Raw genomic sequence first — 57,671 nt, forward strand, 5'->3', positions numbered from 1 at the left:
GGACGAGGGACGAGGCCAAGCAGGACATCTTCAAGTACATAGAGCTCTATTACAATAGGGTGCGCATGCATTCCACCCTGGGCTACATGTCTCCAGTGGAATACGAGCGGCAATACGCTTGAGGATCCTTAAAAGAAAGTCCAGTTTATCCTTCCCACTCCAAAAGCCTCCCATTTCTCATGTCCAAGAAATGGGAGGCAGTTCACAATGGAGCTTCGGCCTTTTTGCTTAGAACTGCATTTCCTTGCAGGTTGACACGCCTCTAGAGCCGGCGTAAGCCTTCCTCGAGACCGGTCTTGCTGTCGGTCTTCTCGTCGCGCATCTTGATGGCGCGGGCGGGGACACCGGCCACGACGGCGCCGGCGGGGACGTCCTCGACGCACACGGCGCCGGCGGCAACTACAGCACCCTTGCCCACGTGCACGCCTTCCAGGACCACGGCGTTTGCGCCGATCATGACATCGTCCTCGATGATGACGGGCGTGGCGCTGGCGGGCTCCACAACGCCTGCCAGCACGGTGCCGGCGCCGATGTGGCAGTTCTTGCCCACGGTGGCGCGACCGCCCAGCACGGCGCCCATATCGATCATGGAACCCTCGCCGATAACGGAGCCGATGTTGATGATGGCGCCCATCATGATGACGGCACGGTCGCCAATCTCGACGCGGTCGCGGATGATCGCGCCCGGCTCGATGCGGGCGTTGATGCCCTTAAGGTCGAGCATGGGCACGGCGGAGTTGCGGCAATCGTTTTCAACGTCGTAGTAATCGATGGAATCGGCATTGGCGTCCAGGATGGTCTTGAGCTCGTCCCAGTCGCCAAAGACGGTCTTGCCGCGACGGCCGCCGTAGACATGTGCGTCGCCCCAGGCAACCTTCATGCCCGGCTTCTCGCGCACGTACAGCTTGACGGGCGTCTTTTTGGGCGCGGTGGCGATGTAGTTGATAATCTCCTGTGCATCCATCTCGGCTGCGTTGCTCATTTGCTATCTCTCCTTTGGGTGGATTCGGTTGATACCTGGTTAGGCAAACATGACCTTGTCGAACGTATAGAAGCCGGGTTCGCGGGTGACGAGCTTCTGCGCGGCTGCCAAGGCGCCGTTGACAAAGATCTGACGGCTCGTGGCGCGGTGGGTGAGCGTGACCTCCTCGTCCTGGCCAAAGAAGCTCACCTCGTGCACGCCGGCGACGGTGCCGCCGCGCAGCGAGTGCATACCGATTTCCTTGGGATCGCGTGCTCCGCACATGCCCTCGCGGCCATAGACGGGGTGGTAGCCTGCCTCGGGCTCGGCTTCGACGACGGCGTCGAGCAGTAGCTTGGCAGTGCCGCTGGGGGCGTCGACCTTTTGGTTGTGGTGCGTCTCGACGATTTCGCAGTCAAAGCCGGGCAGCTCGCGTGTAGCCTGCGCTACCAGATGGCGCAGGGCTGCGATACCGATGGAGTAATTGCCCGAGTGCATAACGCGGGTGTTCTGGCCCAGTTCACGCAGGCGGTCCATCTGCTCGGGGGTGTAGCCTGTGGTGCCTGAGACCAACGCCGCGCCCGTGCGCTCGACATAGGCGACGACGGCGTCGAAGGTCGCGACGTTCGAGAAGTCGATGATGACGTCGGCAGCCGGTGCGTTCTCGAGCTCGCTCAAATCGAAGCCAATCTGGGCCACGATATCAAAAACGGGCTGCCCGGCGGCGTCGACAATGCCTTCGGCGGTAGTGCGGATGAGCGAGCCCATGCGGCCCGTTCCCATAATGACGGTCTTAATCAAGTAGACCAGCTCCCTTCAGAGCATCGGTAAGTGCGGCTCGCGTGTCGTCTGCCATGGGGCACAGCGGCATACGGTAGTTTGCCTCGATCATGCCCATCTGGGCGAGCGCTTCCTTGACGGGGATGGGGTTGACCTCGCTAAAGAGGGCGTTGATGAGCGGCTGGCCGGCAATCTGGATATCGCGGGCGCGCGCTACGTCGCCGTCCAGATAAGCGCGGCACATGTCGTGTACAAGCTGCGGCTGCACGTCGGCCCACACGCTGATGGTGCCCGAAGCGCCCAGGCTCATGAGCGGCACTGTGAGTGCATCCTCGCCCGAGTACATGCGGAAATCGTCGGACAGCAGGTGGGCGATCTTGGCCGCGTAGGCGACGTTGCCCGAGGCCTCCTTGATGCCCATGATGTTGGGGTGCGCGGCTAGGCGCTCTACGTTGCGCTCGCTGATACCGCAGCCGCAGCGGCCGGGGATGTTGTACAGGATGCAGGGGATGTCAACGGCATCGGCGACGGTCTTAAAGTGCTGATAGATACCCTCTTCGTTGGACTTGTTGTAGTAGGGGGTAATGAGCAGCAGGCCGTCGGCTCCCAAGCCCTGGTAAGTAAGCGACTTGGTGAGCATGGTCTGCGTGGAGTTGGAGCCTGAGCCGGCGATGACGGGGACGCGTCCTGCAACATGCTTGACCACGGCGGCGACGACGGAGTTGTCCTCGTCATCGGTCATCGTGGCGCTCTCGCCGGTGGTGCCCAGGGTGAGAATGGCGTCGGTGCCATTTTGCAAGTGGAAATCGATAAGGCGCTCGAGCGCGTCAAAGTCGACACTGCCGTCCTTTTTAAACGGCGTAACCAGGGCGACGATTGAGCCCTCGAGATTGCGGATGTCCATGTTCTTCTCCTTCGCCTCCGCGATCTGGATGCGTTTGTTCCATTGAGCTGCGACTGCCAGGCGCTCGTCTTGGGCGCGACGGCGGGCGCTTTCGGCGCGCGACTTGGCCAGCAGCTCTCGGCCGCACGGCAGCACGTCGAGCGTGGAAAAGTAATCGCCCGGGCGCTCGGCGCGGCGGATGAGGTCGGCCGCGCCATCGGGGCGCAGCAGGACCTCGGCGGAGCGCAGACGTCCGTTGTAGTTGTAGCCCATGGAGTAGCCATGCGCACCGGTATCGTGGATTACAAGCAGGTCACCCATGTCGATATGCGGCAGCTCGCGGTCGATGGCGAACTTATCGTTGTTCTCGCACAGATTGCCCGTGATGTCATAGGTGTTCGTGACGGGCGCCGTGGCCTTGTCGGCGCCGCCCGGCTGACCCATCACCGTAATGTGGTGGTAGGCGCCATACATGGCAGGGCGAATCAAATCGACGGCGCTTGCATCGACACCGATATAGTCCTTGTAGATCTGCTTCTCGTGGATAGCCTTGGTGACCAGACAGCCGTAGGGGCCCATCATAAAGCGGCCCATCTCAGTGCAGATGGCCACATCGCCCATGCCGGCGGGAACCAGGATCTCGTCGTATGCCGCGTGTACTCCCTCGCCGATGGCGCGAATGTCGTTGGCCTGCTGCTCGGGCAGGTAGGGGATGCCGACGCCGCCGGACAGATTGATGAAGGCGACGTGTGCGCCGGTCTCGCGCTCCAGGCGCACGGCAAGCTCAAAGAGGATGCGCGCGAGCTTGGGGTAGTAGTCGTTGGTGACGGTGTTGCTGGCAAGGAATGCGTGGATGCCAAAGTCCTCGGCGCCCTTGGCTTTGAGTATGCGGAAGGCCTCGAAGAGCTGCTCGGTGGTCATGCCGTATTTGGAGTCGCCCGGGTTGTCCATGATGCCGTTGGAGAGCTGGAACAGTCCGCCCGGATTAAAGCGGCAACTGACCGTCTTGGGGATGGGCCCCGCAACGCGCTCAAAGAACTCGATGTGGCTGATGTCGTCAAAGTTGACGATGGCGCCCAGTTTGTCGGCGAGCTCAAAGTCCGCTGCCGGCGTGTCGTTGGACGAGAACATGATGTCGTGTCCCGTGATGCCCAGCGAGCGGGCGATCATGAGCTCGGTGTAGCTTGAACAATCGCAGCCACAGCCGTATTCGTTGAGAATGGAAATGAGCGCCGGGTTGGGATTGGCCTTGACGGCAAAGTATTCCTTAAAGCCCGGGTTCCATGCAAAGGCATCGCGCACCTCTTGCATGTTGCGGCGGATGCCCGCCTCGTCATATAGATGAAACGGCGTGGGGAACTGCTCGACGATATGCTCGAGCGTCTCCTTGTCCACAAACGGCTGCTTGGCCGCATATGCCTCGTTGGGGGTCAATGCCATGTCCCGTAAACCTCGCTATCCAGACGGCGCCATCTGCGCATCGAGTCCGCATAGCGTGGACCCAATGTCCGGATAGCGCTCCCGCATTGCTGCAGACAGTCCTGTGGGTGTTTCCCGCAGGCCCACCAGGTTTTTCGTGCCCGAAAAGCCCAGTTCGGCGGGTTTCGCCTCCCCGCGGGGTCAAAGCCTGCCGGCTCGCCCGCGGTTCTTCGTGCCCGCGCCTCTATCAAGTGGTAACGACCCTACCACGTTGCACTTTACCAAACAAGAGTATTCGTATATAACGTTTAAAAAATGCAGCAATATGCTGGAAACATGTGTGCCACAATCCTGCATCACAATAAGTTGCAACAGATATGCCTCACGAAGGGATCCTCTATGATCGAGCTCCAAGAACTCCGTCGCTATCGCCGCGACCTGCATCGCATTCCGGAGCTCGATTTCGATCTTCCGCAAACCATAGCCTATATCGAGGGCGTGCTGGCACCGCTCGCTTGCGAGGTGACCCATCCGTGCCCCAGCTGCGTCTGTGCTTTCTTCGACTCTGGCGTTGGTGCCACGCATGCCACGGCGATTCGCGCCGACATGGATGCGCTACCCATTGTCGAAGCAACGGGTGCGGCCTTTGCCTCGACGCATCCCGGCAAGATGCACGCTTGCGGGCATGACGGACACATGGCTATGGCACTTGCCGCCGCGACGTATGTCGACCGCACGATTCGCGAGCAGCCGGGCGCCATGAGGCGCAACGTGCTCTTTGTGTTCCAGCCGGCCGAGGAAACGACCGGTGGCGCCAAGACGGTATGCGAGAGCGGCGTGTTCGAGCGCTATGGGGTCGACCGAATTTTTGGCTTTCACGTGTGGCCCGATTTGCCTGCCGGCACGTTGGCGAGTTGTTCCGGCCCGCTGCTGGCGCGTTCGAGCGAGACACACATCCATATTCACGGTACGAGTATCCATATTGCTAAGACCTATGGTGTGCCGGTTGGGGAGTCGCACGATGCGGCCTTGGCGGCAGCGAAGTTTTTGGTTGCCGAGCGCGAGCTGATGGACGAGCTGGGCACCGACGAGCCCTGTATCGGCAAGTTTGGTCTGCTGCAGGCCGGTACCGTCTGCAACACGGTGGCGGGGGAGGCCCATGTTGCCGGCAGCCTGCGTGTGTTTACAGACGACATGTTCGACCGGGCACGCGAGGGCGTGCGCCGCGTGCTGGACGATGCCTGCGCCGCAACGGGCTGCACGTACGATCTCGATTTTGCCGAGGGCTATCCGCCGGTCGACAACGACCCCGAGTTATTTGCCAATGTCGCGTCTGCCTTGCCCGAGCTGCAGCTCGTGGATGAGCCTTTGCTGATTGCCGAGGACTTCGCCTTCTATCAGCGCCATCTGCCGGGCGTGTTCTTCCTGCTGGGCACGGGTATGCCAGAGGACCAAGACAACCCGAGTGATTCGGATGGCTGCCCCGCCTATGCCACAAGCGCTCTGCATGCCGATAGCATGCTCTTCGACGAGGAAATCCTACTCAAAGGCCTCGATGTCTATAAACGATTGCTTGTGATGGAGTGACGATGGAACGACGCCGACAGTCTGCCGTATATAGTCCGGGTGGATGCGGGTGCGGTTTGCTGCTGCTTCCGGTTATTGCTGTGAGCATTGGCGTGATGTTTGCGCTTGCCGGGCTTGCCGCGGCGGCGCTCGTGCTGTTTATCACTGCCATCGGCGTGACGATTTGGCTCTGCCGCAATCGCGAGCAACGCCGTGCCGACGGTAAAACCAATGTCGGCTGGGTCGTCTTTCTGATCATTACGTACCTGCTGAGTGCCAGCTACCTTGTTTTCTTTGTCCTGTTGATGATCAGTGCCTTTACCGGGGAATCCGTCACGGTGGGGTAGTTTTCGACGAGCCTCTTGAGGATGAAACGAAAAAGGGGTCGGATGGGCGCTTTGCCCATCCGACCCCTTTCGCACGGTAGTTAATTCGGTCTCCTACTTTGCTGCCTCGCGGCGAGCGACCTCGTCGATCAAGATGGCATCGCCGTGCTTGGCGGCGGCAATGCTCGCGGCCATAATCATGCCCATTGCCGTGATGTAGGCGAAGAGCATCGACGGCGCCACGTCCATAACGATGCCGGAGAGAATTGGTGTCGCCACCTGAGCCGCCATGCTCACGGTGTAGTAGTAACCGGAGTAGCGGCCCACGCTTTGGGAGCTGCAGCACTCCAGAATCATCGTGTACACGCACAGGTCCACGCCGCCCAACGCGACGCCCATCAACAAAAAGACGCCGTACAACACGGGTGAGAAGCCGGGTGCCAGCCAAAGAAGCGCGGGGCACAAAACCATGATGACGGCGGTGCCCAGGGCGACCTTTTTGCGGCCGATTTTGAGTGAAAGATTTGCCAAGGGTACGTAGCTTAGCAGCGCGCCTGCAATCGTCACGATATTGATGATGGCGTAGGAACCGCCCTCCATGCCGTAGAACATATCGGCATAACGGCTGATATTGGTGGTCATGGCGTTATAGCTCATGTAGTAGAAAAACGTTGCAGCGAGCAGCATGATGATGGAGCGGCGTACGCCGGCGTCTGCAACGCGATCTTTACCGCCGGCCTCGGGGGAGTCATCTTTGTCAATCTGATCCTCGTCGATGCCCATTGACAGCGATTTCTCGCGCATCTTTTCGACGAGGGCGGGCTCACGGACAAAGATGCCATAGACAACGGCCGACACGAGGATAAAGGCGGCCTGCAAGATAAAGAGCGGAAGATAATCGGGTTTGTGGGCCTTGGGAACCATGACCGAGATGGCGACGAGCATAAGGCCCGTCCCCGCATAGCCGACGATCTTTTCGATCGAGTCCGCCTTGGTTCGCAGTGGGCGAGGCGTAATATCGGCCACGATGGCAACCGTCATGGTGCGATAGGCGCATATTGCCAATAGCGTGAGAATAATCGCGCCGATGAGCAGAGGCAGGCTGCCCATGTTGTTGGCGATCGCGATGAGCGGGACGGAGAGCATTGCCACCGCGGAGCCGCCCAAGATAAAGGGCGTTCGGCGCCCGAGTTTGCTTGTGCAGCGGTCCGAGAGGATGCCAAAGAGCGGAAGCAGGAACAGGCCAAAGACATTATCGATGGCCATGATCGCGCCGGTGAGCGAGTTGGATAGGCCAAAGGTCCCCGTGAGCATCTTAGGAACGATGCCGTCGTAGACCTGCCAAAAGCTGATCATGCCCATAAAGGGTAGGGAGGCGAGGGCAACGGCCTTGGTGTCGAGCCGGGCCGCCCGCTTAAGATTTGGTTGGGTCATGCTGGTTCTCCTGGTCGGTAAAAGCGGGGAGGGGCGCTATCGGCCCTCCCGTCCTACAGCTGTTCAAGGTTGGCGAGAAACGCCACATAGAATTCGACGCCGCGTTTGTAGACATCGACACCGATGCGTTCGTTGGCGGCATGGATGAGCTTGCGCGCCTCGCCCGAGTAGATAAAGCCGCAGAAGCGGTAGACGCGATCGCAGATCTCGTTGAACTCGCGCGAGTCGGTGCAGGAGTTCTGCACGTAGGGAGCAAAGCCGGCCTCGGGATAGACACCCGACACGCAGCGATGGATGTAGTTGAAGGCGGCATCGTCTTCGTAAGGCGAGATAGGTGCGGGTTCGGTGTAGGGGATCGCCTCGTTGATTTCGACGGTGACGTGATCGGGGCTTACGCCCGAGGCGCGGCACTGCTGAGCGGCGAGCTTGCGAGCGCGCTCAACGGCATCGGCGATGGTCTCGAACGGAGCGATGCGCACGTTGAAATTGGCGCGAGCGACTGGTGGCAGCACGTTGTGCGCGTTGGAGCCTTCGAGCTGCGTGAGCGCATAGGTTGTGCGCAGCATGGCCGAGGTCTCGGGGCTGGCGGCCATAATCTTGGTAACCGCGGGGCGTGTGAGCCAGAGGTTGCCAAAGATTGTCTGAAACGTCGCGCTGCTGCGGGCACCCAGCTCGGTCAGTGTGGCCTCGACGGCAGGCGTAAGCTGCGGCTTGCCGGGGTTGGCAGAGATGGTCTCGCATACACGGCAGAGAAGACGGCAGGCATCGTTTGCCGCTGGCGTAGAAGCGTGGCCGCCGTCGGCGCGCGCCGTGACGGTAAGGTCGACATGGCCCTTCTCGGACACGCCTACCATGGCAACGGGTTCGGTGACACCGAGCGGTGCATCGGTTGCCACGGCGCCGCCCTCATCGAGCACCATATAGGGATGGATGTTATGCTCGCGAAGCCACTGCACTGCACGGGTTGCAGTAGGCGCGGCGATTTCCTCGCCATCGCTCGAGAAGAACCAGACATCGCGCGGGGGAACGAAGCCCTGATCGATTAGGTGCTCGGCGGCCTCGAAGAAAGCCGAGACGATGCACTTGGTGTCGAGTGATCCGCGTGCCCAGATCTCGCCGTCGAAAATCTCGGCTCCAAAGGGATCGTGTTCCCAGTCCTGGCCCTCGACGGGCACGACGTCCTGATGCGCCATCATGACGATGGGGTCCAAGGCGGAATCGGCGCCAGGCCAACGCAGGAGCACGCCAAAGTCGTCGATGCGTGTGAGCTCGGCGACTTTAAAGAAATGCGGATAAAGTCGCTGAAGCGTGGGAATCCACTGGCTGAAGGGCTCATCGTCGCGCTCGGCGATGTTCTCACGCGAAACGGTGGGGATGCGCAGCAATTCGCAAAAGCGCTCGACGGCTACCTCGTCTGCCTTGTAGGTGCCTGCATCAAGAGGCGCGCCCTGTGCGACCGATACCGATGCTCCCATGGTGGGACTCCTTTCGTGTTGTATATCGAATACGTCAAGATTATCGCCCGCACCGCGTGTGGGAAACGGCGAAACACGTTGTTCATCTGCGGGCGGCGGGTCGGATAGCCTTAGCCGACGATGACCGTGCCGTCTTCGCCCACGGTGATGGCGTCTCCCGTCGACACGGCATCGAGAAACTCATCGCCCAGGTTGTCAATGGTGGGCATGGGGGTGTCGGTCCATACACCCGAGAGGATCGCGCCAGCGGCGGCAAGGCTGTCAATGGGTTTGGAAAACAGCAGGCATGCGGGTTGGCGCCCCATTTTGGTGGCGCAGAAGAGCACCATGCCGCCCGTGGTGGAGCCGATGGTCTGCGGAAGGCACAAGGCACATCCCGCCAAAGGTTTGCCGTACAAGTCGGGATTGTTTTGGTCGGAACACGTGGCCTTTTTGTCGCCAAACATCAGTGCCTTCTGAAACGATGCGAGTGTGTTGAGCCCTCCGTGAGAGACAAGTGCCTTGGCGTGGGCAGTTCCGGGGACAACGACGCGGCCGTGAAAGATTTTCTTCATGAGGAGTCGCCTTCCTATTTGATTGGTTTTCCGGTGGTGACGTAGGCGAGCACCTCGTCGTCGGTGTAGTAGCGCGATGCCGAGTACGTACGCAACTTGTTGGAGTTGGTGATGATGGGCATGCTGCCGCACAGCGGGTTGTTGGTGTACATAAGCGGGCAGATGCTCGAGACGACGGCGCCGGTAGTCGAGAGGCGCCTGTATGCCGCAGTCTTGCGGAAGGCGTCTGCCACGGATGGGGCGGCGGTCAGTACGGTGGGTACTTGTACGCGGCAGTTGCCGGAGGCACTCAACCCATCGCAGATGGCGTCTGCCCAGTGGGCGAGTTGTGCAGACGAGAGGTGGGGGCAGCCGATGAAGGCCAGCTTGGGGCGCGCGTCCGGGTTCTTCCACATAACGGGGTAGCTCGAGCGGATGCGTTCCAGCTCGGCGTCGTCAATGCGATAGATTTGGGCGTCTGGTGCTATGAGTTGTTCGCCTTGTTCGACGGCCTCGGGCGTGATGCCGTCCACGTGGTAGAGCCCGACAGCGCCGTTCGATGCGCTGGCAGCGCCCATGTCCTTAAGGTAGTCCTGCGTGCCGGGTGTGAGTTCGCGGCCAAGCCAGCGGTCGAGGCCTTTAATGTAAGGGACGTCTTCCATCACCTTCATGCCAATGGCGCTGCCAAGCACTTGCGCTTCGGGCTTGCGCTTACAGTCGACTTCGATGATCCAGGTCGCCTTGCGGCCCTCATCGGTGAGCAGGCCGAATTCCGGGACAAAGCCGGCAATTGAGCCGAACATCTCGATGATGCCGGAGTTGCGATTGCAGCGAGCGCCCAACACGGAGTTGGCAAAGACCACGGCGCTGCTTTCTGCCCAGCTTAGGATGTCGCCGCGCCGAGGTCGATTGCCAACCTCGGGCTGGTAGCAGGTGCAGGTGAAAGCATCGCTGTCCAACAGGCCCATGCTGCGCAGCTGTGCCTCATAATCGTCTTGTTTGGAATACATAATCTTGAACAGCAGCTTTTGCAGCGGGTTGGCCGGGACAGCGGGGTCGAGGGGTCTCGGGTCGACCGAGAATGACTGACCGGACAGGGCGCCGTCTTTCAGCAGTTCATCCATAAGGTCATAGACTGGACCGAGCATGGAGAGGCCAAAACTTGTGACAAGATGACCGTTTGCGCCGGTCACGGGAACCATGCGCTCGGCGCCAAAGCATTCGCCGTACATAACGAGGGTCTTGACCACTTTGGCCATGGCGGGGCCCTTGGCGCCGTCGAGCAGGGCTTGTTGTTGGGAAGTCAGGTTCATCTGTGAGCCTATCCTTTCGTGTTAGATATTGGTGCCGAGTCGGTATGCCGCGCGGACCGCTTCGAGCACACGGCCGGGTGCAAACCCATCGCCGATGTTATGCAGCTCGTTTGCGGCGTGCGTCTGCTCCAGTTTGTAGAACAGTGCGTCGTCGGGGTGTCCGCCGCAGGCAATGATTACCAGGTCGCAGGTTAGCTCGAGCGGCTTCCAGTCGTTGCCGATTTTGGGTGCAAGCGGGTTTTCGACGTTCTCGGGCAAGACCGGTGACCACGAGACGTAGGGGTCGGGAACGTTTTTGTGGCAGTTGCGACTCAAGTGGAGGCGCGCGTACCTCGATGGGGCTCCAGACTCGCGCTTGCCGCCGACCTCCGCGCGCTCGACGCGTGTCATATTGAAGAGCCGCACATTACGTCCCCTGAGCGTATGGAGTAGGTGGCCGCGATTTGCCGTGCAGGCGCCCTGCATCATGTGAGGCAGCATTTCAATTACGCTGACCTGCGGTATGCCGTGTTCGACGGTGAGCCATTGGGCAACCTCGCAGCCCACGGCCCCTCCGCCAATGATGGCGACGGTTTTGGCGTTGCCAAGCAGCGCGGGTTGGCGCAGTAGCTGCGTTGCCTGCACGGCATGGCCCGATGCTGCAAGCTCCGTAAGGCCGGGGATGGGCGGTATCGCATTGGAAGTGCCTGTCGCACACACGATTGCGCCGAAGCCTGCTTTTGCAAGATCTTCGGCGCGTGCTGCCCGTCCAAGCTCGAGTGCCAGGTTCCCGTTGGGTTTTTCTGCCTGCTCGCGCACCTGTCGAACAAGATAGGAGCGGTAATTATCGAGGTCGAACTTGATCCGGGCGGCGCTGGCGGAGAGGAGTTTTCCTCCAAGTCCATCTTCGGCGTCGATGAGCTTTACGTCGTGGCCACGACGTGCAGCGATTAGCGCGCAGACCATCCCGGCGGGCCCGGCTCCTACCACCGCTATGCGTTTGGATTCTATGGCGGGAGCGGGTGTCTGGGGCATGAGGTATTCAAAGCTGCAGCGTGGATTGACAGCGCACTGCGGATGGCCCCCTTCGACAAACTCGTTGAGGCATCCTTCCTGGCATCCGATGCAGGGGCGAATATCTGCCACGCGACCGGCGTACGCCTTGTTGGGCCACTCGGGATCCGCAAGCAGCGGGCGTCCGAGCATGATCATATCGGCGTCGCCATTGCGAAGGGCGCGTTCGGCAATGTCGGGGTAGCCCAACTTACCCACCGCGACAACGGGTACGGGAAGGCCGGCATTGGAGCGGATATTGTCGGCGGCAAAGCGCTCCCGAACGGCGCGCGCCACGGGAACGAAGCAGCCTGCGGGCATGCTCGCAGGCGGGTGGGGCATCCACCAGTTGTCGTAGCAACCCAGGTCGACGTCAAAGATATCTACTCCTGCCGTCACGAGCTCTTCCATATAGCACAGGGTCTGTTCGACCGTGCGGCCGCCGCGCATGCGTCCCAGATAGGTCGAATTCATGACCTGCTCGTTATAGGTTTCCTCGAGTGCAAGCGAAAGGTCGATGCGGTACATGATGGGGTAGTCGGGCCCAACGCGGCGACGGATTTCTTTGACCATATCGAGGCCAAATTGACGCCAATCGGCATAACGCCCGAGCTTGCGATGGTTAAAGGCGGGGTTTCCGAGCTGCTCGATAAGATAGCCTTCGTGTCCGTGCAAATAGACGCCATCGATGCCCATGGCATGGGCATCGGCCGCCGCTTGGCCGATATTGTTTACGATACGGCGCAGCTTTTGGTCCGAGAGGCGCATGCATGGAATGGCGGGGATGTAGTAGTTAGGCAAGAAACTCGCCGAGACCGGAAACTTCTTTTGCGTGATGAGGCATTGCGGGTTGCCCACGCGGCCGAGTCCAGCCGTAAGCTGGACAAAAATGCGCGATCCGAAGGCATGGACGCCTTGGGCAAGGTCGCGCCAGCCTGCCATAACGGTTCGGCTTCGATCGATGCGCGGGAAATAGGTGAGCTTGTCCAGCTCGGTGACCGTGGTATCGATGCCGTGGCTTACCGGCACGAGCCCTGTTGTGATGAGGCCGCAGCCGCCTTTGGCGCGGGCGAAAAAGTACTGCAGCATCATGTCGCTGGGGCGGCCAGTTTCCTCGCACATGTCGATATTGCCCATCGGTGCCATGACAATGCGGTTTTTGACGGTGAGCTTGTTAATTTTGATGGGAGAGAAGAGCTTGTCAAAAGGATAGAGCTCTTGTGTCATGCGGGACGATCCACAACCGGATTTTTTGGCGGGCCAGCTGTCGAATGAGTCGACGAGTTGCTGTACCAGTACGTCTTTTCCCAATGAGGTTCCTTTCAGATGTTGACAAGGTAACAAAGCAGTTTACGTCTAAATGTTTAATAGTCAACAACAAAGGCATGAGTTCGGTGAAGGAAGAAAAGGACTAATGAGTGTTAGATGGCAAGCTGTGTCCGACATTAGCTCCCAGCTAATGAATTTGAGTTCGCTGCCTCCTACGATGTGCTGCGTGCCGGCACAGTAGCCGGATCGTAGGAAGGATGCGTAATGGCAAAAGAGGGAAAGAAGCCGATTGGCAAGATTGTCCTAGGCGTCATCGTGGTGCTGGTTATTGCCGGTGCCGTGGGCTCTATGGGCGGCAACTCAACCGATTCGTCTGCGAGCGATTCGGCAAAATCTGCCGAGACGACACAGCAGGTTGAGGAGCAAAAAGAACCGCAAGAACCGTATACCATTGCTGACGAGGCTGAAGACACCTCCAATCAGTTTGCCTATAAGATCACGGGTACGCTGACCAATAACACGGACAAGGAAAAGAGCTACATTCAGATTGAGTATGTTCTGTATGATGCTGACGGCAACCAGGTTGGAACGGCTCTTGCAAACACCAATCATCTGAAGGCGGGTGGCTCCTGGAAGTTCGAGGCGCTGGGTACGGTGTCTCCCGATCAGGTCGCCAATTGGGAACGCTCGGATGTGAGCGGTTTCTAGCATGTTGCATGCACTGGGAGAGGTGAAGTCGTATGCCCGATAAAAAGCTGACCGAGGAGTTGCTCAATGAGCTTCTCGATGCGCCGAACATCGATGGCTATATCAGGGAGCACGACTTTGCCGCCCCGTCGCTTTCGGACTACCTGAAGCAGCTACTGCAGGAAAAGGGCTTGGAGCGCTCGCGCGTGGTTCGTATGGCCGATCTCAATGAGACCTTTGGCTATCAGATCTTTACCGGTGCGCGTCATCCGAGTCGCAATAAGGTGCTGCAGATTGCCTTTGCGATGGCGCTGACGCTCAAAGAGACCAACCGTGCGCTGACGGCTGCCGGGGTAAGCGTCCTTAACTGCAAGGACCGCCGCGATGCGATTATCATCTTTTGCATCGATCGCGGGTGCAGCCTCCAAAAGGTCAACGAGGAACTGTATCGCTTTGGCGAGGAGACGGTGAGTTAGCGGCTGATATCTGAGCCGGCGGAGCTGTCGAACAACGATGCAAACGAACGGGGCGCGGATGCCATGGGGTGTCTGCGCCCTGCGCTATGATGGAGGCTATGGATACTCAGACCCCAACATATTTCAATGACGAGCTGACCGCAGCGCTTGCCGAGCACCTGGCGTCGCTCGATCGCGACGACAGCTATCGCGTGGAGCGTGTACTTAAGCGCTCGTCCGTTGAAACAACCGAGCTCGTGTACTTTGAAGGAACCGGTGGTGGTTCGCTCGGCCCCTTTGTCCGTAAACGCATCGATGCTTCGGCTCAAATCGGCGGGGCATACGAGCGTCTGTTTGCCGCTCAGCGGGCGGGCAGGCGTTTTGAGCACCTGCCCAGAATCGTCGATTGTCGTCGTGTGGGCGACGAGCTCAACGTGGTTATGGAATACATCGAAGGGGAGACACTCGGGGCGCTGGTGGACCGTCTGGGAGCCGCTCCCGATTATGCGCGTGAATTGTATCCTGTCCTTTGCGACGCCGTGGGCGAGCTCCATGCCGGTTTTGCAATGGCGGGGGAGGCTTCGGCGCCGGTGATCCATCGCGACCTCAAGCCGTCGAATATCATCGTGACAGGTGCCAACTATACGCCTGATGACGGCCTGACGTTTTCATCGCTTATCGACTTGGGGATCGCGCGCGTATGGCGCGATGGCGCCGATGCCGATACCGTCAAGTTTGGGACACGGCCCTATGCGCCGCCCGAGCAGTATGGGTTTGGGCAGACGAGCGTGCGAAGCGACGTCTACGCACTTGGCGCCCTGTTGTTCTTCTGCTTGACGGGAGTCGACCCTAAACCAGGGCTCGACATGCGCGAGCAATGCGAGGCACGCGGCATTCCCACTCCACTTGCCGATGCCGTCTGCATGTCGATGGCGCTCGACCCGGCCAAGCGTTTTGCGAGCGCGGAAGCGTTGGGACGGGCGACGCGCGCGGCATACGATCTAAGTCGCCCCGTGCGGCCTCCTGCGCCTGCGCCTGTCCGTACTCCGGCCTCGGAGACGGTGTTGACGCCCCAAGGGCTCCAGAACCCCACAGGGCTTCCTAGGCCTGCCGCCTCCGCTGCATGCGGTCTGCTCTCTCGCGTTCCGGAGTCTCTGGGGCGTATTTGGAATACGCTCGTCTGCTTCTCGCTGCTTGTGTTCTTTGCCGGAAGTCACTTTGCCGTCTTTCACCCCACGGGAGCAAACCAAAGCTACCCGACGTGGCTTCTCATAATCGAGTATTTTTTCTTTGTCGATGGCCTTATGGTGCTTATGCATTTTGCGCTGCTCGATAAGCGCCGTCTTCGTCGGCGATTCGCACTGCTCGACAGCTATCGCGGCAAGAAACTCGCGAAGCTCTGGCTCAAGGCATTGGGTGTGCTGCTCCTATGCATGATCGTCATAGTCGCGGTTGCCAATGCGACCGGCGTCGTCGATACCTCCGCTACCTAAAAGAAAAGGGCCCCGTTGGGGCCCTTTGCAGTTGCACTTAGATGCGGTTCATCTGAGCGGCGACTTTGTTGTACCAGTCCTGCCACGTGGGCGGGCAGTACTTTTTGGCCGCAGCCGGGGTAAGGGTGGAGCCGTAGTTGGCGCCCAGATAGGCAACGTGAGCGGAGATACCCTCGCTCCAGCTGCCAAAGCTGCGCCAACCGCCGCCACGTGCACTCCAGCCCCAGGCGTTGTAAGAATTGGCGCAATAAGCACCCTTGGTGCTCTCGATGCAGGCGATGGCGGGGGACCAACGGGGGTCGACACCGGTATTCCAAGCGGCGACGGCAAAGTTATAGCCCTGGCCTGCCATGGGGGAGCCGGCGAGATAATTGTCGATGCGGCTCGTCCACTCATTAATGAACGAATCGTAATCGGAACTACCGGTATTGGCGTTGTTCACCGTGGTGTCGATGGTGGTGTTGGTGTTGGTGGCCTGGCTGCTGGAATTGCTGCCGCTTACGCCCTCGCCCGAGAGCTTTTCGGCGGCAGCGGCCTTATCGGCCTCAAGCTTGGCAAGCTCGGCGGCATTTTCCTGCTCGGCTTTTGCCTGTGCCTCGCTGCGGAGCTGCTGGGCCTGCGTCAGCGCATCCTCGGCGTTTTTCTGCTCTGCCTCAAGCTGTGACTTGGCCTGCTGGAGCTCGGCCTTGTTCTGCTCGAGTTCGGTTTGCATGTTATTGAGCTCTTCGATCTCGTCGACGCTCGAGCTCGTGATCTGGTTGGTGTATTTGCAGGTCGTGATGAACTCACCCAGGCTCTGTGCGTTGACCAGGAAGCTCACGATGGGATTGGTGCCCTTCTGATACTTGTACAGATCGCGCATGGCGGAGCTTGCCTTGGCCTGCTGCTCGGGAAGCTTAGCCTCGATTTCCTCGATGCTTGCCTCATTGGAGTCAATCTGCTTTTGCAGGTCATCGAGTTTGGTGCGGGCGTCGTTGTAGGCGCTCGTGGCGGCTTCGATCTTCTGCTGGGCTGCGGAAAGCTGGTCCTGCGTTGCCTGCGAGGCGGCATACGCCGCAACGGGGGAGAGCATCGGCGAGGCCGTCAGCGCAACGGCGAGCGCGGCGCTCGTGATGATACGAGCCGGCTTCGACGCAATGAGCGCTGCGGTGCGATGATTCGAATGCTGCATCCAGTCCCTCTGCAATCAATCGTAGGTTATGGTTCGAACGGTATTCTACTACTGCTTTCGACCTCAACTTGAACCTTAAAGGTTCCAAAGGGTCAAGTTGAACTTGAGGCTTTGGCTTTGACCTGCAGTTATGATGAATTGTTGAGAAACCATAGAGTTCAACTTTAACGTTACGGGGGCCTGTTTAAGAGGAGCTTTGGGCTGTAAAAGCTATCTCAACGTGGGGTTTTACAACTACAGCGTGCCCTCCTGGCGAGCCTGCTCAATCTCTTCGAGCGCCTCGGCGGGGGTGAACGAGCAAGTGCCGTCGCCGAGCTTGACCACCTGGATTTCGTCGCCGGTATGGACCTCTCCGCCCTTTAGCACCACGCCAAAAACTCCCTCGTGGGGAAAGATGCAGTCGCCGGCGAGATAGTAGATGGCACAGCGGGTGTGGCAGACCTTACCGATCTGACTGATTTCGACCAGGACATCGTTGCCAATCTTGAGCTGCGTTCCCAGGGGGAGCGAGAGTAGATTGATGCCTTGCGTGGTGAAGTTCTCTCCAAAGTCACCCTCGTGTACGTCGAGCCCGCGTGCCTGCGCCGTCTGGATGGACTCCGCGGCTAAAAAAGAGACCTGGCGGTGCCAATGTCCGGCGTGCGCATCGGTAGCGAGGCCAAATTGCTCGATGACGGTGTCGCGTCCATCGGCGACGGGCGACTTGCGAGTGCCTTTGTGCTCCGACGTGTTGATTGAGACGATACGGGCAGGCCCGTTGTAAGCATCGTTTGCGGTGCGTAGGGGAACTGCCGTCTGGGCACGATCCGCAAGTTCGCGCTTGGCGGCGTCAATGATGGGGTTGTTGATCGGATGAGCCTGGGGCACGGTGCACCTTTCGACGGGGCGGGCAACATGTTGAATCCTACAACAATGGTAGGTTCATTGCCCATTGTCATACAACGGTGAGCGCCGTCTTCGTGCTGGCCTTCGTGCTGGACAATTACGTTGATTGCCATAGATACGGTGGAGCTTTGGGCGCCGGCGGCTTGGCACGCTAGAATAAATCAGTTGCGCAAAGACCGCCCGTTGTGTGGGCAGTTCATGATAGGAAGTTTCCATGGCATTGCAATTTACAGAGCGCGAGTTCATTCCCGTGCTGCTCGGTGGCGACATCAACGCCTATTCGGTGGCGCGTGCCTTCTACGAGGAGTACCGGGTCAAGAGTCTGGTCTTTGGCAAGTATCAGACGGGTCCCGCGTACCGCAGCCAGATTATCGACTACACGCCCAACGTGGATATCGATACCATGCCCGTGATGCTCAAAACCGTCAACGGCATTGCCCAAGCGCATGCCGATAAGACGATTGTCCTTGTGGGCTGTGGCGACAACTACGTTGCCCTCGTGGCTCAGGCCAAGGATGCCCATGAGTTGGCGGATAACATCGTCGCGCCTTACGCTCCCTATAGCATGCTTGAGCAGTGCCAGAAGAAGGAGATCTTCTACGAGCTGTGCGAGAAGCATGGCGTGCCCTATCCGCACACGTTTACCTTTACCAAGGCGATGCTCAATGCCCAGGGTGAGGCGCCTGCCGAAGTGCTCGACCAGATCGATTTTCCTTACCCGATGATTCTGAAGCCTTCTGATGGCATCATGTGGTGGCAGCACGAGTTCGAGGGCCAGAAGAAGGCCTATGAGATTGCCGACCGCGCCGAGCTGGAACAGGTCATTCGCGATTCGTATGCCAGCGGCTACACCGACGACCTGATCTTGCAGGATCGCGTGCCCGGCAACGACGAGTACATGCGCGTGCTCACCAGCTATTCCGACCGCAACGGCAAGGTCCGCATGATGTGCCTGGGCCATGTGCTGCTCGAGGAGCATCAGCCCCACGGTGTCGGCAACCACGCCTGTATCATTACCGAGCCCAACGACGAGCTCATGGGCGGCGTGCGCAAGTTGCTCGAGGACCTTCACTTTGTGGGCTATTCCAACTTTGACGTTAAGTACGACGAGCGCGACGGCTCGTTTAAGTTCTTCGATTTCAACACGCGCCAGGGCCGCAGCAACTACTACGTCACTAACAGTGGCTTTAACGTTGCCAAGTATGTGGTGGACGAGTATGTGTTCAACCGCCCGTTTGAGCCGGAGTTTGTGACGGCGCAGGACGAGGCGCTGTGGATGGTCGTCCCCATGGGAGTCGTCGACAAATACGTCAAGGATCCCGAGCTGCGCGCTAAGGTGCATCGCCTGGACAAGGAAGGCAAGGGCGCCGACCCTTCGTTTATGAAGGGCGACTTTGTCTTTAACCGCTGGCTGCGCATGTGGCACACCAAGCTGCGCCACTTTAAGCTGTTCAAGACGTATTACAAGTAGATGAGCGTGGCGCCCGTCCGGTTTGCATCGGGCGGGCGCGGGTATGATACGCGCAATTGCGCAAGCGTCACCAAGGAGGCGGCGATGGAAAAGCTGGGAGTTATCGGCGGCATGGGCGCCGAGGCCACGTCGTATTACTACGACCAGGTGGTGCGTCATACGGCTGCTGCCTGCGATCAGGAACATATCGACATGGTGGTGCTCTCCAAGTCGACCATGCCCGACCGCACGCTGGCCATTAAGACCGGCGAGCATGCCAAGCTGCTGGCGACCATGAAAGAGTGTGCCCAGGCACTCGAGTCGCTGGGCTGTGCGCACATTGCCATTCCCTGCAACACGTCACACTACTTCTACGACCAGATCCAGTCGTTTACGAAGGTGCCGATTATCCACATGCCGCGTGAGTCGGTGCGCTATGCTCTGGCCGGTGCGGTGATGGGGGAGTGCGAGTTCGACCCCAACCTGAGTATGCCGGCCGAGCCGGTGCACAAGATTGGCATCATGGGCACCGACGGAACCGTGGGCGCGGGCGTCTACGGCCGCGAATGTAAGGCTGCGGGTGTTGAGGTTGTCTATCCCAGCGAGAAACGTCAGAACGATGTGATGTCGCTTATCTACGATGATGTGAAGGCCGGACGTGAGCCCGATATGGATAAGTTCGATCGCGTGATGTGGGAGTTTGCCCGTAGCGGCTGCGACCGCGTCATTCTGGCCTGCACCGAGCTATCGGTGCTGCAAAAGTACCGAGAGATGCCCGAGATCACCCTCGACGCCATGGACGTCCTAGTGCGCGAATCCATCATCCGTAGCGGTGCCCCCTACCGCCTCTAGCTTCCGACCTGCCAAAAAGGGACAGGTTAATTTTGGTAGGTTTTATCTGGTGAAACAGTAAAGGCCTCGGCTCGTTTGGTGCGAGCCGAGGCCTTTTGCGTTGGGCGGTTGCTGTCGGTGGTGAACTAGAACAGGAAGCCGATGGCGATGAGGGCGATGCTGACGATGAGCACGGCGATGTCCAGGCCCTTGACGGGATAGCGCTTGTACGAGCTGGCGCGTGTGCGCAGGTAGAAGCCGCGCTGCTCGGCGGCAAGCGCGGTGGCATCGGTCTTGCCCACGCTCGAGATGAGCAGTGGCACACACAGTGGCAGCATGAGCTTAAGCTTCTTGATGGGGTTCTTGGTGTCGTACTCGACGCCGCGTGCGGTCTGCGCCTCCATGATGGCGTTCATCTCCTGACCAAACACCGGCACAAAGCGCAGCGCCGTGGTAAAGGTGAAGGCATAGCGATACGGCACGTGCAGCACCTCGACGCAGGCGTTGGCAAGGTCATTGAGCTTGGTCACCATGAGCATGAGGATGAGCGGTAACGCCACACCCAGCAGGCGCAGGCAGGCCTTCGATCCTGTGATGAGGCCCGTGTCGGTGATAAAACCCCACACCACGTTGCCATCGCGCATAAAGGCCAGCTGGAGCACCAGCATGATAAGCGCGAGCGTAATCAGCAACTTGAGCAGCGAGAACAGACGGTCGACGATGCCGGCATAGGCGCCCAGCGCAAGGGTGAGTGCCAAAAAGCCCAGCAGCGCCACGTAGGTGTCGGACAAGAAGATGCCGACGATGATGGCGGCGGCGAGGCCCAGTTTGACGACGGGATTCAGGCGATGCAGCAGCGTATCGCCCGGCATGTAGTCGATGACGTTAACCACGGTGGACCATCTCCTTGGTAATTCGAACGACATCGGTGACCTCGCTCACCTGCGCAAAAGCGGGCGAGACGGAAGATGCCAGACGGCGCGAGAGTTCAATAACCTGGGGAGGCTCCACGTAGGCACGCCGCATGAGATCGATGTTCGAGAATAGCTCGTGCGTGCGGCCGCGGTCGAGGATGCGACCGTCGGCCATTACCACAATGCGCTCGGCAAAATCCGAGACGACTTCCATATCGTGGCAAACCATGATAACGGCGCAACCGCGCTCGGCCATGGTGCGCACCGTTTCCATGACGGTCATGCACTCGCGGTAATCAAGGCCGCTCGTGGGCTCGTCGAGCACAACGATCTTGGGCTCTACGACCACGACAGAGGCGAGTGCCACCATCTGGCGCTGACCGCGCGAGAGCGAGAAGGGCGCCTCGTCGGCTGGCAAGCCAAAGCGGTCGATGACGAGCTGGGCGCGACGCAGAGCCTCGGCACGGTCCATGCCGCCAAGCTCCAAGCCAAAGGCGACCTCGTCGAGCACGGTGTCCTTGCAGATCTGACGGTCAGGGTTTTGGAAGAGGGTCGCGACCTCGCGGGCAATGCGGCTCGTGGGAGCGGCTGCGGTATCCAGTCCCGTGACGCGTACGCTGCCCGAGGCGGGCTTGAGCAGGCCCGTGAGCAGCTTGGTGAGCGTGGTCTTGCCGGCACCGTTCTGGCCGACGATGCCCACGAGCTCGCCAGGATAGAGCGTCAGGCTAAGGTCGTGTACGGCGGCGCCGCCATTGGGATAGGCAAACTCAACATGGTCGAAGGTGAGTACGGGTTCGGCGTCCTTGGCATGAGGGCGCAACGACGGTGCATGCGGGGAACCGGCGGGCGTCTGGGCTTCGATGGCCGCGTGTGCGGGGTCGACGATGCCCGAAATCAGGCGCTCAGCCTCATCGACATCCAAGCAAGGGGTACCGCTTACCAGGCCATCGGCCTCGAGGCTATTGAAGATGCGCGTGACGCGAGGGCAGTCGACGCCGATGGCACGGAGCTCGTCGGTATGCGCGAAGACCTCGTGCGGCTCGCCCTGTAGCGCGATTTCGCCATGATTGAGCACGAGCACGCGGTTGCAGTACTCCGAAAGCAGGGCGACCTTTTGCTCAACGACGACGATGGTGATGCCGAGTGCACGGTTGGCCTCACGCAGGGTCTCGAAAACCAGCGTGGAGCTGGCGGGGTCGAGCGCCGCGGTGGGTTCGTCGAGCACGAGCACGCGCGGACGCATGGCGAGGATGGCGGCGATGGCAACCTTTTGCTTTTGGCCGCCCGAAAGCGTGGCGATCTCGCGGTCGCGCAGGTCGCTGATGCCGACGGTCTCGAGCGTCTCGCTCACACGTTGCTCGATCTGGTCGTGGGGAACGCCAAAGTTCTCCAGGCCAAAAAGCATCTCGTCCTCGACGACCGAGGCGACCATCTGCGTGTCGATATCCTGCAGCACACTGCCGACGATTTGCGATACGTCGGTCAGCGAGACCTCGCAGGTGTCGTGGCCGTCAACCATGACGGACCCAAAGAACGTGCCGGTGTAGTGGTGGGGCACGGCACCCGACAGACAGGCGGCAAGCGTGGACTTGCCGGCGCCCGAGGGCCCGATGATGCCGATGAAATCTCCCTTGTTCACACTGAGCGAGATGTGGCTGAGCGCCTGCTCGGTCTGCGTGCCATAGGAGAACGAGACATCGTCGACGTTGATGATCGTTTCCATGGATACCTTTCATAGTCATTGGGGACAGTCTTAAATGACCAGTTGTTTAAGACCGTCCCAAAAAAGCTCGTTGTTTGGGACGGTCTTTGGTGGTGAAGCACGGAGACGGCTTTACGAGGGGCCCCAGGTTGGCGCGAAAGAGGAGCGAAGCGTACTTGGGTACGCGAGCGGCGAATGAACGCCAAGATGGGGTGGCTCGTAAAGCCGAGCGGGTTAGTTGAGCTTCAGGGCCTTCTGGATGGGCAAGTAGAGGGCGCCGATCAGAATGGCGTTAAAGACGGCGGTCATGGCGACGACGGGCAACATGGCGGCGGCGAGCTCGCCGACCACGCCGAGCATGGCCATCTTGATGACCATGAAGATGACGCCCGAGACAAAGGTGGTCACGAACGTTGCGGCGATGGCGACGGCAGACTTGACCTGTCCGTCCTTGGCAGCAGCGTTGACGATGACGGCCATGAGCATGGCGGCGATGCCCTCGGCGGCAAAATCGACGAACGGCGAAGTGGTGGTGATCTGGATCACGGCAGCCGAGATGAGGCCAATGACGAGCGCCTGGCCGATGTTGGGGCGAACGACCAGGATAGTGAGGCAGAAGGCCGAGATGATGAACTCGGGGCTGATCATGCCGCCCGAGATGCCCGAGATTGCCTTGCCGACGGTGAAGTTGAGGATGAAGCCGGCAGCGAGCAGGATGGCGAGCAGGACGAGAGCGCGGACGTCGAGTTTGCCGCGGTCGGCGGTCTGGACGGTGCGGGGCTGGGTGGCGGTGGTGTTCTGAGACATGGTGAAAATCCTTTCGGAAGGGGAGTGCAAGGGGAAAGCGGAGGCGCGTGATGCGAATGCGATCGGGCTCGAGATAGAAAAAGGCCCCCGGTCGAAACCGGAGGCCTTCCAATCACCTAGAGCGCAAAAACAGGCGTGAGGGACTCACTGTCGACCGATCGTATTCGCATCACGCCACCACCAGTTGTTGAGAGACTTCATCGTGTTCTTCATGTTGGTGGCTCCTTTCGTGATGCCGTGGCGCGGTCGCACCTAGTTGCTGTTGCGCTGCACTATAGCACAGCGAAGTGTGTGCGGGGAAATCTTTTTTGAAAAGAATTCAGGCGGGTTTCCCACCGGTCAAAAGAGCGGGCTGAGCGGGCGAGGCTGCCATTGCTGCCTTGCCCGCTCAGCTAAGACGTTACTCCTTATTGCGACGGTAGAGGAAGTAACCGCCCGCGGAGATGACGGCAACGCCAGCGATGGCGAATGCAGCCACCACGCGGCCATCAAAACGATCACCGGTGGTGGGCAGGCCGCCCTTGGTGATCGTCTTGTTGGTGGTTACCGTGGTCGTGGTGTCCGACTTGCCAGGCTTCTCGGGCTTGGTGGTGGGCTGCTCGGGCTTAGCGGGCTGCTCGGGGGTACCGGGCTGCTCAGGAGTACCAGGCTGCTCGGGAGTGCCAGGCTGATCCGGGGTTACCGGGTCGGTGGCAAGAGCGTCCTTGGCGTAGGTGATGGACACCTTGAGGCCGTTGGTCTCGGTGTTCAGGTCGCTCGGGGTGAAGGGCGTACTGAAATCCCCAGCCTTCAGATAGGCGCGCATCTCCTGGAGCAGGGCCTTGCACTTGACGTAGGTGTTCTCGGTGGCAGCCTTGCCAGCCTTGTTGGCCAAGGCGGTGCGGGCCTCGGTGCCCTCGGCAGCCTGCATGGCCTTGTCGACCTGGAGGTTCTGCTCGATGAGCTCGTTCTGGAGAGCGTCGAGGTAGGCGCGAACGCCGGTGCCGAGCTGCTCGCGGTGCTCGTAGCAGAGGGAACTAATGTCCATGAGGACGTAGTTGATGGAGTTCTCGGGCTCCTCGTTGTTCACGATGTCCGTCTCTTCGCAGTGATCGTAGGAGACATCCTGATTGCTGAAGTAGGGGCTGACCTCGGTGAGCAGTGCAGAGTACAGAGGAATAGCGACGGAGTAGGCGGCGCGGGAGAGCATCTCCCACTGAATGGTCGCGATCTCGGGGTCCATGCCCTGACGGATCTGGAAGAGGTTGGTCTCGGTGCTTCTTTCGGTGCCGATGGCGTAGACACCGTCGGTGTTGGCGTTGAGGCCGGGGACATTTTCGCCGCGGTTGCCAAATGCACGGATCATCTCAAAGGTGTTCCAGTCGGACTTGCCGGGCTTGAAGAACAGGGGCTGGATCTCGCTGACCATGGCTCCGATTTGGTCGGGGCCTTTTTTCGGTTTAACCGTGACGATGTCGTAATCCGCACCCTTGGTCAACGGGGTCATGAAGTAATCGCGGCCCTGGACATAGCGAGTCCACTGATGAACGCCGGAATCGGCGACGCTTTTGCCATAGGTCTTGGCAACGTCGAGCTTGCCGTCGGTGTACTCGGCGAAGCCATTTTTCTCGGGCATGGTCTGGATGCCCTCGGAGTGGAGGCAGTTCTCGGCGTCATCAAGGTTGACATCGTAATTGAGTCCGCCGATGTTGGGGTTGAGTGAGGCGACGTCATCGGCGAGCTTCATGGCGATCCACTGGTGGCCGGAAAGTGCGGCAAACAGCCAAGTCTCGTTGCTGTCGGCGATGATAATCTGATCGTTGCCGTTGGCGCCCTGCTCGTCGATGATCTTGCCGAGGAGCTCGACACCCTCACGTGCTTTGGCACTTTCGCCTAAGATAACGCTGCCGTAGCTATACTCGCCAATGCCAGTGTCGGTCAGGGGGTCTGCCTTGGCGGCTTTATCGTTCATGTTGGTGGTCAGCGTTGCGGAGCAGGACACGCCCTTCTCGTTGATGCCTGCCTCAGAGTAGGCATCATAGCGCCCGTGCCACTGCGAAGGATGATCGCGCACGTAGCTATAACGATATGTAGTCTTGGTTGACCTGTATGAGAAGTCGGACTCGTCTGAGCCGTAGGTATACCCGGGGGCATGCGACGGCTCAATGCCAAAGTGCTTGAGGTAGCGCGGGCCAAAGTCCTCGGCGCGGCCGTAGTACGTGTTGCCGTCGGCCGTAAGGTTCTTGCCCATGTAGATTTGCGTGCAGGCGAGCGCAGAGGTCGGCATGGACATGATGGTTGCTGCTCCAAAGGCGAGGCCTATGCCAAGCTTTTTGAGCGCGTTGACGGGGTGAGTTTTCCTCATATTCCCTCCCAGCGTGCGAAAGCCCTCCGTTGCCAGAGGGCTTCAGCCAATAAAGACACCTCATTAGCGTAACGAACTGGAAACAATATTCATCTATGAAAGAAACTTAGTCGATAAGCGTGATGAAATATGCGATGAACGGTTAATTGTACTCAGTTTGTAGCTTTACTTTAATAAAGACGCCCTACAATTACTGTAGCTCAATAAAGCGTCTGGAAATACCGAAAATAAAAATCCCCCGCTGTTTGGCAAATGCATAAACAGCGGGGGAGACGATAATTGGATGAATATCATACCAATGTGGAATTACTTCTTCCGACGGTGGATCACGTTGATCGCATAGCCTACGAGCATGGCCAAAACGATGACGATAAAGCCGAGCAGGGGATTGTCGTTCATGGGGTCCTCCTATTTTCCGAGCGGGGAGAATTCGTCGACGATGAGGTCGAGGCATTGCGGAAGCGCGCGGGCGCCAAAGACGCCCGAGTTGCTGGAGATGATCTCGCCATCGAACTGCATGCCCAGCGACGGGGTGCAGGTGATCTTGGCTTCCTTGGTCTGGATGATCTTGAACTGCGGGCGGCCGAGCACCTTGCCAGCGGGGTCGAGTGCGGCGGTAATCACGGTAGGCAAGAGCTGCACGGTTTTTACGGGCTCAATAACGACGATGTCGACCATGCCGTCGTTCATGCGGCAGTTGGGGAACAGATTGATGGCGTTTTGGATGACCGAGGTGTTGCCGGCCATGCAGCAGATGCCATCGAGCTCCTCGACAATGCCGTCATGCTCAATCGTAAAGTGCGCCACCGTGGGATTGGGCGTGGCGAGCGCAGATAGGAAGTAGGCGATCTCGCCGATGTCGTTTTTGGTGGGGGCTGCTTTCATCATAATTTCGGCATCGTAGCCCGATCCGGCGATGATAATAAAGCCGTGGCGCTTTTCGTTGCCGTTCTCGTCGAGCCAAAAGAGCTCGCCCATGTCCGCCTTGACGGTACGGCCGACGCGGCAGGCCTTGGCGAGCGCCGCCGCCTCAGGGGCATTGCCGATGTTCTTGAAGAACAGGCAGGCCGTACCGGAGGGGAAGACGAGCGTGGGGACGCCGCATCCGCGCATCTGATCGAGCACGTTGGAGACGGTGCCGTCGCCGCCCGAAATCACCACGCGATCGAATTCGCGCACGTCCGCCACGGCGTCCTCGGGCTCCATGCCATCGCCGATAAAACGCATTACGACCTCGTTGCCGCCCTGCGCGAGGGCGTGCGTGAATGCGTAGATTTCATCTGAGCTGGGGCCCGATGCCGGGTTGTGGATGATAAGGCAGCGCATACTTACGTTCCCGTTCTGTGACTAACCGAGTATAGTTGTAGGGCAATGCCGATATCCTACCCGTGTTTTTCGGGCCTAACCTTATTCGATGGGTTGATATGTACATTTCCACACATCAGGCTCTGCTCGACTTTTGCCAGCGCGCCCGCGAGTTCGACGCGATTGCCGTCGATACCGAGTTTTTGCGCGAGCGCACGTTCCATCCGCGCCTGTGCTTGGTTCAGATTGCCACCCCTGCCGAGAGCGTGGCGGTCGACCCTCTGGTGATCGACGACCTGTCGCCGCTGGCCGAGCTTATGGCCGACGAGGGCGTGACCAAAGTCTTTCACGCCTGCTCGCAGGATATGGAGGTCATGCTTCATACCGTAGGCGCACTGCCACGACCGATTTTCGATACGCAGGTCGCCGCCGCCTTTTTGGGCGAGCGCCAGCAGATTTCGTATGGCGCGCTCGTGCAGACGTTTTGCGGCGTATCGCTGCCCAAGACCGAGTCGCTGACCGACTGGTCGCGCCGCCCGCTGACCGATAAGCAGATTGAGTATGCGATCGATGACGTCAAGTACCTGATCGTCGCCTATACCGAGATGATGAGCCGCCTGCGCGAGCTGGGCCGTGTGGACTGGGTGCTCGACGAGCTGCGCCCGCTGGCTGACGAGTCGCACTATCGCGCCGATCGCCACGAGGCGTTCCGCAAGGTCAAACGCATCAATTCGTGCAGCCGTCACCAGCTGGGTATCGCGCGCGAGCTCGCCGCCTGGCGCGAGGACCGCGCCGAGCGCCGCAACATCCCGCGCAAGTGGGTCATGTCCGACGACACGCTGCTTGCGCTCGTTAAGCGCAATCCCGTGCGCGTTGAGGAGTTCCGTAGCATTCGCGGTACCGATCAGTTGGGGGAGCGCGATGTGGACGGCGCGCTCATGGCCATCAAGCGCGGCGCAAGCTGCCCGCACGATCGCCTGCCGCTCATGGTGCGCGGGCATCGCCAGATCTCTCCGGAACTGGAGAGCGTGACGGATCTTATGTACGCGCTCATCCGCCTGGTTGCCGAGCGCTCGGGCGTGGCGACCTCGGTCATTGCGTCGCGCGATGACCTGGCCGACTATATTGAGCACCCCGAGCAGAGCCCCCTGCGCGAAGGCTGGCGTTTTGAGCTTGTGGGCTCGCGCCTGGACGATCTGCTTTCGGGCAATATGGGGTTGACGGTCAAAGATGGCAAAATTGAATTGCTGTAAGGAAGCCTAGCCGCTTGAGTGGGTAGAATGCCTCCAACGTGTAACTCGATTCGGAGGAATTCGCATGCCTTATTACTATGGATACGGCTTTGGCATTGACCCGCTGTACCTGCTGGTTGTTCTTGTCTGCACGGTGCTTGGCCTTGCCGCGCAGAGCTATATCAACTCGACGTACAAAACCTGGTCCAAGGTTCGCTCGGACGGCGATACGGGTGCCACGGTCGCTCGCCGCATGCTCGATGCAAACGGTTGTAACGCCGTGGGCATCAAGGGCGTCGCCGGCGAGCTCACTGATCATTACAACCCGCAGGACAACAACCTGTATTTGTCGGATGCCAACCGTTCGGGCGGGTCGGTCGCAAGCGTTGCCGTCGCCTGCCACGAGGCGGGCCATGCCGCCCAGCGTCAAAGCGGCTACGCCATGATGAAGTTACGCACCGCTTTGGTCCCCGTCGTCAACTTTACCCAGAACACCTGGACGATCGTGCTGCTCATGGGCCTGTTTATGAACATTGCCGGGCTCGCATCCCTCGCACTGATCTTCTTCTCGTTTAGCGTGCTGTTCCAACTGGTTACGCTGCCGGTCGAGATTGATGCCAGCCGCCGCGCCGTGGCGTACATCGAGCAGTCGGGCATGAGCTCCAAGCAGGTCAATGGTGCCAAGAAGGTCCTGACGGCAGCTGCGCTTACCTATGTTGCTGCAGCGCTCACTTCGATCATTCAGCTGCTCTACCTGATGGCTCGCTACAACAGAAACTCCAACCGATAACAAATTGGCTTGACAGGCGCCGCGGAGATTTGTGTCCCCGCGGCGCTGTACTATGTGTTGGACTTGAATTTGCGCAGGGCCGGAGCCCTTGTGCACGATAACGAAAGGAGGCTGCGTGGCAGGCTGGAATCTGACCGGCAATGCCGTTTCCGCCGAGTTCGACGGTTCGGACGAGCAGGAGCGTAAGGAACTCAGCGTGAGCCAGGCGGTAGAGATCGCCGCCGGTGCGCTCGATGCCATTCCGCAGCTGAGCGTTCTGGGCGAGGTCACGGGCTTCCGTGGCCCCAATGCCCGAAGCGGCCACTGCTACTTCCAGATTAAGGACGACTCGGCCGCCGTTGACTGCATCATCTGGAAGGGCGCCTACCTTAAGCGCACCTTCGACTTGCGCGATGGCATGCAGGTGAGCTTTAAGGGCAGCTTCAATCTCTATAAGGCCACGGGCCGCATGAGCTTTGTCGCTCGCTCATTTTCGCTGGCGGGCGAGGGTCTGCTGCGTCAACAAGTGGCGCAACTGGCCGAAAAGCTACGCCGCGAGGGCCTGATGGACGAAGCGCGCAAGCGCCGCATCCCGGTGTTCTGCTCCCGCGTGGCGGTCGTCACCTCGCTTTCGGGTGCCGTAATCGACGACGTCAAGCGCACATTGCGTCGTCGCAACCCGCTCGTCGAGCTCGTCTGCGTGGGCGCCAAGGTTCAAGGCGAGGGTGCGCCGGCCGAGCTCATTGAGGGCCTGCGCCGTGCCGCCGCCATCACGCCGGCGCCCGACTGTATCTTGCTGGTGCGCGGCGGCGGCTCCTTCGAGGACCTCATGACCTTCAACGACGAGGAGCTTGCCCGTGCAGTGGCTGCCTGTCCCGTGCCTGTGGTGACCGGTATCGGCCATGAGCCCGATACCTCGATTTGCGACATGGTGAGCGACCGCCGCGCCTCCACGCCCACGGCGGCGGCAGAATCGGTGGCGCCGGCTATGACGGAGTTGGCCGATGTGCTCGAGGCGCGCCATCAGCGTCTGGGTGCCGCGATGGCATCGATGATTGGGTCGGATCAGGTCGATCTGGAAATGCTCGACCAGCGCGGTCGCCGTGCCTGGGATACCTATACGGCTCGCTTGGGCGATGCTCTCGATGCGGCTGCGTGCCGCCCGTGCCTCAACGACCCCACATTTATGGTCGAGCGTCGCGAATCGGAGCTTGCGCTGACTGCCGATCGCCTGTCGGGCGCCATAGTACGCTCGGTCGGGACATTTCGCTCCAACTTTGAGCGCTTGCCCGAGCGTCTGGTTGTAAGCACCTCGGGGCTCGATGGCAAACGCCATGCGCTCACGCTCGCGAGCTCCCGTCTGGAGCATCAGGGGCGCACGATGCTCAACAAGCCCGCGTCCGACCTGGGCCGTGCGGCAGCCTCGCTAGATGCCCTGTCGCCGCTCAAGGTGCTTGCCCGCGGCTATTCCATTGCGTACAGCGTTGACGGCGTGGCTACAAGTGCCAAGACCTTTAAGCCGGGCGACGCCATTCGCGTGCGCATGGCGGACGGCAACGTGGCAGCAACGGTCGATACGGTCGAGTAGGCCGCGTTTCATAGCGATAAACCTTTAGGAAAGGAAACAGATATGGCAGAGAAGACCCCGGTCGAGCAGCTTACGTACAAGCAGGCCTCGCAGGAGTTGGAGCTCATCATCCGCAGCTTGGAGTCTGGCGATATGGAGCTCGAGGAGTCGCTCGAGAGCTATACCCGCGGCGTCGAGCTCCTCAAGAGCCTGCGCACCCGCCTGTCCGATGCCGAGCAGAAGGTCTCGGTGCTTCTTAAGGACGTCGACGGCAACGACGTGCTCGCCGACGGCGAAGCCGCCAACACCGACGACAACCTCTCGTTCTAACCATCCCGACCAAATATAATTACCTTGGTCTGTGAGAAAGGAACCAACCATGTGCGATTGCATCTTCTGCAAAATTGCCAACCACGAGATCCCCTCGACCGTTGTCTATGAGGACGATCAGGTCATCGCCTTCGACGACCTCAATCCCCAGGCGCCGGTCCACACGCTCGTGATCCCCAAGAAGCACTACAGCGACATCGCCGACAACGTACCTGCCGAGACCATGGGCGCCATGGCTCACGCCATCCAGGAGGTCGCTAAGGCCAAGGGCCTGGAGGACGGTTTCCGCATCATCTCCAACAAGGGCGTCAACGCCGGTCAGACCGTCATGCACTTCCACATGCACGTCCTCGGCGGCAAGAACCTGGGCGAGAACCTCATCTGAGGGCGCGTAGGCCGTCGACTTGGCTGCCTTTGGAGTAATCTATGCAGCTTTCTCAACTCGAATACCTTCAAGCGGTAGCGAACTATGGTGGCGTGCGCAAAGCAGCTCGCGCCGTTCATGTGAGTCCGCAGGCCGTTTCGTCAGCAATCAAAAAGTTGGAATCTGAGTATCAGATCGTTTTGCTCGACCGATCGGCGGGGGAGGCTGTTTTGTCTCCGGCGGGCAGAGAATTTGCGCGTCGTGCACGCGTGATCCTGGCGCAAGTCGACGATCTCAAAAAGTACGCTCAATCGGGGAACGGCGGCGTTTCGCCCGACGGCCACTTTCGTCTTTACGCCCCCTGCCTTCATGGGCGGGGGCGCCTTTTTGCCGAAAACTGGTACGACTCGTTTGAAAGCTCGCACCCTCAGATTCATCTTGATGTGTGGCATCAGCCAACGGCAACATGCTTTGAATCACTTATACTTGGAATTTCGGACGCGGCTATCTCGTTTGAGGAACCACGGGACAGCGTCCTTTCTTCAAAATATATGGGTGAAAAGGAGCTCAGGGTTCTTTCATGCCCAGCTGGTCATCAATCTGTTGACGCTATGACCATTCGTGAGTTACTGGGCGGCAGGCTCGCTGTTCCCATTAATTTGTCACCCTGTCTCAATGCAATCAATCAATGTCCCGAAGCTCAGCTGGTTAATTTCCGCTTTCGCGATGTCGAATACGGAAGCAGGGCGCAGGCCGAGTTTCTTCAAGCCGGGGGATTGATATTGAGTTTTTCTGGCTCTTCTCTCGCATCAGATGGATTGGAAGTGAGCGAGTGCTCTATTGAAGGCTCGCATGACGTAGCCTTGCCCATCTACTTTTGCTATCGACAAAATGCCTGGACCGATCGACACCAGACGGTATTTCTTCACCTATTGCGTCATCTTGCTTCGTGAGGCCATTTGGCCTCGTGTCGTCAAGTGAATGTTGACGCCTTGCAACACATAGCTGACAGCTTTGCCCTCATGCTTTTCCAAGATTCCGATTTAGATTGCTGACTCTTGGAGGGCGGAGCATGAAAAACCGTACGGTTTTGCTTTATATGACGTTCGTTTTTCTGTCGAACTTCAGCACCATTTTGTATTTTCTGACGGTTTACCTTGAATTCGTCGGATTCTCGATGGTGGCGATTTCTAGCATGATGATTGCATATCAAGTGAGCAAGTTCATCCTTGAAGTTCCCACTGGCTATATTGCTGATAGGCTTGGACGAAAGACGAGTGGTCTCGTTGGCGTCGTGGGAATGCTTGGATACTACGCCGCCCTACTCCTTGTCCGTTCTCCTCTGCTTTTAATCGGTGCGTTCGCTCTCAAGGGTTTTGCCGTTGCATGTGTGAGCGGATCCATAGAAGCGATTTACATTGACAGCGTCTCTCAGGACCAGCTCGTAAGACTTAATGTCGTTGAGCGATTTGTTTTCTATGCGTCTTATGCCCTCTCCGCTTGTGTGGGCGGTTTCATTTCGTCCGCTGGCGCGTATCTCATTGGGCTTTCGGTCGATATCATCGCAATGGTGCTGACATTGGTTGTCGTTGTCTGTATTCCTGAGGTGAGAAGAGGGGGCACCGCGGTGACACCTGAGCATGGAATTAGCCCGAAGATGATCTGTGCTGCTATTGCGGGTAATGGCATTCTTCGGTCAGCGTTCATCATGGACTGTTCTCAGGCATTTGCTTTTGTCGCCCTGGAAGACTTTTTCTCACTGCTGCTTGCGGGCCGCGGAATGAATTCCGTCGCTTCGGGTGTGACCATTGCGGTCCAGCTCCTTGCCTCGGCCTCCATGGGGCTTATTGTGCCCAGTGTGATTGCTCATGTCGACAAGGGCCGTTTTGCGCGTATTTGCGGCATCATTCGCTTAGTATTGACAGCTTTGTTTTTGATCCCCCTTACTCCGGCTAATTTGCTGCCCGTGTTCTATGTGCTGCAGACAGTTGCGTACTCGTTGTTTGCCCCAATCAAATACTCAGTTTTCCAAAATGCTGCCGACTCATCGATGCGCTGTTCACTGATTTCGGTTCAAAGCCAGATGGTGGCGGTGGGTGCCGTTCTTTTCTATCTGCTCAACTCTGTGCTGAGTAGCGTTGCGGGCATTCGAGTCGTATTGCTTGTTGCGCTCGGGATTTCTTCCCTGGTGTATATCCCCGCGCTATTTCGTCTTACAAGTCAAAGGCCATGAGTATTTAGGCACCGATAACTTATATATCAACGCAATAAACCCGAGCGCGAGGGCGTTTGGGTTTATTATTGAAGCGTATGTAACCTGGCGGCGCCACACCGCCTGTTAGTAGGGAGACACATGAACGTTCTGGTCGTCAACGCAGGATCTTCGACCCTTAAGTATCAGGTCATCGATACCAAGTCCCACAAGGTGTCCGCAAAGGGCTCCTGCGAGCGCGTCTGCTTTACCGGCGGTACCTTCACCCATGCTGCCAACGGCTCCAAGAAGGTGACCGAGAACATCGAGTTCCCCGACCACAAGGTCGCCATCGAGGCTGTCCTGAAGGACCTCGAGGCCAACGGCGTCAAGATCGAGGGCATCGGTCACCGCATCGTTCAGGGCGGTTGGTACTTTGGCGATTCCTCCCTCGTCGACGAGGACGTTCTCGCCAAGATTCGCGAGGTCGCCCCGCTAGCGCCGCTGCACAACAACCCCGAGGCCAACGTTATCGAGTACTGCCTGGAGCAGTATCCCGACCTGCCCAACGTTACGGTCTACGACACCGCTTTCCACTTCAACATGCCCGAGGTCGCTAAGACTTACGCCCTTCCCAAGGATGTTTGCGACAAGCTGCACATCCGTAAGTACGGCGCCCACGGCACCAGCTACCGCTACATCTCCAAGAAGGTCGCCGAGATGACCAACGGCGAGGCCCGCAAGGTCGTCGTGTGCCACATCGGCTCCGGTGCCTCCCTGTGCGCCATCGAGGACGGCAAGTGCATGGACACCACCATGGGCCTCACCCCGCTCGACGGCGTCATGATGGGCACCCGCTGCGGCTCCATCGACCCGGCTACCGTGTGCTACCTGCAGCGCGAGGGCGGCTACACCTTCGACGAGGTCGACGAGATGATGAACAAGAAGTCCGGCCTTTTGGCTGTGACCGGCGGCAAGACCAACGACTGCCGCAATGTCGAGGAGCTCGCCGCTGCTGGTGACCCTGAGGCTCAGCTCGCCTTCGATATGTTCGTCTACAAGATTGCCGCCAAGGCTGCCGAGATGGCCACTTCCATGTGCGGCATGGACACGCTGGTCTTCACCGCCGGCATCGGTGAGCACGCTCCGGCCGTTCGCGCCGGCGTTGCCGACCGTCTGGCCTTTATGGGCGTCAAGATGGACCATGCCCGTAACGCCCTGCGTGGCGACGGCGCTTGGTGCCTGTCTGCCAAGGATTCCAAGGTCAAGATCTTCGTCATTCCCACGGACGAGGAGTTCATGATCGCTTCTGACGTCGAGCGCATCGTCAACGGCAAGTAATTGCAAGAGGGGAGGGGCTGGACGACCGAGCGCCGTTCGGCCCCTCTTTTGTGCTCGTTGGGCGATATGCTTGATAGCTATTTATCAAGTTGTGATAACTTCTTATTAAAATGCGGCCGCCTTAAGGGGTCTGCGTCGACCGTATTGCACTGCAAAGGAGTCTCATGAACGTACTTGTTGTCAACGCCGGCAGCTCAAGCCTTAAATATCAGCTTTTGGATACCGTTACCCGCGAGGTTTTCGCCAAGGGCAACTGCGAACGTATCGGTTCGGACATGGGCATCTTTGGCCACTCCGAGAACGGTGGCGCCAAGCAGACCGAGGAGGTCCCTTTCCCCGATCATCGCTCTGCTATCGCTCGTGTGCTCGAGGAGCTCGAGAAGACCGACTTTACGATTGATGGCATTGGGCATCGCATCGTTCAGGGCGGCTGGCACTTCGATGATTCCGCGGTCGTCGACGACGAGGTCATGGCCAAGATTCTCGAGGTGGCACCGCTTGCTCCGCTGCACAACTACGGCGAGGCCGCAGCAATCGAGTATTGCCTCGAGAAGTATCCTGAGCTGCCCAACGTCGCCGTTTTCGACACCTCGTTCCACATGACCATGCCCGAGGTCGCCTACACCTACGCGCTGCCCAAGGACGTGTGCGACAAGTACCACGTGCGCAAGTACGGCGCCCACGGTACGAGCCACCGTTACGAGTGGATGATGGCCAAAGAGATTCTGGGCTCGCGCTGCCACCGTCTGCTCTCGTGCCATCTGGGCAACGGCGCTTCGCTTGCCGCCATTGAGGACGGCGTGTGCCGCGACACCACGATGGGCCTCACGCCGCTTGACGGCCTGATGATGGGCACTCGCTGTGGTTCCATTGACCCGGCTACCGTGTGCTATCTCCAGCGCGAGGGCGGCTACAGTTACCAGGAAGTCGACGACATGATGAACAAGCAGTCCGGTCTGCTTGCCATCTCGGGCATCTCCAACGACGCCCGCGACATCCGTACGCGCGCCTCCGAGGGTGACGAGCGCTGCCTGCTCGCCTTCGATATGTTCGCATACAAGGCCATGCAGCAGGCCGGTTCCATGATCGCCTCCATGGCGGGCGTGGACACCATCACCTTTACCGCCGGCATCGGCGAGAATGACTGGTCGATCCGCAAGGCCTTCTGCGACTGCTTTGAGTGGCTGGGCGTACGCATCGACAACAACAAGAACCGCGAGGCCGTGGGCAACGGCCCGCAGGTCATCAGCGCTGCCGGTTCCGCCGTTACGGTCATGGTCATCCCCACCGACGAGGAATACATGATCGCCCACGACGTCGAGCGCCTGACCAAGAACAATTAACGCGCGCATTTGCAAGTAAACGAAAGGCCTCCAAAGCAACAGCTCCGGAGGCCTTTTTGCTAGCAAGCGGAAATCCGAGTCCCAAAGTGATCGCCACCAGCAACGTCTGCACTTTCAACAACGATACCCATCCGTTCAGATTTTTAGACCCAGCTCGTAGCCAAGCCGCCGTCCACTCCAGATACCCTGATTGCAACGTAGCGGCAGGGACCCTACGGGGTAAAGCTCTGAAAACTTTCCGCAGGACGCATGAAACCCCCGCCGCACAAAGTGCGCAGCGGGGGTTTCATGCATGTCCGAGGACGTTTTCAGAGCTTTACCCCGTAGGGTCCCGAGGGGATACGTCCGCTACTCAGCCATCTGAGCCTGGACGGCGGTGATGGCCACGACACCCACGATGTCGTCGGCAGAGCAGCCGCGCGAAAGGTCGTTAACCGGCTTGGCGATGCCCTGCAGGATGGGGCCGTAGGCGTCGGCGCCGGCGAAGCGCTGGACCAGCTTGTAGCCGATGTTGCCGGCCTCAAGGTCGGGGAACACGAGCACGTTGGCCTTACCGGCGACAGAGGAGCCGGGAGCCTTGAGCTGGGCGACGGTGGGGACGATGGCGGCATCGAGCTGCAGGTCGCCGTCGATGGCGAGCTCGGGAGCCTTCTCCTTGCAGAACTTCACGGCCTCCTGGACCTTCTTGGCGACCTCGCCACCGGCGGAGCCCATGGTGGAGTAGGAGAGCATGGCCACGTGCGGCTCAACGTTGCCCATGAAGGTGGACCAGGAGTGAGCGGAGGCGATGGCGATCTCGGAGAGCTCGTCGGAGGACGGGTTGATGTTGAGGCCGCAGTCGGCGAAGATCAGCGTGCCGTCGGTGCCGAACTGCGGGGTATCGGTGCACATCACGAAGAAGGCCGAGACCAGCTTGGTGCCCGGGGCGGTCTTGAGGATCTGCAGCGCGGGGCGCAGGGTGTCGGCGGTGGAGTGGCAGGCGCCGGAGACCAGGCCGTCGGCGTCGCCCATCTTGACCATCATGGTGCCAAAGTAGGTGGCGTCCATCACCTGGGCGCGAGCCTGCTCGATGGTAACGCCCTTCTTGGCGCGGAGCTCGGCAAACTTCTGCGCGTACTCCTCGTGCTTCTCGGCGTTGCGCGGGTCGATGACGGTGGCGCCGGGAACGTTGATCTCGTCGGGGTTACCCAGGATGACGATCTTTGCCAGGCCCTCCTCGATGATTTTGGTGGCCGCGACGATAGTGCGCGGATCCTCGCCCTCGGGCAGGACGATCGTCTTAAGGTCGGCCTTAGCGGCAGACTTCATACGGTTTAGGAAATCGCTCATGTTACTCCTTACAAGCGTTTCGCTAAGCTCCAGGCACCCGGCTGTTCACGAATAAACCCGCTGCTAGCGGGTTTACCTTTCAATTATGTACGCCGCGGTGCTTGAGCTTTCCTTGTGTGGCAAGCTCATTATAGGACGCATTAGCGCTATAATCGCTCTGATAAATATGTCTCGAAGAATGTTCGAGAAAAGCCCAGCTAACGAGCCCGTGGCTTTTGACAAGGAGTATCGATGCAGATTACCTCAGGCCTGCCTGAAGGCTTTAACGCCGGCGCGTACGACATGATTGTCGTCGGTGCTGGATATGCCGGTGCCGTTTGCGCCCGCCGTCTTGCCGAGACCATCGGCTATCGTGTTGCCGTTTTGGAGCGCCGTAGCCACATTGCGGGCAATGCCTATGACTGCACTGACGAGGCCGGAATCCTGATTCACGAGTACGGTCCGCATATCTATCACACCTTTAACGAGCGCGTGCACAATTTCCTGTCGCGCTTTACCAAGTGGACGGATTATCAGCACAAGGTGCTCGCCAACATCAACGGTACCCTTATGCCCGTGCCCTTCAACCATGCGAGTCTCAAGCTCGCTTTTGGTGACGAGCGCGGCGAGGAGCTGTATCAGAAGCTCGTGGAGACCTTTGGCAAGGACGTCAAGGTGCCCATCATGGAGCTGCGCAAGAAGAACGACCCGGATCTTGCCGAGGTCGCCGATTACGTCTACGAGAACGTCTTTTTGCATTACACCATGAAGCAGTGGGGCCAGACGCCCGACCAGATCGATCCCTCGATCACCGGCCGCGTTCCCGTCTTTGTGGGCGATGATGACCGCTACTTCCCGCAAGCTCCCTTCCAGGGCATGCCGCAGGAGGGCTACACGGCGCTCTTTGAGCACATGCTCGACCACGACCTGATTGACGTGTTCTGCGACGTGGACGCCCGCGATCTTTTTGAGATCGACGAGACCACCGTCAAGGTCGACGGCAAGGTCTACGGCGGTGAGATTGTCTATACCGGTCCGCTCGATGAGCTGTTCAACCTCGACTTGGGCGCGTTGCCGTACCGCACGCTCGATATGAAGTTCGAGACGCTCGATATGGACCAGTTCCAGCCCGTGGGCACCGTCAACTACACCACGAGCGAGGACTACACGCGCATCACCGAGTTCAAGAACATGACCGGTCAGGTCCTGCCCGGCAAGACCACCATCATGAAGGAGTACTCCAAGGCCTATACGCCCGGCTCGGGCGAGACGCCGTACTACGCCATTCTTGAGCCCGAGAACCGTGAGCTCTATGAGCGCTATCTTGAGCGCGTCCAGAACCTGACGAACTTCCACCCGGTGGGTCGTCTGGCCGAGTATCGTTACTACGATATGGACGCCGTGACCAATTCCGCCCTCGATCTTTCGGATGAGATTATCGCCTGCCATGCATAAAGTCATAACATTCGGTATTCCCTCGTATAACGCCGCCAAGGACATGGACCATTGCATCACCTCCATCTTGGAGGGGAGCAATTACGCCACCGATATCGAGATTATCGTGGTGGACGACGGCTCCAAGGACGAGACGGCCGCCAAGGCCGACGAGTGGGAGGCCCGTTATCCTGGAATCATCCGCGCGGTGCACCAGGAGAATGGCGGTCACGGTATTGCCGTCCTTTCGGGTCTGCGCGAGGCGCAGGGCACCTACTACAAGGTTGTCGACTCGGATGACTGGCTCGACGCTGCGGCTCTTTCGACTATGCTGTCGATTCTGCGTGGCTTTGAAGAGCGCGATCAGCGCGTTGACCTGTTTATCTCGAACTACGTGTACGAGAAGGTTTACGAGGGCACGCATACCGCTATTGGCTACAAATTTGCCCTGCCGCGCAAAAAGATCTTTTCCTGGGATCAGATCGGTCATTTCCGCCTGGACCAGAACCTACTCATGCACAGCCTGTGCTATCGCACGGATGTGCTGCGCGAGTCCAACCTTCCCATGCCGCCGCACACGTTCTATGTGGACAACATCTACGCCTACGTGCCACTGCCGCGTTGCAAGACCATGTACTACGCCGACATCGACCTCTACCGCTACTTTATCGGTCGCGAAGGCCAGAGCGTCAACGAGGCAACGATGGTCAAGCGTCTGGACCAGCAGTTCCGTGTTACGCGTATCATGATGGAGTCGTACCACCTGTACAGCGATGTCGAGTCGTCGCGCCTGCGTTCGTACATGATGGGCTACTTCACCATGATGATGGCGATCTGCTCGGTGCTCACCAAGCTTTCTGAGGAAGATTGCGCCGACGAGCGCCTAAAGACGCTGTGGAATGATTTGAAGGCCTACGACGAGCGCATGTATCGTCGTGCCCGCTACGGCGTGGTCGGGTTCTTCACCAATCTGCGCGGACGGGCGGGAGACAAAACCACACTCGGCCTATACCGTCTTGCCTCAAAGATCTTCAAATTCAACTAGCTGCTGAGTAATCGCTGCTGATAGGTTGACTGGGCCCCTTGGCCTTTAGTTTGCTACTGCGAACAGTCCTGCTCGCACGGAAAGCACATTAAGTGCTTTCCGGCTCGTGCGGAACTTGTATCAAACTAAAGGCCAAGGGGCCTCTGCTATAAGAATCGATTGTCAGGTTATTTGAATTTGAAGATCTTGGACGCGCGGTACACAGGGGCCTGGGCTGAAAAGAATCTGGTTGGTAGGTTGCCCGGTGGGGCTTGGTTATGTTTGTTGCGAGTTCCGCACGAGCCGAAGAGCACTTAATGTGCTCTTCGTGCGAGCCGGGACTGTAGAGCAGCAAACATAACCAAGCCCCACCGGGCAACCGGTCAGGTTAGGCTACTTCGCGGCGCCGGGGATGCCGTGGGAGGTTTTGGCGGTTTTGGCTCCGTTTACGATGGCAGTTTCCAGGGCCCTTACTGCGAGCATGCCCAGCAGGTCTAGGGGAACGGCGGCGCTTGCCTGGGCGCCCAGTTTGCCGCTGGCGAGGGTGTAGATGGTGTCGCCGTCGTTGGTGGTGTGCGTGGGACGGATGGCGTGTGCGTAGGCGTCTGCGGCCATCTGGGAGACCTTGGTGGCTTGTGCCTTAGTGAGTTCCACGTTGGTGACGATGCAGCTGATGGTGGTGTTGGTGCGGTCGAGCGGCATCTGCATGGATCCGGCGGCGGCAAAGGCTGCGAGTTCCATGTCGACGATCTGGTCACTATTGGCTGCGGCGCGCATACCGGCGACCCACTCGCCGGTGAAGGGGTCGACAACGTTGCCGCAGGCGTTGACCGAGACCACGGCGCCCACCTTGATGGGGCCGAGCGCCACGGCGGCAGCGCCAAGGCCGGCCTTCATGCAGGTGGCGGGGCCCATGAGCTTACCCACGGTAGCGCCCGTGCCGGCGCCCACGTTGCCCTGTTCGAGCTTGGTGGGGGTGTTGTCGAGTGCTTCGCGCACGGCGGCGATGCCGGCCTCAATGTCGGGGCGAACGGTGGGGTTACCAAAGGCGAGGTCGAAGATACAGCTGGAGCACACGATAGGCACCTGCGTGGGGCCGACGGGAAGGCCGATGCCGCGGCTCTCAAGCTCGCGAGCGACGCCGCTTGCAGCCTCGAGGCCAAAGGCCGATCCACCCGAAAGGCAGACGGCGTGGACCTTGTCGACGGTGTTCTCGGGTCGCAGCAGGTCGGTTTCGCGCGATGCTGGAGCACCGCCGCGAACGTCAACGCCGCCGGTGGCGCCCTCGGGTGCCACGATTACGGTGCAACCGGTGCCGGCCTCCTCGTCCGTATAGTTGCCATAGCAAAAGCCATCGACATCGCATACGTCAATGGCCTCGAGCAGTGTATCCATGTTTAACTCCTATCGGTTTTCCGCCGCGCCTTGTGCCCGGTCGGGATCCGTACGGTACGCCAAAATTGTAGGCGCCGGGGGATACCCAGCGCCAGATGCAATTACGAGAGTTTTTGAATCGCGCGCGCGACGCGGGCGATGGGTAGGCCCACTACGTTATAGAAGTCGCCCGAAATATCGTGCACGAGCATGCGTCCTCCTGTGCCCTGAATGCCGTAGGCGCCGGCCTTGTCCATGGGCTCACCCGAGGCGACGTAGTGCTCGATCTGCTCGTCGGTGAGCTCGTAGAACGTCACGTCGGTCACATCGACAAAGGACAGGCTTTCGGCGGCATGCGGGGCGGCCGTATCGCCTGCCTTAACGATGCAGACGCCGGTTGCGACCTGGTGCGTGCGGCCCGAAAGCTCACGGAGCATGGTGCGCGCCTCGTCCTCGGTTGCCGGCTTGCCCAGAATCTTGCCGTCAAAGGTGACGATGGTGTCGGCCGCGACCGTCAACTCATTGGGCTCGGCATGCTCGGCGGCAACGGCGGCGGCTTTTGCGCGTGCTAAGCGTTCAACGAGCGTAAGCGGGGCCTCGCCATCAAACGGCGTTTCGTCGATATCGGCAGGAATGATGCGAATGTCATAGTCCGCCTCGCGCATCAACTCGATGCGGCGCGGTGATTGCGAAGCCAGAATCATAGCTGAATGCCCTCGGCGACTTTCTCGACGGCCTTGTCGCCGGCGAGCGTGCGCAGCAGCTCAAGCGCAAAGGGGAGCGACTGGGCCATGCCGCTAGCGGTGATAATGTTGCCGTCTTGCGTAACCTTCTCGCCGGTATAGGCGCCTTCGGGGAAGCTTTTCTCAAAGCCAGGGAAGCACGTGGCGTGGCGCCCCTCGAGCAGGTCGAGCTCGCCCAGGATAAACGGGGCAGCGCAGATGGCGGCGACGTGCTTGGTCGCGGCGAACTCGCAGACCACGTCGCAGACGCGCTGATCGGCGCGCAGGTTGGTGGCACCGGGTAGGCCGCCGGGCAGCACGACGCAGTCGTACTCGTCAAAGTTGATCTCATCAAAGAGTGCATCGCAGGTCACGGGGATCTGCAGCGAGCTTACGACCTCACGCGTGGGCATGATCGAGACGAGTGTGGCGCGCACGCCGCCGCGACGCATGACATCGACCATGGTCAAGCATTCAATAGTTTCAAAGCCATCGGCGGCGAGAACGGCAACGCTGGGCATGAGGGTTCCTTTCATAGGCGGCATACAATTAGCCGTCTTATACCCCGAAGACCTCCGCTTGCCACGCTCGATTTCCCAATGTTTAAAATAGCCCCGTCCGAATTAGCTACCCTCACCCATCCTCAACAATCTCAATCTGTAACATCTAGACCCACTTTTGACCCCTAACTGTTACAGATCAAGACAAACGGAAACCGCCCCGACAAAATGTCTAAATCTGTAACATCTACGGACCAAAACCGGGTCTTACTGTTACAGATCGAGACAGTCCCTGACAGCACCGCCCCGTTCGGGGAACGACCGCCACAGGTACGGCGGGCAGAGGCTCACTTTTTTCCTCGGTTTTTTTTCTTGACGGAATCTCACCTGTTGTAGTACTTTGTCCCAGTCTAAAAACGCGTGGACTTTTCTGGGCGCTAGCCACCTTTTTGCCACGCAACCGAGCAGTCGGTTGCGTGGCTTTTTTCGTCTTGGCAGCAGGTACCACATGCACCGCCAGAAGACCGCACGAGCCCACCTTCCGACTGCAGGGAACAGACGCACGAGACGTGCATCTGCAAGACAGCAGACGGAAGGGAGCCTAATGGCAGGAACAAACACAATCAAGCAACAGGCCGCCGGGGCAGGAGCCACGGGCGCGGGACAGGCCAAGGCGGCGCTCCAGGTCTTTGCGGGCGGCGCCTGCTACGGCGCGATGGCCACGACCTACAAGCTCGCCTACGCCGCGGGCTTCACCTCGGCGCAGGTGGTGGCGAGCCAGGCGTGGTTCGGCTGCCTCTTCTTCGCCCTCGCCACACTCGCGGGCCACGCACTCGGGCACCGCTGGCAGCGCGTGGGCTGGAAGCTCGCCCTCAAGCTCATGGGCCTGGGAGCCCTCACCTGCCTCACCTCAATCCTCTACTGCTACGCCATGAGCGTGCTGCCCGCCCCGGTGGCGCTCACGCTCCTCTTCCAGTTCACGTGGCTGGGGCTCCTGTGGCAGACCGTCATGACGCGCCGACCGCCGAGGGTCCTCCAAGTGGTCTCCGCCCTGGTCATCGTCTTCGGAACGGTGTTCGCCAGCGGCGTTTACAGGACCGGCATCACCGGGTACGACCCCGTGGCCCTGCTCTGCGCGCTGGGGGCGGCCGTGTCCTGCTCCCTCTTTGTCACCCTCTCCGGCAAGGTCGAGGCTCCGTGCTCGTCCGAGCAGCGTGGCGTCATCGTATGCGCGGGCTCCGTGGCCATGTCGCTCACGGTATGCCCGGACTACGTCGTCTCGGGCGTCCTCGCCCAGGGCATCCTGCCCTTTGCCGTCATCGCCGGCTTCTTTGGCATGCTCTGTCCGGTCCTGCTCTTCGGCATGGGCTCTCCGCACCTGCCCGCAGGCCTCTCCACTGTCATGGCCGCCGCGGAACTCCCCGCCGGCCTGCTCATCGCCATGATCGTCCTCGGCGAGCCGCTCGGCGTCGTCGAGTGGCTGGGCGTCGCCATCATCCTCGCCGGCGTGTGCCTGGCACAGGTCCCCTCCCTGTTTGGAGGCCGGGAGGCACGTCGCGTCGCCGCAGGGCAAGCCGTCAGCTAGTCACCCCTTCACGGGCGGCCCGCGCGCATCAGGGAAAGGGCCACGGGCCCGGCGCGTGAGGTCGTAAGGACGTTATAAAGCGTCCCCCGCAGAGATGGGGGCGCCAGAGAGAAGGAGGCACTATGCCATTTCCAAAAGGGTTCCTTTGGGGAGGAGCCACCGCTGCCAACCAATGCGAGGGAGGTTATGACGAGGGCGGCCGCGGCCTTGCCAATGTCGACGTCATCCCACACGGGCCGGAGCGCAACGACGTAAGCCGCGGCCTGAGGCGCATGCTCGACTTCGAGCCCGGGTACTACTACCCGGCCCAGACGGGCATCGACTTCTACCACCACTACCGCGAGGACATAGCCCTCTTCGCGGAGATGGGCTTCAAGGTCTTTCGCCTCTCCATCGCCTGGAGCCGCATCTTCCCCAACGGCGACGAGGAGGAGCCCAACGAGGCCGGGCTCGCCTTCTACGAGGACGTGTTCCGCTGCTGCCGCGAGCACGGGATCGAGCCCCTCGTGACCATCACGCACTTCGACTGCCCCATCCACCTCGTCAAGAAGTACGGCGCCTGGCGAAACCGCGCCCTCATCGAGCTCTACAAGCGGCTCGTGAAGGTGCTCTTCAACCGCTACCGCGGCCTCGTGCATTGGTGGATCACGTTCAACGAGATGAACATGATCTTGCACCGTCCCTTCATGGGTGCCGGCATCGTCCTCGAGCCCGGGGAGAATGCCCGCGAGGCCGAGTACCGCGCCGCGCACAACGAGCTCGTGGCGAGCGCCTGGGCCACCAAGATCGCCACGAAGTCGACCCGGAGAACAAGGTAGGCTGCATGCTCGCCGCGGGAAGCTACTACCCCTACTCCTGTCGTCCCGAGGACGTCCGCGCAGCGCAGGTCAAGAACCAGGAGGACCTCTTCTTCGTGGACGTGCAGGCACGCGGGCACTACCCCGGCTACGCGCTCAAGATGCTCGAGCGCGAGGGCATCGACGTGGGCATGACCGCCGAGGACGAGCGCATCCTTGCGGAGAACACCGTCGACTTCATCTCGTTTAGCTACTACTCCTCGCGCTGCACCGCGGGCGACCCCGATTCCGTGGGCGGCGTCGCCGAGGGCAACGCCTTCGCCGGCGTGGAGAACCCCTACGTGCGCACGAGCGACTGGGGCTGGGTCATCGACCCGCTGGGGTTCCGCATCACGATCAACGACCTCTGGGACCGCTACCAGAAGCCGCTCTTTGTGGTGGAAAACGGCCTCGGTGCCTATGACGAGGTGCTCCCCGACGGCACGATCGAGGACGACTACCGCATCGCCTACCTGCGCGAGCACATCGAGGCCATGCGCGACGCCATCGAGCAGGACGGCGTCGAGATGCTCGGCTACACCACCTGGGGGCCGATCGACCTCGTGAGCGCGGGCTCCGGCGAGATGGAGAAGCGCTACGGCTTCATCTACGTGGACCGCGACAACCTGGGCAACGGCACGCTCGAGCGCAGGCGCAAGAAGAGCTTCTACTGGTATCAACAGGCCATCGCCACCAACGGAGGCGACCTGGGCTAGCCGCCCGGGCAATATCACTAAGGAGAAAATAATGGCTGAAAAATACGACGACCTGGCCAGATCCATACTCGAGAACGTAGGCGGCACAGAGAACGTCGCTAGCGTCGCGCACTGCATCACGCGCGTGCGCTTCAAGCTCAAGGACGAGTCCCGCGCCAACACGGCCAAGATTGAGACCCTCAAGGGCGTTATCCAGGTCATCCAGGCCAACGGCCAGTACCAGGTGGTCGTGGGTAACATCGTCGAGGACGTCTACGACGCGGTCATGGAGGCCGGCAACTTCTCGAGCGGCGCAAGCGCCGACGACGAGCCCCAGGGCGATAAGACCGTTGCCTCCGTCATCATCGACCTCATCTCTGGCATCTTCCAGCCCATCCTGGGACCGCTTGCCGCCGCAGGCATCATGAAGGGACTGCTTGCCCTCATCACCTACTTCGTCCCGGCCTTTGGAAACGACGGCCTCTACACGCTGCTCTACACCGTGGCTGACGGCTTCTTCTACTTCCTTCCCGTCGCCCTGGCGTTCAGTGCCGCGCGCAAGTTCCGCATGAACGAGTTCACCGGCGTGGCAATCGGCGTGGCGCTCCTCTACCCGACGATGGTCGCCCTGACCTCGGGCGAGGCGCTCGGCAGCATCGACCTCGGCGTGGCCGGCACGTTCTCGTGGTACGCCACCGCCCTCGGGGTCCCCATCATCATGCCCGTGTCCGGCTACGTGAGCTCGGTGATCCCCGTCCTTCTCATGGTGTGGTTCGGCTCTATCCTTGAGCGCTGGCTCAAGAGCTGGATGCCGACTGCGCTCAAGATGTTCCTCGTCCCGCTCGTCACGATGACGGCCTCCATCGTCTTGGGTTACCTCGTCATCGGCCCGGTGGCCACCCTCATCACCAACCTGCTGAGCGCGGCGTTCTCGTTCATCTTCCAGCTTCCCGTGGTTGGTTCCGTCCTGGGCAGCGCCCTGGTCGGCGGACTGTGGATGTGTCTCGTCATCTTTGGCTTCCACTGGAGCCTCATCCCCATCTCCATCATGAACCTGAACACCCTCGGCCACGACAGCGTGCTCGCCGCCACCATCGGCCACGGGTTCGCGCTCGGAGCGGTCATCTTTGCCATGTACCTCAGAAACAAGGACGAGCGCTTCCGCGGCATCGCCCTTCCCGCGATGATCTCCGCCTTCTTCTTCGGCGTCACCGAGCCGGGCATCTACGGCATCGCCCTCCCCAACAAGCGCGCGTTCGTCGTGGCATGCCTGAGCTCCGCCGTGGGCGGCGCCATCGTGGGAATGACGGGCGCCCTCATGTACATCTCGGGCGGCCTCGGCGTCTTCAACCTGCTCAACTTCATCGACGGGACCCCTGGTGGCGCCGGGATCTCCCACATGATCTACGCGATCATCGCCTCACTCGTCTCTGCCGTTCTGGCCTTTGTTATCGAGTTCATCACCTACCGACCCAACGACGACGAGGAAGGCGCCCGCTAGCTTGCGCCCTTTTCGACCAGCTCTATGTAATTGTGGAGCAGTTGAGGTGGGTGAGGGCCGAGGGCGATCAAGGTGGCCGCCCTCGGTCCGGGACAACCTGCCAGAAGGCGTTTAGCTTTCTCGGGCGGTGCTGAAATGAACTGCCCCCGAAACTTAGACGGGTCAATTAGCGGCCTATGCCGCACATGGGGACTGATTCCGGAACTCCTCCGGGGTCAGTCCCTTTTGCTTAACCTGCCTCCTCTTGTTCCAGTGAACGGTGTAGGCGTCGAGGTCCCGCTTGAACTCCTCGAAGCTCCGCTACGTCCGGTTCCTGTAGAACTCGTCCTTCAGGCGCCCGGGCAGCAGCTCTGTCGCATGAGCTTGCCCTCGCACGCCGCCGGCCCCGGCCGGGTCCGGGCACCCTTCGGCCTCCCGCCGGCCTTCGGCGCGCCCGTACCCCCTGTCGCAAAGCTCTGCTGCAAGAGTTCTCAGCGTGGCGTCGTGCCTGACTCTCCCGTCCATAAAGAAGCCCCCATTTCTAATGTTCAAGAAATAAGGGGGCGGTTCTATTTCGGGACGGGGATTAAATAATCATTCGGTACAAATTTATTTTCCCCGTCCTTGAAAAATCATCGGGCGTGGTCTTGGGCAAACAGTCTAGTTGCGCCTAAGGTGGACGACGGTCTCGCAGTGGAAGGTTTGCGGGAACAGGTCGACTGGCGTGATCTTGACGGGGGAGAAGGTGCCTTCTTCGACAAAGCGTTTGAGATCGCGCGCCAGGGTGGCCGGGTCGCAGCTTACGTAGGCGACATCGCGGGCACTCGTGCTGGCGATAAGGTCGATCGCTTCGGGGGCGAGGCCTGCGCGCGGCGGGTCGACCACCAAGACGTCGGCATCCTGGTCGGGGAACTCGCGCACCGCGTCTCCGCCAATGACGTCGACGTTATCAAGCTTGTTGATCTCCAGGTTACGGCGTAGATCGCGCACGGCGGGGCCGTAGGCCTCGACGGCGGCGACAAAGTCGCAGCGGCGGGCGAGCGGCAGGGTAAAGGTGCCGGCACCGCAGTACAGGTCCACGGCAAGCTCGTCTTCCTGCGGGTCGAGCGCTTCCATGACAAGATCGATCAAAATCTCGGCACCCTTGGTGTTGACCTGGAAAAAAGACGGGGCAGACAAGCGCATCTGACCCTCGGCGATATTTTCGGTCCATGAGCCCTCTCCGGCGAGCATTTCGACCTTGGAGACACGGCGGGCCTTCTTTTCGCCCTTGCTCATCACGCGCACGATGCTCGTGGGATGAGCGGCGTCCGCCAGCACGCGGGAGACCTGTGAGCGCGGGAAGGAGCCTGTGGGCGTCCAAAGCGCGACCTCGAGCGCCTTGGTGCGGCGCGAAGCGCGAATGCCCACGCGCTCCAGACCCAGGTCGTGGCTGCCGCTCAGATAGTTGAGCGCGCCGACGACCGATTTGAGCGCCTTGGGAAAACGCTTATCAAACAGCGGGCACGAATCGACAGTCACGATCTTGCTGGGGTCGACGCCGTGCATGCCAAGGCGAACGCGGCCGTTAACGAGAGTGGGCTCCAGCTCAATCTTATTGCGGTAACCCCAGTCGTCCTTGGTGTGGCGGATAGGCTGGACAAGTTCGTTGACCTGGTCGGGGGTGAACTTGCCGATGCGCTCGAGCGTGGAGCGCAGGTTTTGCTCCTTGGCGGCGAGCTGTGCCGTGCGTGAGAGATTGCCCCACGAGCAGCCGCCGCAAATGCCCACGAAGGGGCAGGGAGGCTGAATGCGATCGGGGCTTGGCTCGAGAATCTCGGTGGTGCGGGCGCGCATGAACGACTTGCCGTCCTGTACGACCTCGGCCTCGACGGTGTCGCCTGCCACGGCGCCCTGCACAAAGACGGCCTTGCCGTTGTCGGCGTGCGCCAGCCCGTCGGCGCCGTAGGTCATCGATTCTATAGTGAGCTTCATATCCCTGCCTGTCATTCGCGTTGTTATTCGCACCATGGTAGCAGGGAAAAGCGCCCCGCATCCGAGGCTTTCCTCAAATGCGGGGCGCTTCTACAAACTGCTTCTACAAACGACTATTTCGTCTTGCCGGTAATGAGCGTCTTAAGACCCAGACCGATCAGGCCCAAGCCCATGCGCACGCGGCCGGGGCGATGGCGCTCGATGGCCTTGGTCTTGCCAGCGGGCTTATCGCGACGGGCACTCGTCTCGGGTGCGGGCTTGGTGACCTGCGGCTCGGGCCGAGGTGCAGGTGCAGGCTCGGGCTCAATGACGGTCGCCTGGACCTTCTGAACCTCGGGTGTGGTCGGCTGCGGCTTAGGATCAGGGGTGGGCTTTGCCTCGGCGGCGGGCTCCGGAGTCGCGGTAGCGGGCTCGGGCGCTTTCTCCACGGCAGCCTCTGCGGCAGCCTCGGGCTCATTCACCGGGGGAGCGGCAACCGCTTCCGGTTTGGCGGCTGCCCCATGTTCAACCTCGGCCTGAATAGCTTCTTCGGCCACACGTTCCTTCTCCTGTGCGCGCTGCTGCGCGGCGGCCTCGGCGTTGCGATAGGCACGCTCCAGCAGGGCTTCCTGCGAGTTGAAGGGTTTCTCACCCTCTGCACGCTCCACGGGAACCCAGGTGCCGTCACTCGTCAGACTGCGTGCCTTCACGTTGTCGCGCAGCTGCATGCCCATGCACTCGTGCACCAAGGCGCGGCAGGTAGGGTCGAGCACGGGGAAGGCGATCTCCACGCGGTGCTCGGTGTTGCGTGTCATCATGTCGGCCGAGCTCAGATAGATCATGTCCGAGTCCACGCCAAAGGCGTAAACGCGCGCATGCTCCAAAAAGCGTCCGACGATGGAGCGGACATGCACGTTCTCGGTCTTGCCCGGAACACCGGGCTTGAGGCACGAGATGCCGCGGATGATCATGTCTACGCGCACGCCGGCACACGATGCCTCGGCGATCTTGTCGATAACCTCGCGGTCGGTCAGCGAGTTGAGCTTAAAGAACACGCGGGCGGGCTCGCCGGCAAGGGCGCGCTGAATCTCGCGGTCAAGCCCGCGCATGATGAGCGGTTTCAGCCCGACGGGCGCCACACCCAGGAAGCGGTAGTCGCCGCGCAGGTTGCCCAGCGACAGATTGCGGAAGAACAGGTTGGCGTCTTCGCCGATGCCGGGGTGGGCGGTCATGAGCATAAAGTCGCTGTAGAGTTTGGCCGTCTTCTCGTTAAAGTTGCCGGTGCCCAGCAGCGTCAGGCGCGTTAGCGCCATGCCCTCGCGATAGGTGAGCTGGCAGATCTTGGAGTGGCACTTAAAGCCCTCGGAGCCGTAGATGACGGTGCAGCCGGCCTCTTCCAGGCGCTCGGCCCACTCGATGTTGTTCTGCTCGTCAAAGCGGGCACGGAGCTCCATGAGCACCGTGACCTCTTTGCCGTTCTCGGCGGCATCGATCAGCGACTCGCACAGACGGCTCTGCTTGGCCACGCGGTAGAGCGTGATGCGCAACGAGATGCACTCGGGGTCATAGGCGGCCTCGTGCACCAGATCCAGGAAGGGGTTCATGGCCTCGTAGGGATAAAAGAGCAGCTTGTCGCCCTGCAGCACCTGTTCGCGGATGGAGCGGGTCATATCGATGGTGGGGTTGGGCTGCGGCTTAAACGGCGTAAAGAGCAGCTCGTTGCGCAGGTGCTCGGGAATCTTGCCCTCAATGCCAAAGACGTAGCCCAGGTTGAGCGGGATATCGCAGGTAAAGACCGAGCGACGCGAAAGCTCGAGCGCCTTGCGGATAGTCTTGAGCGTCGCCTTCTCGAGCGACCCCGAGACCGCGAGCACTACCGGCTGCAGGCGCAGGCGCTTCTTGAGAATGCGCTTCATGTGCTGGCGGTAGTCCTCTTCCTCTTCGACGCCCTCGCCGTCCGGATCGATGTCGGCGTTGCGGGTGACGCGGATCAGTGCACGATCCAGCGGCTTATAGGAGCCAAAGCAGCTGTCCAGGCAGGCGAGGATGACGTCCTCGAGCAAGATGTAGGAGTAGGTGCCGGTGGGCGAGGGGATCTCGACCACGCGGTTCATCGAGGCGGGAATCTCGATAAGGCCCAGTAGGCTCTCCTCGTCGGTGGCGCCGTCCAGACCACAGGCCAGATAGAGCGCGCCGTTGCGCAGGTTGGGGAAGGGGTGGCGAGGATCGATGACCAGCGGCGAGATGACCGGCGACACGTAGGCCTGGAAGTAGCGGGTTACGAAGGTGCGCTCCTCGGGCGTAAGCGAATCGATGTGGGCGCGGTGAACGCCCAAGGTGTCGAGCTTGCCCTCGATGCTCTTAAAGATGGACTCCCAACGGGTAAGGAGCCCGGGCATTTCGGCCATGACAGCATCGACCTGTTCGGAGGCGGTCATATTGCTCTTGTTGTCGACAGGTTGTTTTTTGAGCTCCGCCAGATCGGACAGGCCGCCCACGCGCACCATAAGGAACTCGTCGAGGTTGGACTCGAAGATCGAGACGAACTTTAGTCGCTCGAATAACGGAACGGTTTCGTCGAAGGCTTCGTCGAGCACGCGGTTGTCAAAGCGTAGCCAGCTGAGCTCTCGGTTTTGCGTGTACGAGAAGTCGCGCGGCGGTTTGCGCAGCTTTGCGGCGGCTTGCTTCTTTTCGATTTTGCTCGGCATATGCATCTGTCCGTTCAGTCCCCACAAGGGACGGTAGCCTAACACTAATCACTATTGTCTCAATTTAGTCGACCTGTGGCACGGACGCATCGCGCGAACGGTATCTTTACCTACTTCTTACGCTGACAAGTCATAGGACTGACGTCCTGCTCGTCTGCAAGCGGTCTATATCCTCACTCAACTGGTACGTAAGTGTGAATAAGAATGATGGATAGCTGAATATCATTGAATGCAGGCGGAAACGTAAACAAACATCATTTATATACATAAAACCGATTTAGCTATGCAATTCTGAATCAAAAGTTTAGAGATGCAATTGCAAATAGTTTTTTGGAAAAAAGAGCGTTTACCTTAGAAAAGTTACTTTAGAACGCCGAAGTACATTATGGGGGAATCTCGTGCGATATACCGTTCATCGCACTTTGTTGACCGTTCGGGGGCGAGGTGGAATTGCGGGTGGAATTTGGATATAACTAGAGCTGTCAGCAAGCAGCGTCCGCTATGGAAGGGCGCTGAGAGATTCCGCCGAAAGGCCCGAAAGAAAGGTAGGAGGCCATGACGAAAGGTCTGCACGTGCCTTCCGAGATCGGCAAGCTCAGGAAGGTCTGCCTGCACCGTCCCGGCGACGAGCTCCTCAACCTGCCGCCCGACGAGCTCGAGCGACTCCTGTTCGACGACGTCCCGTTCCTGGAGGTCGCGCAGCAGGAGCACGACACCTTCGCCCAGATCCTGAGGGACCAGGGCGTGGAGGTCCTCTATCTCGAGAACCTCGTCGCCGAGGTGTTCGACCAGGTCCCCGGCGCCCGCGCCGAGTTCACCGACCAGTACATCGCCGAGGCCGGCATCCGCGGCCAGCACATGCCGCAGATCGTCCGCGAGAAGCTGGACTCCATCGAGGACAACCTCGAGTTCGTCAAGAAGACCATGGCCGGCATGACCAAGTCCGAGATCGACATGCCCCTCACGGCCTCCACGACCCTCGACTCCCTGGTCAACTCCGAGTCCGAGTCCGACCTGATCATCGACCCGATGCCCAACCTCTACTTCACCCGCGACCCGTTCGCGGTCGTCGGCGAGGGCGTCAATCTCAACCGCATGTACTCGGTCACCCGCAACCGCGAGACCCTGTACGGCAAGTACGTCTTCAAGTACCACCCCGACTACAAGGACGTCTCGCTGTACTTCCGCCGCGACTGCCAGTTCCACACCGAGGGCGGCGACGTGCTGAACATCAACGAGAAGACCCTCGCCGTCGGCATCTCCCAGCGCACCCAGGCCGCCGCGATCGACGTCATGGCCCAGAACATCTTCTGGAACTCCGACTCCAAGGTCGAGCGCATCCTGGCCTTCGACATCCCGGTCTCGCGCGCCTTCATGCACCTCGACACGGTCTTCACCCAGATCGACGTCGATAAGTTCACGATCCACCCCGCCATCATGGGCACCCTGCGCGTCTACGAGCTGACCGCCGGCAAGAACCCGGGCGACGTGAACATCCGCCTGATCGAGGACACCCTCGAGCACGTCCTGGAGGACGCCACCGGCGTCGACCAGGTCAAGCTGATCCCCTGCGGCGGCGGCGACCCGATCGCGGCCTCCCGCGAGCAGTGGAACGACGGCTCCAACACCCTGTGCGTCGAGCCCGGCAAGATCTGCGTCTACGCCCGCAACACCGTCACCAACGACGTGCTGTACAAGGAGGGCCTGGACCTTCTCGTCGTGCCCTCCGCAGAGCTCTCCCGCGGCCGCGGCGGCCCGCGCTGCATGAGCATGCCCTTCTGGCGCGAGGACCTCTAAGGTCTTCAAGGACTCGTACGGGTCATAATACATACATCTAGCTGCCATTAGATGTCTCCCATTGGGGCGGTGCGGGTTTTCGCACCGCCCCAATCTTGTATGAGGAACGTCAACACGATTGGACGACTGCTTTTGTAAGGAGCTTGGCCATGGACATCAAGACGATTGGCGTTGAGGAATGGCTCAACGTTTGGGAGAAGAGCGCCACGTGGGACATCGCCCAGTCGACGATCTCGTCGCTCACCATGGGCGAGCTGCGCGCGCTCGATGAACAGGACGGCGCCACGTTCTACGAGCGCCTGGACCGCGAGAAGATGAACTACGGCTGGATCGAGGGCTCGCCGGAGTTTAAGGCCGAGGTTGCCAAGCTGTATCGTCGGGAGGTCAATCCCGATCACATTCTGCAGACCAATGGCTGCACGGGCGCTAACCTCAACGCCATCATGGCTGTGGTCGAGCCCAGCGACCATGTTATCGCCGAGTGGCCCACCTACGCGCCGCTCTACGAGATTCCGCGCACGCTGGGCGCCGAGGTCGAGTATTGGGAGCTTCGCGAGGAACTCGGCTGGAAGCCCGATATCGAGGAACTCAAGCGCTTGGTGCGCCCCAACACCAAGCTTATCTGCATAAACAACGCATCGAACCCCATCGGTACGGTGCTCGATGCCGATATGCTCGGCCAGATTGCCGAGATCGCCCGTTCGGTGGGCGCCTACGTGCTGTGCGACGAGGTGTATCTGCCGCTCGAAAGCACTGAGTCCTTTATGTCGATGGTCGACGTGTACGAGAGGGCCATTGTCACCAACTCGTTGTCGAAGACCTATTCGACGCCTGCGGCCCGCGTGGGCTGGGTCCTGGCCGACGAAGAGGTGTCCAACCGCATCCGTACCTATCGCGATTACACCATGATCTGCGGCGGCGTGTTCAACGATGCCCTGGCGACCTATGTGCTTGAGCACAAGGATAAGATTCTCGAGCGCAATCGCAAGATCGTGTTTGGCAACCGCGATATCGCACAGGCTTGGATCGATACGCAGCATCGCGTTTCCTGGACGGCCCCGCAGGGCGTGTCCACCTCGTTTATCCAGCTGGATATTCCCGAGGATGACGAGGAGTTCTGCAGGCGCCTGCTGTCCGAGAGGGGAGTGCTGCTGGTCCCCGGTAGCCGTTTTGAGCTTCCCTGCGGCGCACGCCTGGGCTACTGCGCGAGCGAGGACGTTCTGCGCGAGGGCCTGAGGCTTTTGGGCGAGGCACTGGCGGAGTTCGATCGCTAGGATTCCGATGATCTTCGAGGGCCTTATCCAAATTAGCCGAAGATAATCGAAAACGGACCCGTTTCCCTAGTGAAGCGGGTCCGTTTTTCTATACCGAGAAGTCAAGTTGTTACAAATGGAGCCGTAAAGCGAGTCGGTATCCGCTGGGCCTTATACTGAGTTTCCGGTGAACGGTATCAAGCGTCTGGTAAACGGTAATTTATTTACCAGAAATGAATAGGACAAACTTTTTTCTGAATAAAAATGAAAATGGTTGAGACACGGTATGAACCGCTAATTCTATTCATAGCTTTATTGGAAATATGCAATATGAGGGTGGTTTAGCAAAGTTTAGTTCCATTTGATTTTAGGATTGAAAACGCGTTTAAGCACGTAAATACGCTTTATTAAGATGAAGTGTGCCATGCGTGAAGTATATGTGTATGCCGTTCACCCCCTATAAAAAACCGTTCGGTGGCAAGGTGGAAGTATGAGCTGATTTTGGATATAAATATGTCGTCAGCAATAACGCCTCACACGGAGGGGCGCTAACGAATCGGCCCTGACAAGGGCCCGAAAGAAAGGTAGGAGGCCATGACGAAAGGTCTGCACGTGCCTTCCGAGATCGGCAAGCTCAGGAAGGTCTGCCTGCACCGTCCCGGCGACGAGCTCCTCAACCTGCCGCCCGACGAGCTCGAGCGACTCCTGTTCGACGACGTCCCGTTCCTGGAGGTCGCGCAGCAGGAGCACGACACCTTCGCCCAGATCCTGAGGGACCAGGGCGTGGAGGTCCTCTATCTCGAGAACCTCGTCGCCGAGGTGTTCGACCAGGTCCCCGGCGCCCGCGCCGAGTTCACCGACCAGTACATCGCCGAGGCCGGCATCCGCGGCCAGCACATGCCGCAGATCGTCCGCGAGAAGCTGGACTCCATCGAGGACAACCTCGAGTTCGTCAAGAAGACCATGGCCGGCATGACCAAGTCCGAGATCGACATGCCCCTCACGGCCTCCACGACCCTCGACTCCCTGGTCAACTCCGAGTCCGAGTCCGACCTGATCATCGACCCGATGCCCAACCTCTACTTCACCCGCGACCCGTTCGCGGTCGTCGGCGAGGGCGTCAATCTCAACCGCATGTACTCGGTCACCCGCAACCGCGAGACCCTGTACGGCAAGTACGTCTTCAAGTACCACCCCGACTACAAGGACGTCTCGCTGTACTTCCGCCGCGACTGCCAGTTCCACACCGAGGGCGGCGACGTGCTGAACATCAACGAGAAGACCCTCGCCGTCGGCATCTCCCAGCGCACCCAGGCCGCCGCGATCGACGTCATGGCCCAGAACATCTTCTGGAACTCCGACTCCAAGGTCGAGCGCATCCTGGCCTTCGACATCCCGGTCTCGCGCGCCTTCATGCACCTCGACACGGTCTTCACCCAGATCGACGTCGATAAGTTCACGATCCACCCCGCCATCATGGGCACCCTGCGCGTCTACGAGCTGACCGCCGGCAAGAACCCGGGCGACGTGAACATCCGCCTGATCGAGGACACCCTCGAGCACGTCCTGGAGGACGCCACCGGCGTCGACCAGGTCAAGCTGATCCCCTGCGGCGGCGGCGACCCGATCGCGGCCTCCCGCGAGCAGTGGAACGACGGCTCCAACACCCTGTGCGTCGAGCCCGGCAAGATCTGCGTCTACGCCCGCAACACCGTCACCAACGACGTGCTGTACAAGGAGGGCCTGGACCTTCTCGTCGTGCCCTCCGCAGAGCTCTCCCGCGGCCGCGGCGGCCCGCGCTGCATGAGCATGCCCTTCTGGCGCGAGGACCTCTAAGTCTTTCCGTTTCCGGTGCGGTCCCCCTACAACCGCACCGGCTTCGCCCGTTAAACGGGCAACACTGATACTTACGTAATTCATTTCTTCGAAAGGAATCGAACCATGGGTGTTAACCTCTCCGGCCGTAGCTTCCTCAAGCTTCTCGACCTCACCACCGAGGAGATCGAGTACCTGCTCAAGCTCTCCAAGAACTTCAAGGATATGAAGCGCGCTGGCGTTCCGCATCGCTATCTCGAGGGCAAGAACATCGTTCTGCTCTTCCAGAAGACCTCCACTCGTACCCGCTGCGCCTTCGAGGTCGGCGGCATGGACCTGGGCATGGGCGTGACCTATCTCGATCCCGGTTCGTCGCAGATGGGCAAGAAGGAGTCCATCGAGGACACCGCCCGCGTTCTCGGCCGCATGTATGACGGCATCGAGTTCCGTGGCTTTGCCCAGGACGACGTCGAGGAGCTCGCTGCTAAGTCCGGCGTGCCCGTGTGGAACGGCCTGACCACTGAGTGGCATCCCACCCAGATGCTCGCCGATATCCTGACCGTCCAGGAGAACTTCAACTACGACATCAAGGGCAAGACCCTCGTCTTCATGGGCGACTGCAAGAACAACGTCGCTCGCTCCCTCATGGTCGTCTGCTCCAAGCTCAGCATGAACTTCGTGGCCTGCGGCCCCGAGGAGTGCATGCCCGCCGACGACGTCATCGAGGCCTGCAAGCCCATCGCCGAGGCCAACGGTTGCACCATCAAGCTGACCACCGACGTCAAGGACGGCGTCACCGGTGCCGACGTTATCTACACCGACGTGTGGGTCTCCATGGGCGAGCCCGACGAGGTCTGGGCCGAGCGTATCGCTCAGCTCACCCCGTATCGTGTTACCTCCGAGGTCATGGCTATGGCCAACCCGGGCGCCATCTTCCTGCACTGCCTGCCCAGCTTCCACGACACCAACACCACCATTGGCGCCGAGAAGTGCGAGCAGTTCGGCATCACCGAGC

46 protein-coding genes, 1 pseudogene and 1 riboswitch (1 of these 48 running past the window's edge) are annotated in these 57,671 nt (G+C 60.0%); of the genes and pseudogenes, 26 read left to right on the plus strand and 21 right to left on the minus strand.

The window, feature by feature from the left end:
* A partial coding sequence (locus AAAX34_RS03415; protein ID WP_349110092.1) for an IS3 family transposase occupies nt 1–122 on the plus strand: 122 nt, incomplete at its 5' end.
* 140 nt (nt 123–262) lie between these two features.
* Here AAAX34_RS03415 and dapD read toward each other — a convergent pair.
* From dapD to dapA, 3 genes are read right to left on the minus strand one after another with little or no spacing between them, the layout of a single operon-like run.
* Nucleotides 263–982 carry a 2,3,4,5-tetrahydropyridine-2,6-dicarboxylate N-acetyltransferase gene (gene dapD, locus AAAX34_RS03420; protein WP_217107736.1) on the minus strand — a complete coding sequence of 240 codons (720 nt, stop codon included), beginning with the start codon at nt 980–982 and terminating at the stop codon, nt 263–265.
* A 39-nt stretch (nt 983–1,021) separates the two neighbouring features.
* On the minus strand, nt 1,022–1,762 hold the full coding sequence (gene dapB, locus AAAX34_RS03425) for a 4-hydroxy-tetrahydrodipicolinate reductase (protein ID WP_172544914.1): 741 nt from the start codon (nt 1,760–1,762) through the stop codon (nt 1,022–1,024).
* Nucleotides 1,755–4,064, minus strand: coding sequence for a 4-hydroxy-tetrahydrodipicolinate synthase (gene dapA, locus AAAX34_RS03430; RefSeq protein WP_349109969.1), 2,310 nt, complete (start codon nt 4,062–4,064; stop codon nt 1,755–1,757). The genes dapB and dapA overlap by 8 nt, the downstream gene beginning before the upstream one ends.
* A 65-nt stretch (nt 4,065–4,129) precedes the next feature.
* A riboswitch (Lysine riboswitch) is annotated at nt 4,130–4,298 on the minus strand.
* Nucleotides 4,299–4,442: 144 nt separating this feature from the next.
* Here dapA and AAAX34_RS03435 point away from each other — a divergent pair.
* Both AAAX34_RS03435 and AAAX34_RS03440 read left to right on the plus strand, forming a co-directional pair.
* Nucleotides 4,443–5,630, plus strand: a complete 1,188-nt coding sequence (locus AAAX34_RS03435; RefSeq protein ID WP_349109970.1) for an N-acetyldiaminopimelate deacetylase — start codon at nt 4,443–4,445, stop codon at nt 5,628–5,630.
* Between the two features lie 2 nt (nt 5,631–5,632).
* Nucleotides 5,633–5,956 carry a hypothetical protein gene (locus AAAX34_RS03440; RefSeq protein ID WP_349109971.1) on the plus strand — a complete coding sequence of 108 codons (324 nt, stop codon included), beginning with the start codon at nt 5,633–5,635 and terminating at the stop codon, nt 5,954–5,956.
* Nucleotides 5,957–6,049: 93 nt separating this feature from the next.
* Here AAAX34_RS03440 and AAAX34_RS03445 read toward each other — a convergent pair whose 3' ends face one another.
* From AAAX34_RS03445 to AAAX34_RS03465, 5 genes are all read right to left on the minus strand, one after another.
* Entirely contained in the window at nt 6,050–7,369 is a 1,320-nt protein-coding gene (locus tag AAAX34_RS03445) for an MFS transporter (RefSeq protein WP_349109972.1), read from the minus strand.
* Between the two features lie 53 nt (nt 7,370–7,422).
* Nucleotides 7,423–8,844 (minus strand): M20/M25/M40 family metallo-hydrolase, encoded by a 1,422-nt coding sequence (locus AAAX34_RS03450; RefSeq protein WP_349109973.1) that lies wholly within the window; start codon nt 8,842–8,844, stop codon nt 7,423–7,425.
* Between the two features lie 110 nt (nt 8,845–8,954).
* Nucleotides 8,955–9,398, minus strand: coding sequence for a DUF126 domain-containing protein (locus AAAX34_RS03455; protein ID WP_349109974.1), 444 nt, complete (start codon nt 9,396–9,398; stop codon nt 8,955–8,957).
* A gap of 14 nt (nt 9,399–9,412) precedes the next feature.
* The gene (locus tag AAAX34_RS03460; protein WP_349109975.1) at nt 9,413–10,690 is read right to left on the minus strand and encodes an aconitase X; all 1,278 of its coding nucleotides are present in this window, start codon (nt 10,688–10,690) and stop codon (nt 9,413–9,415) included.
* 21 nt (nt 10,691–10,711) lie between these two features.
* Nucleotides 10,712–12,949 carry an NAD(P)/FAD-dependent oxidoreductase gene (locus AAAX34_RS03465; protein ID WP_349109976.1) on the minus strand — a complete coding sequence of 746 codons (2,238 nt, stop codon included), beginning with the start codon at nt 12,947–12,949 and terminating at the stop codon, nt 10,712–10,714.
* Between the two features lie 306 nt (nt 12,950–13,255).
* On the opposite strand from AAAX34_RS03465, the gene AAAX34_RS03470 reads away from it, so the two are divergent.
* The 3 genes from AAAX34_RS03470 (at nt 13,256) to AAAX34_RS03480 (ending at nt 15,626) form a co-directional block, all read left to right on the plus strand.
* Nucleotides 13,256–13,699, plus strand: coding sequence for an FxLYD domain-containing protein (locus AAAX34_RS03470; protein ID WP_349109977.1), 444 nt, complete (start codon nt 13,256–13,258; stop codon nt 13,697–13,699).
* A 32-nt stretch (nt 13,700–13,731) separates the two neighbouring features.
* Nucleotides 13,732–14,154 carry an XRE family transcriptional regulator gene (locus AAAX34_RS03475; protein ID WP_117635411.1) on the plus strand — a complete coding sequence of 141 codons (423 nt, stop codon included), beginning with the start codon at nt 13,732–13,734 and terminating at the stop codon, nt 14,152–14,154.
* A 98-nt stretch (nt 14,155–14,252) separates the two neighbouring features.
* Nucleotides 14,253–15,626, plus strand: coding sequence for a protein kinase (locus AAAX34_RS03480; protein WP_349109978.1), 1,374 nt, complete (start codon nt 14,253–14,255; stop codon nt 15,624–15,626).
* A 37-nt stretch (nt 15,627–15,663) separates the two neighbouring features.
* Here AAAX34_RS03480 and AAAX34_RS03485 read toward each other — a convergent pair whose 3' ends face one another.
* Nucleotides 15,664–16,797 (minus strand): glucosaminidase domain-containing protein, encoded by a 1,134-nt coding sequence (locus tag AAAX34_RS03485; RefSeq protein WP_117745899.1) that lies wholly within the window; start codon nt 16,795–16,797, stop codon nt 15,664–15,666.
* A gap of 234 nt (nt 16,798–17,031) precedes the next feature.
* On the minus strand, nt 17,032–17,664 hold the full coding sequence (locus AAAX34_RS03490; RefSeq protein ID WP_349109979.1) for an MOSC domain-containing protein: 633 nt from the start codon (nt 17,662–17,664) through the stop codon (nt 17,032–17,034).
* Between the two features lie 232 nt (nt 17,665–17,896).
* Here AAAX34_RS03490 and AAAX34_RS03495 point away from each other — a divergent pair, with 232 nt between their 5' ends.
* The gene (locus AAAX34_RS03495; protein ID WP_349109980.1) at nt 17,897–19,153 is read left to right on the plus strand and encodes an ATP-grasp domain-containing protein; all 1,257 of its coding nucleotides are present in this window, start codon (nt 17,897–17,899) and stop codon (nt 19,151–19,153) included.
* 84 nt (nt 19,154–19,237) lie between these two features.
* Nucleotides 19,238–19,984 carry an aspartate/glutamate racemase family protein gene (locus AAAX34_RS03500; RefSeq protein ID WP_040358337.1) on the plus strand — a complete coding sequence of 249 codons (747 nt, stop codon included), beginning with the start codon at nt 19,238–19,240 and terminating at the stop codon, nt 19,982–19,984.
* Between the two features lie 125 nt (nt 19,985–20,109).
* Here AAAX34_RS03500 and AAAX34_RS03505 read toward each other — a convergent pair whose 3' ends face one another.
* The 5 genes from AAAX34_RS03505 to AAAX34_RS03525 all read right to left on the minus strand — a co-directional run bounded on the left by AAAX34_RS03505 (nt 20,110) and on the right by AAAX34_RS03525 (nt 27,056).
* On the minus strand, nt 20,110–20,856 hold the full coding sequence (locus AAAX34_RS03505; RefSeq protein ID WP_349109981.1) for an energy-coupling factor transporter transmembrane component T: 747 nt from the start codon (nt 20,854–20,856) through the stop codon (nt 20,110–20,112).
* On the minus strand, nt 20,849–22,600 hold the full coding sequence (locus tag AAAX34_RS03510; RefSeq protein ID WP_349109983.1) for an energy-coupling factor transporter ATPase: 1,752 nt from the start codon (nt 22,598–22,600) through the stop codon (nt 20,849–20,851). The genes AAAX34_RS03505 and AAAX34_RS03510 overlap by 8 nt, the downstream gene beginning before the upstream one ends.
* A gap of 213 nt (nt 22,601–22,813) precedes the next feature.
* Nucleotides 22,814–23,386 (minus strand): hypothetical protein, encoded by a 573-nt coding sequence (locus AAAX34_RS03515; protein WP_349109984.1) that lies wholly within the window; start codon nt 23,384–23,386, stop codon nt 22,814–22,816.
* Nucleotides 23,387–23,786: 400 nt separating this feature from the next.
* Nucleotides 23,787–25,730 carry a C69 family dipeptidase gene (locus AAAX34_RS03520; protein ID WP_349109985.1) on the minus strand — a complete coding sequence of 648 codons (1,944 nt, stop codon included), beginning with the start codon at nt 25,728–25,730 and terminating at the stop codon, nt 23,787–23,789.
* Nucleotides 25,731–26,138: 408 nt separating this feature from the next.
* Nucleotides 26,139–27,056, minus strand: a complete 918-nt coding sequence (locus AAAX34_RS03525) for a diacylglycerol kinase family protein (protein ID WP_349109986.1) — start codon at nt 27,054–27,056, stop codon at nt 26,139–26,141.
* A gap of 98 nt (nt 27,057–27,154) precedes the next feature.
* Here AAAX34_RS03525 and rnd point away from each other — a divergent pair, with 98 nt between their 5' ends.
* The 9 genes from rnd (at nt 27,155) to AAAX34_RS03570 (ending at nt 36,172) form a co-directional block, all read left to right on the plus strand.
* Nucleotides 27,155–28,288 carry a ribonuclease D gene (rnd, locus tag AAAX34_RS03530; RefSeq protein ID WP_349109987.1) on the plus strand — a complete coding sequence of 378 codons (1,134 nt, stop codon included), beginning with the start codon at nt 27,155–27,157 and terminating at the stop codon, nt 28,286–28,288.
* 64 nt (nt 28,289–28,352) lie between these two features.
* Nucleotides 28,353–29,057, plus strand: a complete 705-nt coding sequence (locus tag AAAX34_RS03535) for a zinc metallopeptidase (protein ID WP_349109988.1) — start codon at nt 28,353–28,355, stop codon at nt 29,055–29,057.
* Nucleotides 29,058–29,187: 130 nt separating this feature from the next.
* A complete protein-coding gene (gene xseA / locus AAAX34_RS03540; protein WP_349110094.1) occupies nt 29,188–30,624 on the plus strand; it encodes an exodeoxyribonuclease VII large subunit in 1,437 nt (478 codons plus the stop codon).
* A gap of 42 nt (nt 30,625–30,666) precedes the next feature.
* Nucleotides 30,667–30,933 carry an exodeoxyribonuclease VII small subunit gene (gene xseB / locus AAAX34_RS03545; RefSeq protein ID WP_006234311.1) on the plus strand — a complete coding sequence of 89 codons (267 nt, stop codon included), beginning with the start codon at nt 30,667–30,669 and terminating at the stop codon, nt 30,931–30,933.
* Nucleotides 30,934–30,982: 49 nt separating this feature from the next.
* The gene (locus AAAX34_RS03550) at nt 30,983–31,318 is read left to right on the plus strand and encodes a histidine triad nucleotide-binding protein (RefSeq protein WP_349109989.1); all 336 of its coding nucleotides are present in this window, start codon (nt 30,983–30,985) and stop codon (nt 31,316–31,318) included.
* Between the two features lie 41 nt (nt 31,319–31,359).
* Nucleotides 31,360–32,250: a LysR family transcriptional regulator gene (locus AAAX34_RS03555; RefSeq protein ID WP_349109990.1), complete on the plus strand. Its 891-nt coding sequence runs from the start codon at nt 31,360–31,362 to the stop codon at nt 32,248–32,250.
* Between the two features lie 119 nt (nt 32,251–32,369).
* A complete protein-coding gene (locus AAAX34_RS03560) occupies nt 32,370–33,530 on the plus strand; it encodes an MFS transporter (protein WP_349109993.1) in 1,161 nt (386 codons plus the stop codon).
* A 120-nt stretch (nt 33,531–33,650) separates the two neighbouring features.
* Nucleotides 33,651–34,829, plus strand: a complete 1,179-nt coding sequence (locus AAAX34_RS03565) for an acetate kinase (RefSeq protein ID WP_117770119.1) — start codon at nt 33,651–33,653, stop codon at nt 34,827–34,829.
* A 164-nt stretch (nt 34,830–34,993) separates the two neighbouring features.
* On the plus strand, nt 34,994–36,172 hold the full coding sequence (locus AAAX34_RS03570; protein WP_349109995.1) for an acetate kinase: 1,179 nt from the start codon (nt 34,994–34,996) through the stop codon (nt 36,170–36,172).
* Between the two features lie 348 nt (nt 36,173–36,520).
* Here the strand turns inward: AAAX34_RS03570 and pta are convergent, their stop codons facing one another.
* Nucleotides 36,521–37,501 carry a phosphate acetyltransferase gene (gene pta, locus AAAX34_RS03575; RefSeq protein WP_006234296.1) on the minus strand — a complete coding sequence of 327 codons (981 nt, stop codon included), beginning with the start codon at nt 37,499–37,501 and terminating at the stop codon, nt 36,521–36,523.
* 231 nt (nt 37,502–37,732) lie between these two features.
* Between pta and glf the strand changes: the two genes are divergently transcribed.
* Together glf and AAAX34_RS03585 are read left to right on the plus strand one after the other, a co-directional pair.
* On the plus strand, nt 37,733–38,935 hold the full coding sequence (gene glf / locus AAAX34_RS03580; protein ID WP_161159693.1) for a UDP-galactopyranose mutase: 1,203 nt from the start codon (nt 37,733–37,735) through the stop codon (nt 38,933–38,935).
* A complete protein-coding gene (locus AAAX34_RS03585; protein WP_195361191.1) occupies nt 38,928–39,959 on the plus strand; it encodes a glycosyltransferase family 2 protein in 1,032 nt (343 codons plus the stop codon). The genes glf and AAAX34_RS03585 overlap by 8 nt, the downstream gene beginning before the upstream one ends.
* 372 nt (nt 39,960–40,331) lie before the next feature.
* On the opposite strand, the gene AAAX34_RS03590 is transcribed toward AAAX34_RS03585, so the two are convergent.
* The 3 genes from AAAX34_RS03590 to AAAX34_RS03600 all read right to left on the minus strand — a co-directional run bounded on the left by AAAX34_RS03590 (nt 40,332) and on the right by AAAX34_RS03600 (nt 42,555).
* A complete protein-coding gene (locus AAAX34_RS03590) occupies nt 40,332–41,333 on the minus strand; it encodes a P1 family peptidase (RefSeq protein ID WP_349109996.1) in 1,002 nt (333 codons plus the stop codon).
* A 101-nt stretch (nt 41,334–41,434) separates the two neighbouring features.
* Nucleotides 41,435–42,016 carry a Maf family protein gene (locus tag AAAX34_RS03595; protein ID WP_148345561.1) on the minus strand — a complete coding sequence of 194 codons (582 nt, stop codon included), beginning with the start codon at nt 42,014–42,016 and terminating at the stop codon, nt 41,435–41,437.
* Nucleotides 42,013–42,555 (minus strand): DJ-1 family glyoxalase III, encoded by a 543-nt coding sequence (locus tag AAAX34_RS03600; protein ID WP_055287259.1) that lies wholly within the window; start codon nt 42,553–42,555, stop codon nt 42,013–42,015. The genes AAAX34_RS03595 and AAAX34_RS03600 overlap by 4 nt, the downstream gene beginning before the upstream one ends.
* 583 nt (nt 42,556–43,138) lie before the next feature.
* On the opposite strand from AAAX34_RS03600, the gene AAAX34_RS03605 reads away from it, so the two are divergent.
* From AAAX34_RS03605 to AAAX34_RS03615, 3 genes and pseudogenes are all read left to right on the plus strand, one after another.
* Nucleotides 43,139–44,119 carry a DMT family transporter gene (locus AAAX34_RS03605; RefSeq protein WP_349109997.1) on the plus strand — a complete coding sequence of 327 codons (981 nt, stop codon included), beginning with the start codon at nt 43,139–43,141 and terminating at the stop codon, nt 44,117–44,119.
* Nucleotides 44,120–44,241: 122 nt separating this feature from the next.
* A pseudogene (locus tag AAAX34_RS03610) lies at nt 44,242–45,671 on the plus strand (6-phospho-beta-glucosidase).
* A 31-nt stretch (nt 45,672–45,702) separates the two neighbouring features.
* Nucleotides 45,703–47,151, plus strand: a complete 1,449-nt coding sequence (locus AAAX34_RS03615) for a PTS transporter subunit EIIC (protein ID WP_349109998.1) — start codon at nt 45,703–45,705, stop codon at nt 47,149–47,151.
* Nucleotides 47,152–47,790: 639 nt separating this feature from the next.
* Here AAAX34_RS03615 and rlmD read toward each other — a convergent pair.
* Both rlmD and ppk1 read right to left on the minus strand, forming a co-directional pair.
* The gene (gene rlmD, locus AAAX34_RS03620; RefSeq protein ID WP_349109999.1) at nt 47,791–49,119 is read right to left on the minus strand and encodes a 23S rRNA (uracil(1939)-C(5))-methyltransferase RlmD; all 1,329 of its coding nucleotides are present in this window, start codon (nt 49,117–49,119) and stop codon (nt 47,791–47,793) included.
* A 98-nt stretch (nt 49,120–49,217) separates the two neighbouring features.
* Complete coding sequence (ppk1, locus tag AAAX34_RS03625; protein ID WP_349110000.1) at nt 49,218–51,791, minus strand: polyphosphate kinase 1; 2,574 nt, start codon at nt 51,789–51,791, stop codon at nt 49,218–49,220.
* Between the two features lie 555 nt (nt 51,792–52,346).
* Between ppk1 and arcA (AAAX34_RS03630) the strand changes: the two genes are divergently transcribed.
* From arcA (AAAX34_RS03630) to argF, 4 genes are all read left to right on the plus strand, one after another.
* Nucleotides 52,347–53,588, plus strand: a complete 1,242-nt coding sequence (arcA, locus tag AAAX34_RS03630; RefSeq protein ID WP_006234281.1) for an arginine deiminase — start codon at nt 52,347–52,349, stop codon at nt 53,586–53,588.
* 149 nt (nt 53,589–53,737) lie between these two features.
* On the plus strand, nt 53,738–54,862 hold the full coding sequence (locus AAAX34_RS03635; RefSeq protein WP_349110001.1) for an aminotransferase: 1,125 nt from the start codon (nt 53,738–53,740) through the stop codon (nt 54,860–54,862).
* Nucleotides 54,863–55,435: 573 nt separating this feature from the next.
* Nucleotides 55,436–56,677 carry an arginine deiminase gene (gene arcA / locus AAAX34_RS03640; RefSeq protein ID WP_006234281.1) on the plus strand — a complete coding sequence of 414 codons (1,242 nt, stop codon included), beginning with the start codon at nt 55,436–55,438 and terminating at the stop codon, nt 56,675–56,677.
* Nucleotides 56,678–56,782: 105 nt separating this feature from the next.
* A protein-coding gene (gene argF, locus AAAX34_RS03645) for an ornithine carbamoyltransferase (RefSeq protein WP_349110002.1) crosses the window boundary here: on the plus strand, nt 56,783–57,671 show its 5' portion. Its footprint extends 107 nt past the window's final position; only the first 889 of its 996 coding nucleotides appear in the window; its start codon is at nt 56,783–56,785; its stop codon lies off the right edge, out of view.

Source organism: Collinsella sp. CLA-ER-H4, assembly GCF_040092395.1.
Lineage (GTDB): Bacteria > Actinomycetota > Coriobacteriia > Coriobacteriales > Coriobacteriaceae > Collinsella.

What these genes read in the sequence shown, in the direction of transcription:
- AAAX34_RS03440 (WP_349109971.1), top strand. Translation starts at nt 5,633, where the DNA reads ATGGAACGACGCCGACAGTCTGCCGTATATAGTCCGGGTGGATGCGGG.
- AAAX34_RS03495 (WP_349109980.1), top strand. Translation starts at nt 17,897, where the DNA reads ATGGCATTGCAATTTACAGAGCGCGAGTTCATTCCCGTGCTGCTCGGT.
- AAAX34_RS03475 (WP_117635411.1), top strand. Translation starts at nt 13,732, where the DNA reads ATGCCCGATAAAAAGCTGACCGAGGAGTTGCTCAATGAGCTTCTCGAT.
- AAAX34_RS03460 (WP_349109975.1), bottom strand. Translation starts at nt 10,690, where the DNA reads ATGAACCTGACTTCCCAACAACAAGCCCTGCTCGACGGCGCCAAGGGC.
- AAAX34_RS03615 (WP_349109998.1), top strand. Translation starts at nt 45,703, where the DNA reads ATGGCTGAAAAATACGACGACCTGGCCAGATCCATACTCGAGAACGTA.
- dapD (WP_217107736.1), bottom strand. Translation starts at nt 982, where the DNA reads ATGAGCAACGCAGCCGAGATGGATGCACAGGAGATTATCAACTACATC.
- AAAX34_RS03520 (WP_349109985.1), bottom strand. Translation starts at nt 25,730, where the DNA reads ATGAGGAAAACTCACCCCGTCAACGCGCTCAAAAAGCTTGGCATAGGC.
- AAAX34_RS03500 (WP_040358337.1), top strand. Translation starts at nt 19,238, where the DNA reads ATGGAAAAGCTGGGAGTTATCGGCGGCATGGGCGCCGAGGCCACGTCG.
- AAAX34_RS03600 (WP_055287259.1), bottom strand. Translation starts at nt 42,555, where the DNA reads ATGCCCAGCGTTGCCGTTCTCGCCGCCGATGGCTTTGAAACTATTGAA.
- AAAX34_RS03605 (WP_349109997.1), top strand. Translation starts at nt 43,139, where the DNA reads ATGGCAGGAACAAACACAATCAAGCAACAGGCCGCCGGGGCAGGAGCC.
- arcA (WP_006234281.1), top strand. Translation starts at nt 52,347, where the DNA reads ATGACGAAAGGTCTGCACGTGCCTTCCGAGATCGGCAAGCTCAGGAAG.
- AAAX34_RS03485 (WP_117745899.1), bottom strand. Translation starts at nt 16,797, where the DNA reads ATGCAGCATTCGAATCATCGCACCGCAGCGCTCATTGCGTCGAAGCCG.
- AAAX34_RS03515 (WP_349109984.1), bottom strand. Translation starts at nt 23,386, where the DNA reads ATGTCTCAGAACACCACCGCCACCCAGCCCCGCACCGTCCAGACCGCC.
- AAAX34_RS03450 (WP_349109973.1), bottom strand. Translation starts at nt 8,844, where the DNA reads ATGGGAGCATCGGTATCGGTCGCACAGGGCGCGCCTCTTGATGCAGGC.
- rnd (WP_349109987.1), top strand. Translation starts at nt 27,155, where the DNA reads ATGTACATTTCCACACATCAGGCTCTGCTCGACTTTTGCCAGCGCGCC.
- AAAX34_RS03480 (WP_349109978.1), top strand. Translation starts at nt 14,253, where the DNA reads ATGGATACTCAGACCCCAACATATTTCAATGACGAGCTGACCGCAGCG.
- AAAX34_RS03590 (WP_349109996.1), bottom strand. Translation starts at nt 41,333, where the DNA reads ATGGATACACTGCTCGAGGCCATTGACGTATGCGATGTCGATGGCTTT.
- glf (WP_161159693.1), top strand. Translation starts at nt 37,733, where the DNA reads ATGCAGATTACCTCAGGCCTGCCTGAAGGCTTTAACGCCGGCGCGTAC.
- dapA (WP_349109969.1), bottom strand. Translation starts at nt 4,064, where the DNA reads ATGGCATTGACCCCCAACGAGGCATATGCGGCCAAGCAGCCGTTTGTG.
- ppk1 (WP_349110000.1), bottom strand. Translation starts at nt 51,791, where the DNA reads ATGCCGAGCAAAATCGAAAAGAAGCAAGCCGCCGCAAAGCTGCGCAAA.
- AAAX34_RS03595 (WP_148345561.1), bottom strand. Translation starts at nt 42,016, where the DNA reads ATGATTCTGGCTTCGCAATCACCGCGCCGCATCGAGTTGATGCGCGAG.
- AAAX34_RS03585 (WP_195361191.1), top strand. Translation starts at nt 38,928, where the DNA reads ATGCATAAAGTCATAACATTCGGTATTCCCTCGTATAACGCCGCCAAG.
- rlmD (WP_349109999.1), bottom strand. Translation starts at nt 49,119, where the DNA reads ATGACAGGCAGGGATATGAAGCTCACTATAGAATCGATGACCTACGGC.
- xseB (WP_006234311.1), top strand. Translation starts at nt 30,667, where the DNA reads ATGGCAGAGAAGACCCCGGTCGAGCAGCTTACGTACAAGCAGGCCTCG.
- AAAX34_RS03525 (WP_349109986.1), bottom strand. Translation starts at nt 27,056, where the DNA reads ATGCGCTGCCTTATCATCCACAACCCGGCATCGGGCCCCAGCTCAGAT.
- AAAX34_RS03470 (WP_349109977.1), top strand. Translation starts at nt 13,256, where the DNA reads ATGGCAAAAGAGGGAAAGAAGCCGATTGGCAAGATTGTCCTAGGCGTC.
- AAAX34_RS03455 (WP_349109974.1), bottom strand. Translation starts at nt 9,398, where the DNA reads ATGAAGAAAATCTTTCACGGCCGCGTCGTTGTCCCCGGAACTGCCCAC.
- AAAX34_RS03435 (WP_349109970.1), top strand. Translation starts at nt 4,443, where the DNA reads ATGATCGAGCTCCAAGAACTCCGTCGCTATCGCCGCGACCTGCATCGC.
- AAAX34_RS03550 (WP_349109989.1), top strand. Translation starts at nt 30,983, where the DNA reads ATGTGCGATTGCATCTTCTGCAAAATTGCCAACCACGAGATCCCCTCG.
- AAAX34_RS03555 (WP_349109990.1), top strand. Translation starts at nt 31,360, where the DNA reads ATGCAGCTTTCTCAACTCGAATACCTTCAAGCGGTAGCGAACTATGGT.
- AAAX34_RS03635 (WP_349110001.1), top strand. Translation starts at nt 53,738, where the DNA reads ATGGACATCAAGACGATTGGCGTTGAGGAATGGCTCAACGTTTGGGAG.
- AAAX34_RS03510 (WP_349109983.1), bottom strand. Translation starts at nt 22,600, where the DNA reads ATGGAAACGATCATCAACGTCGACGATGTCTCGTTCTCCTATGGCACG.
- AAAX34_RS03535 (WP_349109988.1), top strand. Translation starts at nt 28,353, where the DNA reads ATGCCTTATTACTATGGATACGGCTTTGGCATTGACCCGCTGTACCTG.
- arcA (WP_006234281.1), top strand. Translation starts at nt 55,436, where the DNA reads ATGACGAAAGGTCTGCACGTGCCTTCCGAGATCGGCAAGCTCAGGAAG.
- pta (WP_006234296.1), bottom strand. Translation starts at nt 37,501, where the DNA reads ATGAGCGATTTCCTAAACCGTATGAAGTCTGCCGCTAAGGCCGACCTT.
- AAAX34_RS03465 (WP_349109976.1), bottom strand. Translation starts at nt 12,949, where the DNA reads ATGACACAAGAGCTCTATCCTTTTGACAAGCTCTTCTCTCCCATCAAA.
- AAAX34_RS03445 (WP_349109972.1), bottom strand. Translation starts at nt 7,369, where the DNA reads ATGACCCAACCAAATCTTAAGCGGGCGGCCCGGCTCGACACCAAGGCC.
- AAAX34_RS03560 (WP_349109993.1), top strand. Translation starts at nt 32,370, where the DNA reads ATGAAAAACCGTACGGTTTTGCTTTATATGACGTTCGTTTTTCTGTCG.
- AAAX34_RS03565 (WP_117770119.1), top strand. Translation starts at nt 33,651, where the DNA reads ATGAACGTTCTGGTCGTCAACGCAGGATCTTCGACCCTTAAGTATCAG.
- AAAX34_RS03570 (WP_349109995.1), top strand. Translation starts at nt 34,994, where the DNA reads ATGAACGTACTTGTTGTCAACGCCGGCAGCTCAAGCCTTAAATATCAG.